General features: G+C 39.1%; 57 protein-coding genes and 1 other annotated feature (1 of these 58 running past the window's edge). Of the genes, 54 read left to right on the top strand and 3 right to left on the bottom strand.

Annotated elements, in window-relative coordinates; translation table 11 throughout:
• Positions 1–272, top strand: partial view of a pantetheine-phosphate adenylyltransferase gene (gene coaD / locus IQ10_RS11480; RefSeq protein ID WP_144450660.1) — the 3' portion only. 211 nt of this gene lie to the left of the window's left edge; the window shows 272 of its 483 coding nt (coding positions 212–483); the start codon falls outside the window, past its left edge; its stop codon occupies positions 270–272.
• Positions 273–309: 37 nt separating this feature from the next.
• On the opposite strand, the gene ylbJ is transcribed toward coaD, so the two are convergent.
• The gene (gene ylbJ / locus IQ10_RS11475; RefSeq protein ID WP_144450659.1) at positions 310–1,536 is read right to left on the bottom strand and encodes a sporulation integral membrane protein YlbJ; all 1,227 of its coding nucleotides are present in this window, start codon (positions 1,534–1,536) and stop codon (positions 310–312) included.
• 168 nt (positions 1,537–1,704) lie between these two features.
• Here ylbJ and IQ10_RS11470 point away from each other — a divergent pair, with 168 nt between their 5' ends.
• Together IQ10_RS11470 and IQ10_RS11465 are read left to right on the top strand one after the other, a co-directional pair.
• Positions 1,705–2,523 (top strand): patatin-like phospholipase family protein, encoded by an 819-nt coding sequence (locus tag IQ10_RS11470; protein WP_144450658.1) that lies wholly within the window; start codon positions 1,705–1,707, stop codon positions 2,521–2,523.
• Positions 2,495–3,541 carry a SepM family pheromone-processing serine protease gene (locus IQ10_RS11465; protein ID WP_144450657.1) on the top strand — a complete coding sequence of 349 codons (1,047 nt, stop codon included), beginning with the start codon at positions 2,495–2,497 and terminating at the stop codon, positions 3,539–3,541. Before IQ10_RS11470 ends, IQ10_RS11465 begins: the two co-directional genes overlap by 29 nt.
• A 47-nt stretch (positions 3,542–3,588) precedes the next feature.
• Here the strand turns inward: IQ10_RS11465 and IQ10_RS11460 are convergent, their stop codons facing one another.
• Positions 3,589–4,821 (bottom strand): nucleotidyltransferase, encoded by a 1,233-nt coding sequence (locus IQ10_RS11460; protein ID WP_144450656.1) that lies wholly within the window; start codon positions 4,819–4,821, stop codon positions 3,589–3,591.
• A 363-nt stretch (positions 4,822–5,184) separates the two neighbouring features.
• Here IQ10_RS11460 and IQ10_RS11455 point away from each other — a divergent pair, with 363 nt between their 5' ends.
• From IQ10_RS11455 to IQ10_RS11440, 4 genes are all read left to right on the top strand, one after another.
• Entirely contained in the window at positions 5,185–5,700 is a 516-nt protein-coding gene (locus tag IQ10_RS11455) for a YceD family protein (RefSeq protein ID WP_144450655.1), read from the top strand.
• A gap of 100 nt (positions 5,701–5,800) precedes the next feature.
• Positions 5,801–5,974 (top strand): 50S ribosomal protein L32, encoded by a 174-nt coding sequence (rpmF, locus tag IQ10_RS11450; protein WP_144450654.1) that lies wholly within the window; start codon positions 5,801–5,803, stop codon positions 5,972–5,974.
• Between the two features lie 143 nt (positions 5,975–6,117).
• On the top strand, positions 6,118–6,879 hold the full coding sequence (locus IQ10_RS11445; protein WP_144450653.1) for an enoyl-CoA hydratase/isomerase family protein: 762 nt from the start codon (positions 6,118–6,120) through the stop codon (positions 6,877–6,879).
• A gap of 209 nt (positions 6,880–7,088) precedes the next feature.
• On the top strand, positions 7,089–7,691 hold the full coding sequence (locus tag IQ10_RS11440) for an RsfA family transcriptional regulator (protein WP_144450652.1): 603 nt from the start codon (positions 7,089–7,091) through the stop codon (positions 7,689–7,691).
• A gap of 96 nt (positions 7,692–7,787) precedes the next feature.
• Here IQ10_RS11440 and IQ10_RS11435 read toward each other — a convergent pair whose 3' ends face one another.
• The gene (locus IQ10_RS11435; protein ID WP_144450651.1) at positions 7,788–8,300 is read right to left on the bottom strand and encodes an N-acetyltransferase; all 513 of its coding nucleotides are present in this window, start codon (positions 8,298–8,300) and stop codon (positions 7,788–7,790) included.
• A gap of 150 nt (positions 8,301–8,450) precedes the next feature.
• On the opposite strand from IQ10_RS11435, the gene IQ10_RS11430 reads away from it, so the two are divergent.
• The 47 genes from IQ10_RS11430 to IQ10_RS11200 all read left to right on the top strand — a co-directional run bounded on the left by IQ10_RS11430 (position 8,451) and on the right by IQ10_RS11200 (position 57,595).
• Positions 8,451–9,383, top strand: coding sequence for a 2-dehydropantoate 2-reductase (locus IQ10_RS11430; RefSeq protein ID WP_277878018.1), 933 nt, complete (start codon positions 8,451–8,453; stop codon positions 9,381–9,383).
• Positions 9,384–9,400: 17 nt separating this feature from the next.
• Positions 9,401–9,781: a DUF3397 domain-containing protein gene (locus IQ10_RS11425; protein WP_144450649.1), complete on the top strand. Its 381-nt coding sequence runs from the start codon at positions 9,401–9,403 to the stop codon at positions 9,779–9,781.
• A gap of 94 nt (positions 9,782–9,875) precedes the next feature.
• On the top strand, positions 9,876–11,495 hold the full coding sequence (bshC, locus tag IQ10_RS11420; RefSeq protein ID WP_158640037.1) for a bacillithiol biosynthesis cysteine-adding enzyme BshC: 1,620 nt from the start codon (positions 9,876–9,878) through the stop codon (positions 11,493–11,495).
• 151 nt (positions 11,496–11,646) lie between these two features.
• Complete coding sequence (gene mraZ, locus IQ10_RS11415) at positions 11,647–12,078, top strand: division/cell wall cluster transcriptional repressor MraZ (RefSeq protein WP_144450889.1); 432 nt, start codon at positions 11,647–11,649, stop codon at positions 12,076–12,078.
• A 26-nt stretch (positions 12,079–12,104) separates the two neighbouring features.
• Entirely contained in the window at positions 12,105–13,037 is a 933-nt protein-coding gene (gene rsmH, locus IQ10_RS11410) for a 16S rRNA (cytosine(1402)-N(4))-methyltransferase RsmH (protein WP_144450647.1), read from the top strand.
• A gap of 12 nt (positions 13,038–13,049) precedes the next feature.
• Positions 13,050–13,403 (top strand): cell division protein FtsL, encoded by a 354-nt coding sequence (gene ftsL, locus IQ10_RS11405; RefSeq protein ID WP_144450646.1) that lies wholly within the window; start codon positions 13,050–13,052, stop codon positions 13,401–13,403.
• Between the two features lie 78 nt (positions 13,404–13,481).
• Positions 13,482–15,683: a penicillin-binding protein gene (locus tag IQ10_RS11400; RefSeq protein ID WP_144450645.1), complete on the top strand. Its 2,202-nt coding sequence runs from the start codon at positions 13,482–13,484 to the stop codon at positions 15,681–15,683.
• Positions 15,684–15,785: 102 nt separating this feature from the next.
• Positions 15,786–17,705 carry a stage V sporulation protein D gene (locus IQ10_RS11395; RefSeq protein WP_144450644.1) on the top strand — a complete coding sequence of 640 codons (1,920 nt, stop codon included), beginning with the start codon at positions 15,786–15,788 and terminating at the stop codon, positions 17,703–17,705.
• Positions 17,706–17,801: 96 nt separating this feature from the next.
• Positions 17,802–19,265, top strand: a complete 1,464-nt coding sequence (locus tag IQ10_RS11390) for a UDP-N-acetylmuramoyl-L-alanyl-D-glutamate--2,6-diaminopimelate ligase (protein WP_144450888.1) — start codon at positions 17,802–17,804, stop codon at positions 19,263–19,265.
• Entirely contained in the window at positions 19,259–20,635 is a 1,377-nt protein-coding gene (locus IQ10_RS11385; RefSeq protein WP_144450643.1) for a UDP-N-acetylmuramoyl-tripeptide--D-alanyl-D-alanine ligase, read from the top strand. Before IQ10_RS11390 ends, IQ10_RS11385 begins: the two co-directional genes overlap by 7 nt.
• A gap of 2 nt (positions 20,636–20,637) precedes the next feature.
• On the top strand, positions 20,638–21,612 hold the full coding sequence (gene mraY / locus IQ10_RS11380; protein WP_144450887.1) for a phospho-N-acetylmuramoyl-pentapeptide-transferase: 975 nt from the start codon (positions 20,638–20,640) through the stop codon (positions 21,610–21,612).
• Entirely contained in the window at positions 21,613–22,971 is a 1,359-nt protein-coding gene (gene murD, locus IQ10_RS11375; protein WP_144450642.1) for a UDP-N-acetylmuramoyl-L-alanine--D-glutamate ligase, read from the top strand.
• 246 nt (positions 22,972–23,217) lie between these two features.
• The gene (gene spoVE / locus IQ10_RS11370; protein WP_144450641.1) at positions 23,218–24,318 is read left to right on the top strand and encodes a stage V sporulation protein E; all 1,101 of its coding nucleotides are present in this window, start codon (positions 23,218–23,220) and stop codon (positions 24,316–24,318) included.
• Positions 24,319–24,497: 179 nt separating this feature from the next.
• Positions 24,498–25,586 carry an undecaprenyldiphospho-muramoylpentapeptide beta-N-acetylglucosaminyltransferase gene (murG, locus tag IQ10_RS11365; RefSeq protein ID WP_144450640.1) on the top strand — a complete coding sequence of 363 codons (1,089 nt, stop codon included), beginning with the start codon at positions 24,498–24,500 and terminating at the stop codon, positions 25,584–25,586.
• 67 nt (positions 25,587–25,653) lie between these two features.
• Positions 25,654–26,571 (top strand): UDP-N-acetylmuramate dehydrogenase, encoded by a 918-nt coding sequence (murB, locus tag IQ10_RS11360; protein WP_144450639.1) that lies wholly within the window; start codon positions 25,654–25,656, stop codon positions 26,569–26,571.
• A gap of 141 nt (positions 26,572–26,712) precedes the next feature.
• Positions 26,713–27,495: a cell division protein FtsQ/DivIB gene (locus IQ10_RS11355; protein ID WP_144450638.1), complete on the top strand. Its 783-nt coding sequence runs from the start codon at positions 26,713–26,715 to the stop codon at positions 27,493–27,495.
• Positions 27,479–28,195, top strand: coding sequence for a DUF881 domain-containing protein (locus IQ10_RS11350; RefSeq protein ID WP_144450637.1), 717 nt, complete (start codon positions 27,479–27,481; stop codon positions 28,193–28,195). The genes IQ10_RS11355 and IQ10_RS11350 overlap by 17 nt, the downstream gene beginning before the upstream one ends.
• 4 nt (positions 28,196–28,199) lie before the next feature.
• Complete coding sequence (locus tag IQ10_RS11345; protein ID WP_144450636.1) at positions 28,200–28,907, top strand: DUF881 domain-containing protein; 708 nt, start codon at positions 28,200–28,202, stop codon at positions 28,905–28,907.
• A 7-nt stretch (positions 28,908–28,914) separates the two neighbouring features.
• On the top strand, positions 28,915–29,271 hold the full coding sequence (locus IQ10_RS11340; protein WP_144450635.1) for a small basic family protein: 357 nt from the start codon (positions 28,915–28,917) through the stop codon (positions 29,269–29,271).
• A 200-nt stretch (positions 29,272–29,471) separates the two neighbouring features.
• Complete coding sequence (gene ftsA / locus IQ10_RS11335; protein WP_144450634.1) at positions 29,472–30,752, top strand: cell division protein FtsA; 1,281 nt, start codon at positions 29,472–29,474, stop codon at positions 30,750–30,752.
• A 39-nt stretch (positions 30,753–30,791) separates the two neighbouring features.
• Entirely contained in the window at positions 30,792–31,925 is a 1,134-nt protein-coding gene (gene ftsZ / locus IQ10_RS11330) for a cell division protein FtsZ (protein WP_144450633.1), read from the top strand.
• A gap of 215 nt (positions 31,926–32,140) precedes the next feature.
• Complete coding sequence (spoIIGA, locus tag IQ10_RS11325) at positions 32,141–33,073, top strand: sigma-E processing peptidase SpoIIGA (protein ID WP_144450632.1); 933 nt, start codon at positions 32,141–32,143, stop codon at positions 33,071–33,073.
• A gap of 14 nt (positions 33,074–33,087) precedes the next feature.
• A complete protein-coding gene (gene sigE, locus IQ10_RS11320) occupies positions 33,088–33,801 on the top strand; it encodes an RNA polymerase sporulation sigma factor SigE (protein WP_144450631.1) in 714 nt (237 codons plus the stop codon).
• Between the two features lie 97 nt (positions 33,802–33,898).
• Positions 33,899–34,726, top strand: coding sequence for an RNA polymerase sporulation sigma factor SigG (gene sigG, locus IQ10_RS11315; RefSeq protein ID WP_199757426.1), 828 nt, complete (start codon positions 33,899–33,901; stop codon positions 34,724–34,726).
• A gap of 129 nt (positions 34,727–34,855) precedes the next feature.
• Complete coding sequence (locus IQ10_RS11310) at positions 34,856–35,149, top strand: YlmC/YmxH family sporulation protein (RefSeq protein ID WP_144450629.1); 294 nt, start codon at positions 34,856–34,858, stop codon at positions 35,147–35,149.
• Between the two features lie 108 nt (positions 35,150–35,257).
• Complete coding sequence (pgeF, locus tag IQ10_RS11305) at positions 35,258–36,073, top strand: peptidoglycan editing factor PgeF (protein ID WP_144450628.1); 816 nt, start codon at positions 35,258–35,260, stop codon at positions 36,071–36,073.
• 17 nt (positions 36,074–36,090) lie between these two features.
• Positions 36,091–36,771, top strand: coding sequence for a YggS family pyridoxal phosphate-dependent enzyme (locus tag IQ10_RS11300; protein ID WP_144450627.1), 681 nt, complete (start codon positions 36,091–36,093; stop codon positions 36,769–36,771).
• Positions 36,772–36,795: 24 nt separating this feature from the next.
• Positions 36,796–37,245 (top strand): cell division protein SepF, encoded by a 450-nt coding sequence (locus IQ10_RS11295; RefSeq protein WP_144450626.1) that lies wholly within the window; start codon positions 36,796–36,798, stop codon positions 37,243–37,245.
• A 26-nt stretch (positions 37,246–37,271) separates the two neighbouring features.
• Positions 37,272–37,529, top strand: coding sequence for a YggT family protein (locus tag IQ10_RS11290; protein WP_144450625.1), 258 nt, complete (start codon positions 37,272–37,274; stop codon positions 37,527–37,529).
• 21 nt (positions 37,530–37,550) lie between these two features.
• On the top strand, positions 37,551–38,324 hold the full coding sequence (locus IQ10_RS11285; protein WP_144450624.1) for a YlmH family RNA-binding protein: 774 nt from the start codon (positions 37,551–37,553) through the stop codon (positions 38,322–38,324).
• Positions 38,325–38,440: 116 nt separating this feature from the next.
• Positions 38,441–38,932, top strand: a complete 492-nt coding sequence (locus tag IQ10_RS11280) for a DivIVA domain-containing protein (RefSeq protein WP_144450623.1) — start codon at positions 38,441–38,443, stop codon at positions 38,930–38,932.
• Positions 38,933–39,068: 136 nt separating this feature from the next.
• Positions 39,069–39,287, top strand: a binding site (T-box leader).
• A gap of 169 nt (positions 39,288–39,456) precedes the next feature.
• Positions 39,457–42,219, top strand: coding sequence for an isoleucine--tRNA ligase (ileS, locus tag IQ10_RS11275; protein WP_144450622.1), 2,763 nt, complete (start codon positions 39,457–39,459; stop codon positions 42,217–42,219).
• A gap of 171 nt (positions 42,220–42,390) precedes the next feature.
• Complete coding sequence (locus IQ10_RS11270) at positions 42,391–43,038, top strand: TraR/DksA C4-type zinc finger protein (RefSeq protein ID WP_144450621.1); 648 nt, start codon at positions 42,391–42,393, stop codon at positions 43,036–43,038.
• Between the two features lie 68 nt (positions 43,039–43,106).
• On the top strand, positions 43,107–43,574 hold the full coding sequence (gene lspA / locus IQ10_RS11265) for a signal peptidase II (protein WP_144450620.1): 468 nt from the start codon (positions 43,107–43,109) through the stop codon (positions 43,572–43,574).
• Positions 43,574–44,488, top strand: coding sequence for an RluA family pseudouridine synthase (locus tag IQ10_RS11260; RefSeq protein WP_144450619.1), 915 nt, complete (start codon positions 43,574–43,576; stop codon positions 44,486–44,488). Before lspA ends, IQ10_RS11260 begins: the two co-directional genes overlap by 1 nt.
• Before the next feature lie 207 nt (positions 44,489–44,695).
• Positions 44,696–45,232, top strand: coding sequence for a bifunctional pyr operon transcriptional regulator/uracil phosphoribosyltransferase PyrR (gene pyrR / locus IQ10_RS11255; protein ID WP_144450618.1), 537 nt, complete (start codon positions 44,696–44,698; stop codon positions 45,230–45,232).
• Positions 45,233–45,386: 154 nt separating this feature from the next.
• Complete coding sequence (locus tag IQ10_RS11250) at positions 45,387–46,715, top strand: solute carrier family 23 protein (protein ID WP_144450617.1); 1,329 nt, start codon at positions 45,387–45,389, stop codon at positions 46,713–46,715.
• A gap of 212 nt (positions 46,716–46,927) precedes the next feature.
• On the top strand, positions 46,928–47,854 hold the full coding sequence (locus tag IQ10_RS11245) for an aspartate carbamoyltransferase catalytic subunit (RefSeq protein WP_242009824.1): 927 nt from the start codon (positions 46,928–46,930) through the stop codon (positions 47,852–47,854).
• Between the two features lie 17 nt (positions 47,855–47,871).
• Positions 47,872–49,155, top strand: coding sequence for a dihydroorotase (pyrC, locus tag IQ10_RS11240; RefSeq protein ID WP_144450616.1), 1,284 nt, complete (start codon positions 47,872–47,874; stop codon positions 49,153–49,155).
• Positions 49,152–50,240: a carbamoyl phosphate synthase small subunit gene (locus tag IQ10_RS11235; RefSeq protein WP_144450885.1), complete on the top strand. Its 1,089-nt coding sequence runs from the start codon at positions 49,152–49,154 to the stop codon at positions 50,238–50,240. The genes pyrC and IQ10_RS11235 overlap by 4 nt, the downstream gene beginning before the upstream one ends.
• A 20-nt stretch (positions 50,241–50,260) precedes the next feature.
• Positions 50,261–53,452, top strand: a complete 3,192-nt coding sequence (gene carB, locus IQ10_RS11230) for a carbamoyl-phosphate synthase large subunit (RefSeq protein ID WP_144450615.1) — start codon at positions 50,261–50,263, stop codon at positions 53,450–53,452.
• Between the two features lie 18 nt (positions 53,453–53,470).
• Entirely contained in the window at positions 53,471–54,247 is a 777-nt protein-coding gene (locus IQ10_RS11225) for a dihydroorotate dehydrogenase electron transfer subunit (protein ID WP_144450614.1), read from the top strand.
• On the top strand, positions 54,244–55,173 hold the full coding sequence (locus IQ10_RS11220; protein WP_144450613.1) for a dihydroorotate dehydrogenase: 930 nt from the start codon (positions 54,244–54,246) through the stop codon (positions 55,171–55,173). Before IQ10_RS11225 ends, IQ10_RS11220 begins: the two co-directional genes overlap by 4 nt.
• On the top strand, positions 55,158–55,868 hold the full coding sequence (gene pyrF, locus IQ10_RS11215; RefSeq protein WP_144450612.1) for an orotidine-5'-phosphate decarboxylase: 711 nt from the start codon (positions 55,158–55,160) through the stop codon (positions 55,866–55,868). Before IQ10_RS11220 ends, pyrF begins: the two co-directional genes overlap by 16 nt.
• Positions 55,868–56,500 (top strand): orotate phosphoribosyltransferase, encoded by a 633-nt coding sequence (pyrE, locus tag IQ10_RS11210; protein WP_144450611.1) that lies wholly within the window; start codon positions 55,868–55,870, stop codon positions 56,498–56,500. The genes pyrF and pyrE overlap by 1 nt, the downstream gene beginning before the upstream one ends.
• 19 nt (positions 56,501–56,519) lie before the next feature.
• A complete protein-coding gene (locus IQ10_RS11205; protein ID WP_144450610.1) occupies positions 56,520–57,173 on the top strand; it encodes a class I SAM-dependent methyltransferase in 654 nt (217 codons plus the stop codon).
• Positions 57,174–57,265: 92 nt separating this feature from the next.
• Entirely contained in the window at positions 57,266–57,595 is a 330-nt protein-coding gene (locus IQ10_RS11200; RefSeq protein WP_144450609.1) for a helix-turn-helix domain-containing protein, read from the top strand.
• Positions 57,596–57,671: the final 76 nt, after the last annotated feature.

The raw sequence follows: 57,671 nt of genomic DNA, 5'->3' as shown, positions 1-57,671 counted from the left end.
ATGGTTTATTAATTGATTATATGAAAGAAAGAAAAGCAAATACCATTATTCGTGGATTAAGAGCGGTTTCGGACTTTGAATATGAGATGCAAGCCGCATCCATTAATAAAAAGCTCGGTCCAGAAATTGAAACTTTTTTTATGATGACAAACAATCATTACTCATATTTAAGTTCAAGCATTGTAAAAGAAGTGGCTAAATATGATGCAGATGTATCTGATATTGTGCCAGATGTTGTGGCACAAGCTCTTCGGAAAAAATTCAATAATTAACAGTACAAATAAGGCTGACTTGGCATGATAGGCAGCCTTATTTTCCTTTAGCGAGCGCTCTTGCACTTGAAATTATGATGAAGAGAATAAGCATAATCAAAGTAAAGAATGATCCATATTGAATCATGATACTCCACGTTGATTGAAACCAAGTACTTGATTGTTCTCTCAAAAATACTGGTATGACATTCCAATTATCAACTGATGCTTGCTGGTTTACATAGAGAGGCTTCCATAATAGAAATGCAAAAAAAGCTGCAAAAAAACCATGTAAAATACGAGCGATAAAAAAGGGTTTAAATCGAATGTCTGTTTCGGCTAAAATACTTGCTACTTGTGCTTGTACAGAAAAGCCACTAAAGGCCAAGAAGAAGCTTGTGACAATGACTTGTTCAAGAAGATGAACGGAAGTTGTTTGGCTAACCAATTGGGCACCTAGTGTGATCTCAAATATGCCTGAAATGAGAGGTGCACTTAATTCATTTGGTAAACGAAAAAAAGTTAGTATAATAGAAAAGAAAGAGGCGAGAATGGTCGTTATACCAACCAAGCTTAAAATCTTGTTAAATACAGAAAATAAAATAATGAATCCACCAATCATGAGTAATGTTTTCACTGAAGAGTTTACAGCATCTCCTAAAAGTTTTCCGATAGGGCGGCCATCCCGAATTCGTTCATCATGTAATAGCTTTAGAGCGTATGCAAGCCCACTATATTTTACTTTATCATGAGAACCAATAGCTTCCTCATCACGACCGTGATAGCGCATAATAAGGCCAACGACAATATTTCCTGAGTAATGGGCAAGAGCAAGTACTATTCCTAAAGCAGCATTATGAAAAAAACCAACTGCAATGGCTCCAAAAATAAACAATGGATTAGATGAATTTGTGAAGCAAACAAGACGTTCTGCTTCAATTCTTGATACTTTTTTTTCTTGGCGTAGTCGAGCTGTTATTTTAGCTCCAGCTGGATTACCAGAAGCAAGACCCATTGCCCACACAAAGCCACCTGCTCCTGGTACACGGAAAAGCGGTCGCATAAGTGGTTCGAGCAGCGCACCGATAAATGACACAACACCAAATCCGATTAAAAGTTCTGATACAATGAAAAAGGGCAATAGAGATGGAAAGACGACATCCCACCACATTTGCATACCTCTAATCGATGCATCAAGTGATTCTTTTGGAAACAACATTAATGAGGCTGCAAGCAATATGCTTGATAGGGCAAGAATTATTGTTTTTGTGATCGATAAGGGCATTGAGGGGCAACCTCCTTTATGTATCCTTGTCTACCTTATTAAAAGAAGCGTTTAGTGTAAAGATTAGGTATCAGACAAATACTAGTCCATTCATTTAACTTTATGTATACAAGCTCGGAATAGACCATATCATTTACAATGCGTGAGAAAAAAGGAGGAGAGGTGGAAATGACAAAGGAGCGTCCTACTATCGGTCTTGCTTTAGGTTCTGGAGGAGCTCGTGGCTTTGCACATGTTGGTGTATTAAAAGCACTTGAAAAAGAAGGAATACCTATTGACTTCATTGCCGGAAGTAGTATGGGTGCTCTTGTCGGTAGTTTATATGGGGCTGGACAAACAATTGAAAATCTTGAACGATTTGCCGCATTATTTCGCAGGAAATATTATGTTGATTTTATTGTGCCAAAGCTTGGCTTTGTTGCTGGACATAAGGTAAAGGAATTAATACGCTTACTTGCAAAAGGAAAGAAAGTAGAAGAATTAAGTCCACCTGTTGCTATTGTTGCTACTGATATAAAAAAAGGAGAGCGGGTCGTAATCAAAGAAGGTGATGTCGCGACAGCTATAAGGGCAAGTATTGCAATACCTGGTATTTTTGTACCTGAAAAATGGAATGATCGCTTACTTGTTGATGGAGGGGTCATTGACCGTGTTCCTGTTTCTGTTGTGAAGCAAATGGGAGCTGATATTACGATTGCTGTTGATGTCTCTTATTTTCGAACCGAGCCAGAATTACACACGATATATGATGTAATTATGCAAAGTATGGATATTATGGGTCGTGAGATGGTACGTTATCAAGAAATTGATAGTTCTGTCATGATTCGTCCGATCTTGAAACATTCTAGTTCGCTTGCTTTTTCCGAGGTTGACAGCCTTATTAAATGTGGTGAAGAAGCAACTCTTGAACAAATTAGTATGATCAGACGTTGTATAGCAGCCTGGGAGGAGAACAATCATGCCAACAAGAGTAAAAACAAAGGTTAAAAAGAGATGGATTATTCTTGTGATCATCTTACTTTTTTTACAATTTTATCAATTGCCATATTATTATTCTCAACCAGGAGGAGCTCTCGTATTAGAAGATGTGATAGAGGTTGAGAATGGCTATAAAGAAAAAGGTTCATTTATGTTAACGACCGTACAAATGGGAAAAGCGAACCTCTTCTTTTACGCTTGGGCACAATTAAGTCCGTATCGCATGCTCTTTCCAGAGGAGCAACTTCGTTTTGAAGGAGAGACTGATGAAGAATACCATCATCGTCAGATTATGGCGATGACAAGCTCCCAAGAGACGGCTAAAATTGTGGCTTATGAAAAAGCAGGAAAACCTGTTGAATTCGAATATAAAGGAGTACTTGTGACCACTCTTATTGAAGGAATGCCTGCGGCCGATGTATTAGAACCTGGTGACCATATCGTTGAAATTGAGGGAGAGCCAGTGCAAACAGCAGAGGAATTAATTGAACGTTTGCAAAGTGAAACAGAATCAGATACGGTTCAATTAACAGTTAACCGAGACGGTCAATTAAAAACCTTTGAGCTAGGTTTTTCTAAATTTCCAGAGTCTATTAATGCCCCAACGGGTCGGGTGGGCGTAGGTATTTCAGCTCCTGTAACAGACCGGGACATTACATTTAACCCATCTGTGGAGATAGATACAAGTCAAATTGGAGGGCCATCAGCGGGATTGATGTTTTCATTGGAAATTTATAATCAGTTGATCGAAGATGATTTAACAAAAGGATATGAAATCGCTGGTACGGGTACGATCAGCGAGGATGGAACGGTAGGACCGATTGGCGGAGCAGGTCAAAAAGTCGTTGCCGCGGACCAAGCAGGGGCTGATTATTTCTTCGCCCCAAATCAAGAAGGAGCTCAAGACTCGAACTATCAAGAAGCACTAGCAGCTGCAGAAGATATTGGGACAGAAATGGAAATCATACCTATTGATTCATTTGATGAAGCATTAGCATTTTTAGAGTCATTACCGCTAAAGCCATAAAAAAGATGACAAAAAGGATCTTGTCAGATTATGACAGATCCTTTTCATTATGACTTTTTAAGTGATTGCATGCGAAAAGGTGGTTGATTAAATTCTTGCTTCATTTGTAACCCACGTATAGCAGGAGAAAGTGGGGTAAAATAAACATTTGTTGCTCGCTCTTCTATCACCGCCATTATCCCCTCTGCTTTTGCAACTCTTGTAATAAGAGAGGTTTGACGGTGCTTTTTTGTCTGATTTAAGAAAGCTTGTCCTTTATCGCTCATTCCAAGTAAACGAATGTAAGGAAGTGATTCGGTAGAAAGCCCTTCTTCGATCTCTTCCTTTGTTGTATTCGTTAAAATGTGAGTAGCAAGGCGTTGTAAGCGAGTCCATGTATAACGCTTTGTTTTCATTTTTTCCATCCATTCTTGGAAGGATGTGGCGGTTTGCATCATCTCTTTCGCACGAAACTCTAGCCCTTCCTCACATTCATAGATTGACTGAAGTTGTTTAGCGGAACTAGACATGACTTTATAATGAAGGAATGGATAATAATGCTCCCAATCATGTAGCATTAAATTTGATTTTATATACTCTTCTAGAAGGAGGGAGCTCGATGTTGGCATAACGTGTGTAGTTTTGCTTAGCCCGTTCTCCTTTTTTAACATTTGTCGTATACTCGTTGCACTAGCTATTGAAGAAGCTGGGACATCTTGATCATGGTAATGAGCTTGACGACGATGTGTTGTGGATACGTTGATTTTTCGTTTGCCTTCATGTACTGCTTTCACATAATGATAGCCAAGAATGTTATTAGGCTCATTGAGTGCTAGCATATTTGGTTGGAGATGCAACTGCTTAAATGCTTCTGCTGTAGCTCGTGGGTAACTAAAGCCTTTTTTTAAAAAGTTTTTCACATGCTCATCAAAGGCAAGGTTTTTTTCTTTCATCGCCTTAAAGAGTTCTACAAAATCATTAATTCGACCAGATTCACTGCCAAAATTAATAGAGTCTACTCCCATTTCGGTTAAAATCAACACAGCACCTTTAGCAAATAGTTCTGCTTTTTGGGTAGAATAGAGATAGGGGAGTTCAACAACGACATCAACTCCACCAGCTAAGGCCATTTTTGTTCTTTGCCATTTTGAAACAATCGCTGGCTCGCCTCGCTGCAAAAAGGATGCACTCATAACAGCAATGACAATATCGGAATTTGTTTCCTTACGCGCTTGCTGAACATGATAGAGATGACCATTATGGAATGGGTTATATTCTACGACAATACCAACAGCTTTCATGTACACGTTCCTTTCTGACCTCTTAAGGAGGATACGTAGCGTTGCCCACAGGAAGTGGTCGAAGTAAGCGGAGTTTCCTTACCCACATCAGGAGGATAATCGACGTTACTTACAAAACGTGAGCGAAGAGAGCTAGTTTTCTTGCTCAAAGGAAGTGGGTACTCGGCGATGCTTACAGGACGTAAGTGAAAAAAGCCTGAGTTTCCTTTACTCTTCAAATAGGACATGCTACAATAAACGACATGCTCCAAACAAGTATTAGCTCTTTTTACTCATTATAGACAATCTACTGTAAAGAAAAAAGGTTGACAAACAATTTTCATAGAGCTATACTTAATTTTGTTGTCTTAGAGGTGATTTCCAATGAGATGGTCATTACAGCAATTGAAAGCTGCTAAGCATAAACCATTTACATTTGATGAAACAATTGAATTACAAGACTTAAAAGAATTGAATACTGAAATTCGTGATGTGTCTCCTATCCGTGTGAAAGGAGAAGTCGGTTATTCTGGCTCTCTTCTCATATTTACGCTCGATATTTCAGGAGAGCTCATTCTTCCATGTGCAAGAACATTAGCTGATGTCGCTTTTAAAATTGATTTACATGTTAGAGAGCTGTTTCATCCAGCGAATGAGTACATGAAAGAAGAATCTGAAGAGGATGAAGTTCACTTTTTTGAAGGAGAAATGGTTGATTTACTCCCGGCAATTAAGGAACGTATTTTACTTGAGATTCCGTTACAAGTATATGCAGAGGAAGGTGCTAAACGACAAGCACCGCCGTCTGGGGAAGATTGGGAACTTGTGACCGAAGAACAGCGAAAGAATCGAATTGATCCTCGATTAGCTGATTTAGCCAAGTTTTTCGATAAAGATTAGAAAATCGAAGCACCGGCAATGATCGGGCCTTCATTTCATACAAGCCAGTTTTATGTAAAATAAATTGGTATGAGTAGAATTCTGTAAGGAGGTGGGAATGATGGCAGTACCTTTTAGAAGAACATCTAAAACTCGCAAGAATAAGCGTCGTACTCACTACAAGTTAGCAGTACCTGGTATGACTAAATGCCCTGAGTGTGGAGAATTAAAGCTTGCTCACCGTATTTGTAAAGAGTGTGGCTCTTACAAAGGCCAAGATGTGATTAGCAAGTAATGAATATGATTGATAAGACGAAGAGTACTTACTCTTTGTCTTTTTTTATACCTAATTTCGCATATGCAGGAAAATAGACCGATTTTGTCGAATGTAACTTGGTGAAAACAGGAAGAATTGAAATCATCAGGAGGAGAAATCGAATGAAAACTGTTTTGCTCGAACAATCAAATGATGGAATAACATGGATTCGACTAAATCGTGAAGAAAGACGCAATGCAATTAATATTGAGATGATGGAAGAGCTAGATGCGGCTTTATCAGCAGCTGAAGAAGATGAGAGCCGTATCGTTGTGATAACTGGAGTTGGTCAAAAGGCGTTTTGTGGTGGTGGCGATTTATCTGTTTTTCATAAATTAAAAACAGAAGCTGAGGCAAAAGAAATGTTACTAAAAATGGGTACAATACTTGAAAGATTGTTCTTCTTTCCAAAAGTAACAGTCGCTGCTTTAAACGGTACAGCTGTTGGCGGGGGATGTGAAATCGCTTCTGCCTGTGATTTGAGAATTGCTGCACCACATGCTAAAATCGGATTTGTCCAAGGGGCACAAGGGATAACGACTGGCTGGGGTGGTGGAACCCTTTTAACTGAACGACTGACACAACTTGCTGCAATGGAAATGCTAATGACAGCTCGAGTGTATCATTCAGAAGAAGCGAGGGAATTAGGTTTTTTGCAAGACGTCATTGTGGAAGATTCTTTTCAAGAAGGTGTAAAAAACTGGATGGCGCCTTACCTTAAGCAAAATAAAGGTGTGTTAAGTGCTTATAAGGCAAGACTGATAGATCGTTTTGATCGTCAAATGATACATAATCGCATGAATAATGAAATAAATGAATGTGCAAGGCTTTGGGAAACAGATGATCACCATGAGGCTGTGCAACGTTTTTTAGAAAAAAGGTAACTAGTATCTCAAACACAATTCTTGATTTAATATATTTTCGAGGGTGAAAATATATTAGTATAGATAAAATATGAATACTTCTTGAAAAAAAGGTAATAATTCCTTAATGAAACAAAGTCTAAATGAATCAAATTTTTTGCTTATATTGCGTCTTTCTACTCTAGCAGATGCATACCTATAAGCAAACGAGACTTTGAGGAGGGATTCTATTGGCTACGATTCGTCAAGATGCATGGAGTACGGATGAGGATTTGATTCTTGCTGAGGTTGTTCTCCGCCATATTAGAGAAGGAAGCACTCAGCTGTCTGCATTTGAAGAAGTAGGGGAACGTTTGTCAAGGACGAGTGCTGCATGTGGCTTTAGGTGGAATTCTACGATACGGAAAAAGTATGAATCTGCAATTGCCTTGGCAAAAAAACAACGAACAAAAGGCAAGAAAGAGAGACATTTGATGGAGTCAGAGTGGAACGATGAAAGTAGTGATGAATTAATGGGAGAAATGACTATAGCTGCTTTGGCAGATGAGCAAGATGATAATCTTATTAATGAGGTAATCACAAATGAAGCAGAAAAGTCTTCATTAACAATGGAGCAAGTCATAGCATTTTTAACAGAATACCATCAAAATAGACAAAGTCAGCTGTCTTCAAGGGAAGTTGAAGAGTTAAGAAATGAGAATGAGCAGTTAAAACGAGAACTTGAAAAAGAAATAAATGAAAAAAGAGTAATGGCGGAAGACTATAGGGCATTATTATCCATTATGGAGCGAGCTCGAAAGATGTCTTTAAATAGTCAAGCTCATGAATCGTAAAAACACACATGATCGCCCTAATAGGCGCCCATGTGTGTTTTTTTTTATTCAAGAGTATTTCAGTACTTTCTAAACAAAAATAAATGTAGCGAAATATTAAAAATTTGTAGATTCTATATTTACAGGCTCTGTGTCTGCGTGCTGTTCATGTACACCATCTGGATACCAAACATAGGGACTTTCGCCACGATCACGAGTTGGTTGATATGTGACTGGCTCAAAGCCAAGGTGATTCCAAAATTCACTAGAACCTTGTCGCGCATTTGTTTTGACAGGAAGATTAAAAGATTTAGCAAAGTTCACTAGAGCTTTGCCATAACCTTTATAACGGTAAGGTTCAAGAACTTCTAGTTTCCAAAGCTCAAGATAATCTTGAGCTGGTTCGAAATATCGGTCAAACTTCCCGTCAATTCGATACAAACTCATACGTGCTACGAGCTTCTTTCCGTAATAAATACCATAAAAAGGAGATTCGCTGTCATTTTCAATGATGTTTGCTTCTAAATCCCCTTTCATCGACAGTTCAGCAGCACCGAACTCACGAAAGTTCTTAAACTCCTCAAGTGTTTTATAATTAACTAGCAAGCGTGTAACTTCATAATTCTCCATCATGAATTCCTCCTATTGCAAGTCTTTTATCTCTTCTATTTTTATTTTACTACAACTTTTTATGAAAGCGTTTAAAATAGCGAATATTTTTTAGTGAAAAATAAAAGTTGTAATAGTCAGAAAATAATTTAACAATCGTTTTTAAAAAGAATATGGTACAATTTCTTAAAAAAAGGAGCGGTAAAGGTGCGAATTGTGATAGTTGGCTCAGGTTCAATAGGAATGCTAATGGCCTTTTATTTATCTAAAAAGGGTCATAACATTACGTTATTAACGAATCGAGATGAACAAGCGTTTCGTTTGAAAGATAAAGGCTTACATATTATCCATCATGATCAACAGATTGAGGTCGTAACAGTTCATGCTCAGACACTTTTAACATATACCAACGAAGAATCGATTGATGTTGCCATTGTGGCTGTTAAATCGTATCAAGTAGAGCAGGTATTAACAACGCTACAAGAGCTTAATGTGAAATCGATTTTATTCACACAAAATGGAATGGGGCATACAGATCTTTTTCCAAAAGTTGAAAAAGAGGAATTAAGTGTTGCGGTGATAGAGCACGGAGCATTGAGAATAAATGATTATACTGTTCATCATACGGGAGTTGGTCAATTAAGGTGGAGCTATGTACGTAAAAAAGATAATGATGTACAAGTGATGTTTGGAAACAGGGAAGATTCACTTTTTCCCATTCAATATGAACAAAACTGGCTCAAAATGTTAGAACGTAAGCTAATCGTAAATGCTTGTATCAACCCTCTCACAGCTTTACTTAGGGTGAAAAATGGTGAGCTCGTTGAAAATCAACATCACAAACGCATGTTACGAGCTGTTTTTAATGATGTGATGGAAGTTTTAAAGTTTGAGCATCATGAGGAGTTATGGGTACATCTTTGTGAAATATGTCAGCGAACAGCTTTAAATCGTTCTTCGATGTTATCGGACATTGAACATAATCGTCAAACTGAAATTGATAGCATTTTAGGTTATTTAATGAAAAAAGCTGATCAAGAGCAGTATCAATCAAACCTTTTAACTTTTCTTTATCATAGTGTTAAATCGCAAGAAGAATTTTAAAGTGGGAGGTGGGGAAAATGACAAATATCATTGCATGGCTGGTGGCGACGATTGTGACATTACCGCTACTAGGGTGGTATGTAATCTACATTACGACAGTGAAAATGACTAAAAATAAACGAATGTCCATTCGATTTGCTTCTGATTGGTCGACCATTCTGTTTATGGCAGCAGTCTATTTTATCATTTTTGAATTATGGGGCTGGTCATTTCATTGGATTATACTTGCGGTATTTTTTCTCATTGCACTATTATTTACTTTGATGCATTGGCGTGTTTCTGGCGACATACATATTAGAAAGCTCTTTAAAGGGATATGGCGTTTCAACTTTATTTTATTTTTAGTGACGTATCTTATTTTAAGTAGTTATGGCCTAGTCACAAGAATAATGGGATAGTTTGAAAAATAATCACAGTTCGTTTTACTTGGTTGAAGGGACAGTCTTTGCTATGATAAAGGTGAATTTAGTACACGAAGGGACGTCTATACATATGGAAGTAAGAGAACTAGATCTTTCATCTAAGTCTGGTTTTATGAAAGATTATATAGCTGGAAGTGAAGGAAGCGAACGCTTTCTTGATTATTCATTAATGGATGATGGCAGATTTAGAAGACGGAGTGACGAACTTCTTTCGCGTGCATTTCAAAGGGAGCAACTTGCTGATTATTTTACGAGCGTTCACACCTGTCTTTCATATAATAAACAGGCTATGGTACAAATAGAGAAGCTTCGTAACTCAAAGTCTGTGGTTGTTGTCGGTGGACAGCAAGCAGGATTACTTACTGGTCCCCTTTATACTGTGTACAAAGCGATGTCAATTATTGTTTTAGCTAAGCAACAGGAAGAGCAACTTGGTATTCCAGTGGTACCAATCTTTTGGATTGCTGGAGAAGATCATGATCTTGATGAAATTCGCTATGTATATAGAGAACAAAAGGGGCAATGGAAAAAGCATATGTATGATGAGCTCTCTAATGCAAAGTCGGCCTCAAGTGTTAAACTGGACCGTCAAACATTACAGAGCTGGTTAAATGATGTATTTGCTTCGTTACCTGAAACAGCTTATACAAACGCATTGATTAAAACGTTAGAAGAATTTGCCGAAAATTCAATGACGTATGTTCATTTTTTTACAAGAATGATGAACTGGTTTTTTGGAAAAGAAGGTCTCTTATTACTTGATGCTCATGATCCTACTATTCGGATGCTTGAAATACCTTATTTCGAAAAACTCATTGATGATGTTGAAGAACTACAGGCTGCGCAAAACAGGGGAGCGCAAGCATTTAAAAAAGCTGGATACGGAGAGCCGATCGTAACGGAAGTTGAAAATGCTCACTTGTTCTTAGATATAAATGATGAACGGAAGAGATTAGATTATCAAAATGAGCTGTTTAAAGTAAGAGGCAGTGATGTAACGTTTTCAAAAAAAGAATTATTGGCGTTGCTTCATGCTCAGCCAGAACGGTTTAGTAATAATGTTATCTCCCGACCATTGATGCAAGAATGGTTGTTACCTGTCTTAGCATTTGTATCAGGACCAGGAGAACTATTATATTGGGCTACGCTTAAAGATGTTTTCAATCATTTTGACATGAAGATACCACCTATTATTCCGAGGCTTCAAGCAACATTTGTTCCAAAAGCAATTGAAAGGTGGTTATCTAATTCTAGCTATAAACTTGAGCCAATTCTGCAAGGGGAAATGGAAGAAATTAGAGAAGCTTGGTTAACAGAAGTGAATCCATTCCCAGTTCATGAAGTGGCTAGTAAAGTGAGGCAGAATATAAGGAATGAGCATACTCCACTAAGAAAACTTGCAAATGAAATGGATCCAACTTTAGCGGCTTTAAGTGAGAAAAATCTAACCATTATTGAGAGTCAACTGGTTTTTCTTGAGCAGAAAATGGAGAGATTTGTTAGAGAAACTCATCATCATACTTTGTCAAAATTCAATGAAGCTGGTCATTGGCTCTCTCCGCTAAATCGACCACAAGAACGAATTTTTCATCCATTGTTGTTGATAAACATCATAGGCATAGATGAATTTCAGCGATTTATATCAAATGATGTTTCTTTAGAACCGAGTCATAAGATACTCTATTTGTAAATACTTGTTTTTTTACTCTGTCGAAAGACCGACTACGAAAAACCTTGCGTTTTGGCAGGGTTTTTTTGTTGTTTAAAAAACATTTTTTGGTGGTGTAAAGTGGAGCAATGTGGTAACTTAAGGGTAGTAAGTGGGGGGAGATGGGCTGGCGATGTTTATGGGGGAATTTCACCATAACGTAGATGAGAAAGGACGTATGATTGTTCCAATTAAATTTAGGGATGATTTAGGATCGTCTTTTGTTGTGACTCGTGGATTGGATCGCTGCTTATTTGTTTACCCACAAGCGGAATGGAAAAAGCTCGAAGACCAGTTGAAAAATCTACCCTTTACCAAAAAAGATGCGAGAGCCTTTACCCGTTTTTTCTTTTCAGGAGCAACGGAATGTGAATTAGATAAACAGGGGAGAGTAAATATAGCTTCTCCACTTAGGGAGTACGCTCAACTTGAAAAAGAATGTGTCATCATTGGTGTTTCCAATCGAGTTGAGGTGTGGAGTAAGAACATCTGGGAGGAATATTTTGCTGAATCTGAAGAATCCTTTAGTGAAATAGCTGAAAATCTTGTTGATTTTGATCTGTAAAAATAAAAATAGTAGGAGGTGAAAACGTGTTTCATCATGTAACGGTTTTGAAAAACGAGTCAGTAGATGGTTTAAATATTAAACCAGACGGACTTTACGTTGATTGTACACTAGGAGGGGCAGGGCACTCCTCGTTGATTGCAGCTAAACTTGGTGCGAAGGGACACTTATATGCGTTCGACCAAGATGATAAGGCGCTGGCCGCTGCCAAAGAACGATTACAAAACTACGAAGGAAAAGTTACCTTTATCCGCAGTAATTTTCGTTTTTTGAAAAGAGAACTTGCCAAATACGGTATTTCGAAAGTTGATGGTATTTTGTTTGATCTAGGTGTGTCAAGTCCTCAGCTCGATGAGGCAGAGAGAGGTTTTAGTTACCATCAAGATGCACCACTTGATATGAGAATGGATCAAACAGCTGCTTTAACAGCATTCGATGTCGTAAATGAATGGCCTTTTGAGCGACTTGTTTCAATTATTTCAAGATACGGTGAAGAGCGTTTTGCAAAACAAATTGCTAGAAAGATTGAAGCTCATCGTGAGCAAAAGCCAATCCAAACAACGGGTGAGCTGGTGGAGATTATTAAAGAGGCGATTCCTGCTCCTGCTAGGCGTAAGGGAGGACACCCAGCAAAGCGAACGTTTCAAGCGATAAGGATAGCGGTTAATGATGAGCTTGGGGCATTTGAAGAAGCTTTAGAAGATGCGATTACACTTTTAAATAAAGGTGGACGTTTATCCGTCATTACGTTTCATTCTTTAGAAGATAGGTTGTGTAAAGAGGTATTTAGAGAAAAAAGCAAGGCTCCAGATCTACCACCGGGCTTGCCTGTAATTCCACAAGGGTTTGAGCCTATCTTATCATTAGTGTCAAGAAAACCAATTGTTCCATCAGATGAAGAGCTTACTGAAAACAATCGCGCACGTTCAGCGAAGCTTCGTGTAGCAGAAAAACGTTAAGGGGGTTTACGAATGAGTATGGTTGCACGTAAAATGCAAGAGCAGGAGCAAAGACAAGTTCAAACAAAGAAGCGTATTCATAGAGTGCGGATGCAAATGACCTTAGGTGAAAAAGCGATTATTGCTATGATGGCAGTGATGTCATTTATTATCTTAAGTATTGTTGTACATAATTACGTATCTATCTATAGTACAAATCAAGAGGTTTATCAACTTGAGGCTGCTATAGGAGAACAAGTCCAGCAAAATGCAGGCTTATCTCTACAGGTGCTTGAGCTTAGTGCACCAGACCGTATTCTTGACTTAGCGACTGAGGAGCTTGGAATGGTACTTGATGATAATAAGGTAAAAATCGTTCAAAACTAGTTCAATTATGAGCTAGTTTTTTCCACCTAAATAGGTAGACTCATCTCTATTTAGATGACGCAATTGTGGGGTGTAAGAATGGAAATTAAGAGATCTGTTACGAATAAACGAGCAGTTATTTTGTTATTACTTTTTTTAACTATTTTCATCATTTTACTAGGTCGAATTGTTTATATTCAAACGATCAAGGAAATTAAAGGAGAAGACTTACAAGCGTTGGGAGAAGACCGTTGGACACGTACGCAAACGTTAGAAGGTATTCGTGGTACGATTTTTGATCGTGTAGGTAGCCCAATAGCTCAAGAACTAAACTCATATACAGTTTATGCTATTTTAAATAAAGAGCAAAATTCTTATGTGAAGAACGCAGAGGAGACGGCAAGAAAACTATCCCCTTATATTGATATGTCTGAGGAAACTTTAACAGAGTTACTGTCCTCAGATAGATTTCAGGTTGAATTAGGTTCAGGTGCAAAAAATATGACACATGAACGTATGGAAGAGATACGCGCTTTAAATCTTGAAGGTATTTATTTTAGAGAAGAACCTAGACGTTATTATCCGAAGCAAACGTATGCTTCTCATGTTATCGGTTATACGGAACGTGATATGGTGACGGCAAGGATGGGAATAGAGAGAAGTCTTGATGACCTGCTGCGTGCAGAAGATGGTATGATTCAATATCAAAGTGATCGAAAAGGGATCCCATTACCAGATCCAAATCGTCACATTACTCCAGCAAAAAATGGCTATGATGTTTATTTGACGCTAGATTCAAACATTCAAACAGCACTTGAACAAGTGATGACGAAAGTGGAAGAGGATTATCAACCTGAGAAAATGATTGCGATCGTAGCTGATCCTAAAACGGGTGAAATTTTAGCCATGAGCAATCGCCCAAGTTTTAATCCAAATCACTATGAGCAGATTACAAATTATATGAATTTTGCTGTATCTGATCGTTTTGAACCAGGTTCAACAATGAAAATGTTTACGTTAGCTGCTGCGATTGAAGAAGGCGTATATAACGGACAAGAAACGTATCAATCTGGGCGTTATCAAATTGCTGATCGAACGATTTCTGATCATAACCAAGGCAGAGGATGGGGCCAGATAACATATGATGAGGGGATGCTTCGTTCATCAAATGTTGCTTTTTCTAAGATCGCCTTAGAAAAACTGGGTCCACCAAAAATTTACGAATATTGGGAGCGTTTTGGTCTTACACAGCCAACAGGGATTGACCTTCCAAATGAAGCTGATAGTTTAATTGCAAACCAATATTCAATTGATGCTGCTACGACTGCTTTTGGACAAGCGACAGCTGTCACACCGATTCAACAAATTCAGGCGGCGACGGCAATTGCAAATAACGGTAAAATGATGAAACCTTATATTATCGATCGAATTGTTAATCCAGAAACGAAAACAATTGTAAGGCAAACTGAACCTGTGCTTGTTAGTGAACCAATTTCTGAGGAAACAGCTGATCAAGTTCTTGATTTACTAGAGCAAGTCGTGATTTCACCAGAAGGAACAGGCAAACCGTATTATTTAGAAGGGTTTAATGTTGCTGGAAAAACAGGAACAGCACAAATTAGGAATCCTGATGGACCTGGTTATATTCGTGGTCATGGTCAAAATATCTTTTCTTTTCTTGGTATGGCACCTAAAGAGGATCCGCAAGTTATCGTTTATGTTGCCGTAGATAGACCGAAACTAGAATTTCATGAGGTGGGAGCAGATCCCACTGCGATGATTTTTAATACGATTATGAAGCATAGTCTTCAATATCTAAATATTACTCCTACAATTGAAGAAATTGAGGAGAATGTCGCAGAAGGGTTTGAAACAGCAAACTACGTTGGTCTTTCTGTTGAAGATGTCACAGAACAAGTTCAAAGTAGCGAGATCGAAATTGTCGTTCTTGGAAATGGTTCAAAGATTGTTGCCCAGCAACCTGTCGTAGGCAAGGGAATGTTACCAGGAGAACGGTTATTATTGCGTACAGATAGTGATCAAGCCCAGATGCCTGATATGAATGGTTGGTCTAGTCGGGATGTTCGAAAATTTGCTCAAGTGATGGAAATGAATCCAAATATATTTGGTCATGGCTATGTAACGAGCCAAAGCATTGAGCCAGGGAGCACAATTCAAAAAGGTGAGTATGTTGTAATTGAATTAAGTACTCCACAAAGTATCGAGCAAGAAGAAGTGACGGAAGAGGCTGAAGAAGCTGAAGAAGAACAAAATGAAGACCAACCACAAGTAATGGAATAGTAGAAATTGACTAAGACTAAAACTCGCACACAGTTCTAACCGCATCCGTACAAGCATACGTTAGAAAAAACGTTCATGAATTGAATGCGGGAGGTATAAGTAGTGCGAGTTTCTAATGTAACTGTCCGAAAAAGGCTCATTCTTGTTCTATTTGTTGGACTAGCTATTTTTTTTGTCATTGCATTACGACTTGGCTACGTTCAATTTGCACTTGGAGATTGGTTAACAGATCGAGCGGAGGATTCATGGAGTCGTGATGTACCATTTGAAGCAAAAAGAGGAGAAATTCGTGATCGAAATGATGTCGTTCTCGCGACAAATATAAGTGCTCCTTCGGTTCTCGTCGTTCCACGACAGGTGCAAGATCCAGTTGATGCAGCTGAGAAACTAGCTGCTGTATTAAATATGGACCATCAGAAAGCGTATGAATTAGTAACAAAAAAAGAATCAATTGTCAGGCTTAACCCTGAAGGTCGAAAAGTGACTAAAGAAAAGGCGAGTGAAGTAAGAGCACTGCGTTTAGCGGGTGTCTACATTGCCGAGGATAGTAAAAGACATTATCCTTTTGGCAAATACCTCTCACATGTCTTAGGGTTTGCTGGAATTGATAATCAAGGTTTAACAGGACTTGAATCGTTTTATGATGAGCAATTGAAAGGTGAAAAAGGTCATGTTTCTTTTTTTTCTACTGCTAAAGGAAATCGAATGCCTAACTTAGCAGATGAGTACACTGCACCCCTTAATGGATTAGATTTACGCCTGACAATTGATAGCAGAGTTCAAACGATTATTGAAAGAGAGCTAGATATTGCTGAAGCGACGTATAATCCAGATGGGGCGATGGCCATTGCGATGAATCCCAATACAGGTGAAGTCCTTGGTATGAGTAGTAGACCGCATTATAACCCTGAAGAATTTCGCAAGGTTCCACCAGAAATTTATAATCAGAATAAACCTGTGTGGATGCAATATGAGCCAGGCTCCACGTTCAAAATTATTACTCTTGCAGCTGCTCTTGAAGAGGGAAAAGTCGATCTTGAAAAGGATACATTTTACGACCCTGGTTATATTGAGGTGGCTGGCAGGAATTTGCGTTGTTGGAAAAAAGGGGGACATGGCCATCAAACATTTCTTGAAGTCGTCCAAAATTCTTGTAACCCAGGCTTTGTTGTACTAGGAGAACGCTTAGGGAAGGAACGATTATTTGATTATATTGAGGATTTTGGATTTGGTCAAAAGACAGGAATTGACTTACAAGGAGAGGGAAGAGGGATTATATTTAATCGCGATCGAGTTGGTCCTCTAGAACAAGCAACGACAGCATTTGGTCAAGGGGTTGCTGTAACTCCTCTTCAACAAGTAACAGCCGTCTCAGCGGCGATTAATGGAGGATATTTATACCAACCTTACCTTGCAAAAGAATGGATTGATCCTTTGACGGGCGAGGTTGTTGATCATCAGGCACCAATCAAAAAACGACAGGTTATATCTGAGGAAACCTCAAAAAAAGTTCGGCATGCGCTTGAGAGTGTAGTTGCACTTGGGACAGGTAAAGGGGCATTTGTTGATGGATATAGAGTAGGTGGGAAGACTGGAACGGCTCAAAAGGCAAAAGATGGTCGCTATTTAGAAAATAACCATATTGTCTCTTTTATCGGTTTTGCTCCTGCAGATGATCCACAAATTGTCGTTTATGTAGCTGTCGATAACCCGAAAGATACGTTGCAATTCGGAGGGATTGTTGCGGCTCCAATTGTAGGAGAAATCATCGGTGATAGTCTCCGCGCAATGGGGGTTGAAAAACGTGAACATCAGATTGAAAAAGAACTTACTTGGAACGATCAACCGTTAGTTGAGGTGCCAGATTTAGTTGGAAGAACAAAAAGAGAGCTTCATGAATCTTATTATGAATTAAAAATAGAGGTAGATGGTGATGGGCAGCATGTGCTCGCACAATCACCAGAACCAGGGGTAAAAGTAGCGGTCGGTTCAACAATTCGTCTTTATATGGGTGACAAATAAGGAGAGACCGTCTAAAATAAACTCTATGTGTCTTTTAAAGCAGGCTTGCTTGGGAATAAGACAGTGAAATGGATGGATTGAGAGGTTTTATACATGATGAAATTAAGAGAACTATTGCAACCATTACGTTTTGAAAAGATCATTACAAATGATAATCCAGAAGTGACCTCACTAGAGATGGATTCAAGGCAAGTGAAAGAAGGGACGGTCTTCTTTTGCGTAAAAGGTTATACAGTAGATGGACATGATTATGCAAAACAGGCAGAAGAGCGAGGTGCTGTTGCGATAATCGCTGAACGACCACTTCCTGTTTCGATACCTGTTATCGTTGTATCAGATACGAAGCGAGCAATGGCAAAGCTTGCATGCCACTTTTATCAAAATCCTACAGAAAAAATGCATGTAATTGGTGTTACTGGTACGAATGGCAAAACGACAGTTACTCATCTGCTTGAGAAGATCATGCAAGGTGCTTCCAAGAAAACAGGATTAATTGGAACGATGTACACAAAGATTGGTGAGGAAAAATATGAAACAAGAAATACGACGCCTGAGTCTCTGACGTTACAACATCTTTTTAAGCTTATGGTTGATGCTGGTGTTGAGTGTTCCATGATGGAAGTGTCTTCCCATGCCCTTCATCAAGGAAGAGTACGCGGCTGTGATTTTGATGTGGCTGTCTTTACAAATTTAACTCCTGACCATCTGGATTATCATGATTCAATTGAGGCCTATTTATATGCAAAAGGATTACTGTTTGCACAGATGGGAAATACATTTCGAGATAAAGTGGCTGTATTAAATGTGGATGATCCTGCTTCGCTAGAACTCTCGCGGATGACAACTGCAGATGTCGTTACGTACGGCATAACAGGGCAAGCGGATGTTATGGCAACAAATATCGAAATGAATGCTGCAGGGACGACTTTTACTTTATCTGCTTTTGGTGAGGAAGTTACGATCTCAATGCATTTAATTGGAATGTTTAGTGTTTATAATGCTTTGGCAGCTGCCACGGCAGCTCTTGTTTCAGGTGTGTCATTAGAGGGTATTAAGAATAGTCTGGAACTTGTTAAAGGAGTAGCTGGTCGTTTTGAGACGGTAGACTCAGGCCAAAATTTTACTGTTATTGTTGATTATGCCCATACATCGGATAGCTTAGAAAATGTGTTGAAAACCATTACTGGCTTTGCCAAAAAGAGAATTTTCGCAGTTGTAGGATGCGGAGGAGATCGTGACCGAACGAAGCGCCCTGTGATGGCACGCATTGCAACTAAATATGCAGATCTCGCTATCTTCACATCTGATAATCCACGTTCAGAAGATCCTCAACAAATTATCAAAGAGATGGTAGCCGGTGTAGAAGATGGAAAGTATGAAGTGATAGTCGATCGAGAAATGGCCATTAAAAAGGCTGTAAATAACGCGGAATCAGGTGATATCATTATTATTGCTGGAAAAGGGCATGAAACATACCAAATCCTTAATGATAAGACGATTCATTTTGATGACCGAAAAGTTGCAAGTCAAGCGATAAAGGAGCGATTGACATCATGTTAAATTCTTTATTATTAGCTGAATTAACAGAATCAATTAGGCTACCAGAGAATGCTCCTAAGCCTTTTACTGCTGTGTCAACAGATACTAGAAAAATAACAAAAGATGCCTTGTTCGTTCCTTTAATCGGGGATCGCTTCAATGGTCATGATTTTCTTAATGCTGCAGTGAGTTCAGGAGCATCTGCTGCAATATGGCAAGTTGGTCAGCCGTTGCCTAAAGAATTGCCTAACGATTTTCAGCTCTATTTTGTAAAGGATACGCTTGCTGCCTTGCAGCAAATGGCAAAAACTTATCGACAACTAGTTAATCCGATTGTGATCGCTGTAACTGGTAGTAATGGAAAAACAACGACAAAAGATTTATTGTCGGCTGTTCTTTCCTTACATGGAGAAACATATAAAACACAGGGGAACTATAACAATCATATTGGATTACCATTAACAATCCTTTCTATGCCGTCATCAACTGAATATCTCATTCTTGAAATGGGGATGAGTGGCTACCGGGAAATTGCTTTATTAAGTCGATTAGCGACACCAGATGAGGCCATTGTAACAAATATTGGTGAGTCGCATATGGAGCAACTTGGCAGTCGCGAGGGTATTGCTAAAGCGAAGATGGAAATACGGGAAGGACTTAAGGACGGAGGCTCGGTCATTCTTGATGGAGATGAACAGCTTCTCATTTCTTATCGTAATGAAGAGACCTTCACTGTCGGTTTTTCAAATGATTGTAATGCTGTCGTTTCATTTATTCAGCCTAGTGAAACAGGCTATTCTTTTACATATGAGTCTGCCGGCCGATTTGAGATTCCGTTACTTGGATTGCATAACGTAAAAAACGCAGCCTATTGTATCGCTGTTGCTAAAAAATTAGGATTATCAGATGAATTAATTCGTCAAGGACTAGACACAGTTTCGCTTACGGGCATGCGGTTAGAACGTCAACTTGGTAAAAGAGGCGAAACGATTATTAATGATGCCTATAATGCAAGTCCGACTTCGATGATTGCTGCGATTGAAACATTAAAAGCTCTTCCTCATTTTAAAAAGCGTATTGCTGTCCTTGGTGATATGTTTGAATTAGGTCAAAATGAAGAAGCAATGCACAGAAATGTTGTTCAAGCGATTTCTGCGCCATTAACTCACCTTGTTTGCGTTGGTGAAAAAGCACAATGGATTGCGGATGAATGGAATAAAAGCGCGAATCAAACGATTGCGATGTATGCAACTACTTCTAAAAGTGATGCAGCAGCATATTTGCAGGCGATTGTTGACGAGCGATCTGCTGTGTTATTTAAAGCATCTCGTGGAATGAAGCTTGAAGAAATTATTCAAAACTATCAGTTCAATGAAAGGAGGAATGATTAGTGGTGCTAGAGCGTACGTTACTTCTTACACTCATTTTATCATTTATCATTGCTGTCATTCTTTCACCACTCTTTATTCCATTTTTAAGAAGGCTTAAATTCGGACAGAGTATACGTGAAGAAGGACCCAAATCTCATCAAAAGAAAAGTGGCACCCCGACAATGGGTGGTATTGTCATTGTCTTATCGATTTTAATCACATCTTTATTTATTTCATTACAGCTTCTTTCCTTTAGCCCAGAAATCCTGTTACTTCTTTTAGTGACTGTTGGATTTGGGTTAGTTGGCTTCCTTGATGATTATATTAAAGTTGTAAAGAAACGGAATCTTGGTCTGACCTCTAAACAAAAATTAGTGGGTCAGCTTGTTATTTCAATTTTATTTTATATTGGCCTTATTCAGATGGATTTTTCGACAGAGGTTTCCATTCCAGCAACATCTTTTTCGATTGATTTCGGTTGGTTTTACCTCCCTCTAATCATTATTATGCTTGTTGGCGCATCAAATGCTGTAAATCTTACCGATGGATTAGATGGCCTATTAGCTGGAACAGGGGCTATTGCCTTCGGAGCATTTGCTGTACTTGCTTGGCATGCTGAATTTATCGATGTGTCGATTTTCAGTGCGGCAGTAGTTGGAGCAGTTCTTGGTTTTCTCGTCTTCAATGCTCATCCTGCTAAAGTGTTTATGGGAGATACAGGATCACTTGCTTTAGGTGGAGCCATTGCAGCCATTGCAATTATGACGAAAATGGAAATATTACTAATCATAATTGGCGGAGTCTTTGTTATCGAAACATTATCAGTAATTATTCAAGTTATTTCTTTTAAAACAAGAGGAAAGCGCGTATTCAAGATGAGTCCTCTTCATCATCATTATGAATTATCAGGATGGTCAGAATGGCGCGTAGTTGTAACATTTTGGTTTATAGGAATGATTTTAGCTATCATTGGAATCTATATAGAGGTGTGGATGTAAATGAAGTCAGGCGAACAGTTTAACGGAAAGAAAGTTCTAGTATTAGGAATGGCTAAAAGTGGTGAAGCGGCTGCGAGACTACTGCATAGGCTTGGAGCTACTGTCATAGTAAATGATGCGTTGCCGTACGAGGGGAACCGCCAAGCACAAGAGCTTGAAAAACTAGGTATTCAAGTGATCTGCGGTCATCATCCCATTGAATTATTAGATGAATCCTTTGATTATGTCGTGAAGAATCCTGGGATTCCGTATTCGAATCCAATTGTCGAGGGAGCGCTTAAACAAGGATTAGTTGTCGTGACTGAAATTGAGCTTGCTTCAATGTTAAGTGAGGCCGAGATTATCGCCATTACCGGTTCAAACGGTAAAACGACGACAACAACTCTCATTTATGAGATGTTAAAAGACGGTATCCTTCAGCCCTTAATTGCTGGTAATATTGGAACGGTTGCTTGCGAAGTTGCTGAGAATGCAACTGAAAATCATGTAATGGTCTTAGAAGTTTCTAGCTTCCAATTACTAGGTACAGAGCAATTTAGACCTAAAGTAAGTGTCCTTTTAAATATCTTTGATGCTCATCTCGACTATCATGGTACGAAAGATGAGTATGTCGAAGCAAAAGCAAAAATAACAGCGAATCAGCAAAAAGATGATATCTTGATTTTTAATACTGATGATAAGTTCGTTTCACAAATAGCTTCAAAAAGTAAGGCGACAACGATTCCTTTCTCTGCTAACCAGCGCTTAACGGAAGGACTTTTTATCGAAAATGAGACCATTTATTTTAATAAACAGCCGATCATTCAAACAAGTGAGATTGTATTACCAGGAGCTCATAATCTTGAAAACATATTAGCAGCTATTGGAGCTGCAATCACTATGGGGGCGAAACAAGAGAGAATTAAAGATGTCCTGATGACGTTTAGTGGGGTTGAGCATCGATTACAGTTCATTTTAGACTTTAATGGCAGACGTTTTTATAACGATTCAAAAGCTACAAATATTCTTGCCTCTAAAAAAGCTTTAGAAGCATTTGATCAGCCAATCGTACTACTTGCTGGAGGATTAGACAGAGGTAACAATTTTGATGATTTACGTGCGTCTTTAAAAAATGTTCATACACTTGTTACTTTCGGCCAAACAAAAGATAAATTGACAAAAGTAGCAAAAGAAGCTGGAGTAAAGTCAATTATTGTTGCAGATTTGATGGAGGATGCCGTTCAAAAAGCATTCGATCAATCTAATGAAGGTGATGTTATTTTGTTATCTCCTGCATGTGCGAGCTGGGATCAGTATAAAACATTTGAAGAGCGCGGTGAACGATTTATAAATGCGGTTCAAAAATTAAGCACTATTTAATGAAATATTTAAGGTCTGTCCAATTAAAGGACAGGCCTTTTCTTTGTAGAAGCTGGTTAGCTCCTAGTTGGGGAGGGAAAATATGAACTGCTCATTTTAGGTTGAAAGCGTAGTTTCTTGACAGTTTTAGATAGGTTAAAAGATAGAGTGGTGGACATGTTTTCAACTTGTTGAGCATACGTTTAAGGTGAGGGATTATAAAAATTGTGCTCATTACTTAAATCGTGTTAGATTGAGGTGTTTGAAATGCCGAAGACAAAAGCAGCACCGGATTATGTGTTAATGTTTGCGACCCTTACGTTGTTAGTAGTCGGACTTATTATGGTTTATAGTGCGAGTGCGGCATGGGCAAGCTATCGTTTTGATGACTCTTTTTTCTTTGCGAAGCGCCAATTATTTTTTGCGGGTGTTGGTGTGGTCGCGATGCTATTTATTATGAGAGTTGATTACTGGACATGGAGAACATGGGCTAAGCTTATTTTGATTATTTGTTTTCTCTTGTTAGTGATTGTACTCATTCCAGGTGTGGGGCTGGTTCGAGGTGGGGCAAGGAGTTGGTTAGGAATTGGTGCATTCTCGATTCAGCCTTCTGAATTTATGAAAATGGCGATGATTGCGTTTTTGGCAAAGTACTTATCTGAAAATCAAAAAAAGATTGTTTCATTTAAAAAAGGTCTCCTCCCTTCTTTATCACTTGTGATGTTCGCTTTTGGTATGATTATGATGCAGCCAGATTTAGGGACGGGTGCGGTAATGGTTGGTACTTGTGTTGTAATGATTTTTGTCTCAGGAGCTCGCTTAAGTCATTTTGTTTGGTTAGGGATGGTTGGTTTAATCGGTTTGATTGGACTAATTGCCTCAGCTCCTTATCGTATTAAACGCATTTCCTCTTTTCTGGACCCATGGTCTGATCCGCTAGGAAGTGGTTTCCAAATTATTCAATCTCTTTATGCGATAGGGCCAGGTGGATTAATGGGGATGGGACTTGGGGAAAGCAGACAAAAATATTTCTATCTACCTGAGCCTCAAACAGATTTTATTTTTGCGATATTGTCTGAAGAACTAGGGTTTATTGGTGGATTTATGGTATTGATCTTATTTGGAATTTTGTTGTGGAGAGGCATTCGCATTGCTTTAGGAGCACCAGATTTATTTGGAAGTTTCTTGGCGGTAGGTATTATTTCGATGGTCGCTATTCAAGTCATGATTAACATTGGGGTTGTTACAGGGCTTATGCCTGTTACGGGAATTACCCTTCCACTTCTCAGTTATGGTGGTTCTTCTTTAACGTTAATGCTCGTCTCGCTTGGTGTATTGCTAAATATTAGTCGATATACACGGTTTTAACCCTCAATTTTTTCTGAGGGTTTTTCTGATAAATTAGCTTTTATCACTTCTTGTAAGAAGGTGTCAAAAAATCTTTGACAAGTAAATGCTTGAAACACAAAAAATAACACATGTTTCGTGTATAATACGAGTTCTGTTCATGATAAAATGGTGGTAATCAACTTTTTTGGAGGATATCAATGAGAGTAGTTGTTAGTGGTGGTGGAACAGGCGGCCATATTTATCCCGCCTTATCGTTAATTAAAGAGATTAAACAGCAAGATCCAAGTGCGGAGATTTTGTATATAGGGACAAAACGCGGTCTTGAAAGTGATATTATTCCAAGGGAAGGTATTCCATTTGAAACCATTGATATTTCAGGTTTTAAACGTAAGCTATCAGTCGAGAATGTGAAAACAATCATTCGCTTCTTCAAAGGAACGGCTCGTGCAAAAAAACTGCTTAATTCTTTTAAGCCTGATGTTGTAATAGGTACAGGTGGATATGTTTGTGGACCAGTTGTATATGCGGCTGCTAAGTTAAAGATTCCGACAGTCGTACATGAACAAAATAGTGTTCCTGGACTAACGAATAAATTTCTAAGTCAGTATGTGGATCGAGTCGCTATTTGCTTTGAGGAGGCGAAGCGTTATTTTCCTGAACAGAAGGTTGTCTTTACAGGAAATCCACGTGCATCAGAAGTGTTACACGTAAACTCTAAAGCAGGTAAGCAGTCACTTAATCTTGATCCGATGAAGAAGACGGTTCTTATTGTCGGGGGCAGTAGAGGAGCACGTCCGATAAACGAGGCATTTCATTCAGTCATAAGTGAATTTGGAAAAAAACATTATCAAGTTGTGTATGTGACTGGAGCTGTTCATTATGATGCTGTTATGGAGGCTGTAAAGGACCAGAAGCCAAATAATGTCATTATTAAGCCGTTCATACACAATATGCCTGACGTTTTGGCAGCAGTTGATTTGATTGTCGCTCGAGCAGGAGCAACAACTCTTGCAGAGATAACAGCACTTGGTCTACCGAGTATTTTGATACCGAGTCCTTACGTGACAAATAATCATCAAGAAAAAAATGCTGAAGCTCTGCGTGTAAACGGGGCAGCACTCGTTCTGCGAGAACAAGAAATGTCAGGTCAAACATTGCTTGAAGAAATTGATCGAATTTTTTCTGTTGAGGAGAAATGGGAAGAAATGAAAAAATCTGCTAAGGAATTGGGTGTTCCTAAAGCAGCTTTGAATCTTTATCAAGTGCTTAAAGATGTTTCACGCTAAATGGGCATAAGTATAAAATAGAAAAAGAATATAGAGTAGTTTGAAGGATGAAATGAGGGAAGATAGTATGAAACAATTTATTGAAGCAATGAAGAAAGAAAAAGTAGGGATCATAAAAGAAAACGAACCTCTTTCTAATCATACAACGTGGAAAATTGGGGGCCCAGCAGATGTTCTGCTCGAACCAAGTAGTGTTGAAGATTTAAAACGTGTGATGGAATTGATTGATCTATATCAAGTGCCTTGGAGAGTAATCGGTAGAGGTTCAAATTTATTAGTGGCAGATGGTGGAATTGAAGGAGCTGTCATTAAATTAGGAAAAGGAATCGACGACCTTGAGATAAAAGATGAGATCGTTCGGGTAGGCGGAGGGTATCCACTGATCAAGCTAGCAACAGTCATAAGCCGTGAAGGACTATCAGGATTAGAGTTTGCTGGAGGTATACCTGGGTCTGTAGGAGGCGCTGTTTTTATGAATGCAGGAGCCCATGGTTCAGATATATCCAACATTTTAAAAGAAGCACTTGTCCTTTATCCTAATGGACGATTAGAATGGATTTCAGCAAAAGATATGGAATTCTCTTATCGTACTTCACGATTACAGAAAGAAGAAGGGATTTGTGTAGAGGCGATATTTCAATTAAAGCGAGGGCAAAAAGAAGAGATTGTCTCTCATATGCAAGCAAACAAGGATTATCGTCGTGAATCGCAGCCTTGGAAGTATCCAACTTGTGGGAGTGTATTTCGTAATCCTTTACCTAACCATGCTGGAAAGTTGATTGAAACAGCTGGTCTAAAAGGCTATCAAATCGGTGGGGCGCAAATTTCGCTGATGCATGCAAACTTTATTGTAAATATTGATCATGCAAAAGCTCAAGATGTCATTGATTTAATTTCTCACGTGAAAGAGACGATAAAAGAGAAATACAATGTAGATATGGAAGCAGAAGTTGAAATGATAGGTAGGACGAACGAAAACATTTAATACACCTCTATTCTTTTATGGAATATGCTACAATCATATCAAATTAATTGCTCGCAACATGAGGTTGTGGCGAACCTACATGAACGTGGGCAATCTTATTTTTAAGTTGTCTTATCTAGAATATTTGCCGGGGGAGTAACTATGAGCAAGGACAAGGTTGTTACAATACATGAGAGAATACCGTCGCTAAAAGATCAGCGTAAACAGCGTGCTAATCGGCGTTTGCTGTTTTTTTTATCTTTCTTTTTCTTGTTACTCTTACTTATGGTTTATTTTCAATCCCCATTAAGTCACGTAAGAAATATTACTGTTAGCGGAACTCACTTTTTGTCAGAAGAAGAAGTGATTAAATATAGTCAAATGAATGACGGTATGAGTATATGGAATATTAACCGAGAAGAAATTAAAAGTCGATTATTAAACCATAGTGAAATTGCAGAAGTAACGATTGAACGACGGTTGCCAAGTACCATTCATTTAATCATTGAAGAACACGCAAGAATTGGCTATTTGTATCGTGATGATAAGTATTATCCCATACTTGAAACGGGTCAATATTTAAATGAATTACCACGTCATCAGTTTCCTTCTGATGCTCCGTTATTAATCGATTTTAATGAGGGTGATGCGTTAGCTGAATTATCAGCAGAATTACAAAAAGTACCCAATCATTTAATCGAGAGAATCTCAGAAATTTTTTATGAACCGACCGAGAGTGATCCTTTATCGATCATTTTGTTCATGACTGATGGAGTGGAAGTTCACACGTCAATAAAAGGATTTTCTGAAAATATGGCTCCTTATCCATCAATTGCGAGAGAGCTGGAAGACCGTAAAGAAGGGATTCTTCATATGAGAATGAGTCCTTATTTTGAGGAGTTTAATGGTGAGGAGGAGGAAGATAACAGTGAAGGTGAAGGGTAAACATATCATTCTATCCTTCGTCTTGCTTGTAACGGGGTTTATCTTAGCGCTTAGTTACGAATTGACGAATGAAAGTCGCGCAACGCTTATGCCTGGTTTTGAGCGTCAGTGGGAGTATGAAGATGAATTAAGAAATCAAATGATTTTGGAACAATCAGCTAATCGAGAGTTACAAGATGATTTGCGACTTTATCAGGCTCAGCTAAGGGAGCTTGAGAATAGCTTAGCTTCAATTGATGCAGAACAAGAGGTGAAGACACAGAATTTGCTCGAGGATCTGGAGCGGCTAAGAAAAATTGTTGGACAAGTCCAAGTGAAGGGACCTGGAATAGAAGTGTCATTGGAAGATGCCTCTTATCTACCAGACGGAGCTAATCCAAATAATTATATTGTTCATGAGTTTCATATTCAAAGTGTCGTACACGAATTATTCGTTGCTGGAGCTGAAGCCATTGCGATTAATGGCTATCGCCTTACTTATCAATCGTACATTCAGTGTGTAGGTCCTGTCATTAGTGTTGATGGAAATACATCTTCTGCACCGTTTGTTATAACGGCTATTGGTGATTCTGATCACTTAGAAGCTGCATTATCTTTATATGGCGGTGTTAAAGATCAGCTTTTGAATGATGAAATCAGTGTACGTATACAGAAAAAAGAATCGATTTTACTAGACCCTCATTTGGCAGAGACAGGGTGATTGTATGGATAAGAAGTGGATTTTTACATTTATTACATTTGTGATTGGTTTTATGTTAGCGATTCAATTTCACACAACTCAAGAACCTGTCATTAGTGATACGCGAGATATTCGAGAGTTACGAAGAGAGTTAGTAGCAGAGCAAGAACGAAGACAGCAATTAAATGCTGAAATTGAAAAAGTACAGACCGTACTTGCGCAATATGAACAGACAATTGACAGTCGCGAAGACGACATATCTGTTGTGCTAACAAAGCAAATAGAAGAGCTGAGAATGGAGGCTGGTCTGGAAGAAAAAGCTGGTGAAGGATTAGTCATTACGATTGATTCGATTTATAATGATCAATTCTTTGGGCAAGTGAGAAGAACGCCTCCTGCTGATGTATTTCGCTATTTAGTAAATGAATTAAACATTTATGGTGCTGACGACATTGCTGTGGGAGATGAGCGGATTATTTCAACTTCAGCTTTTCGTGATGTAAATCAAATTACCCATTTAAATAGCCGTCGACTGCCTCCGCTTCCAATCCAAGTGAAAGTTCTTTCTGAAAAGGCTGAGACTCTCCAAAATCAAATGGTTGTATCAGAGTCGGTTGAGTTCTTTGAATTAGATGGATTTTCAATTTCGTTCGAGCTGGTCGATGAATTGGAATTGCCAGCTTACGACCAAACACCACGTGTACGCTATATGGAAGAAGTGAAGGAGGGGTAATCAAAATATGTGGTTACCAATAATAGGACTGTTAATAGGGATTTTATTAGGACTTATGACCGAATTTCGAGTCCCTGCCGAATATACAAGTTATTTGTCGATTGCTGTACTTGCGGCTTTAGACACATTGTTTGGAGGGATACGGGCTTATTTACAAGAGACGTTTGACTCAAATGTCTTTGTTACAGGGTTTTTCTTTAATATTCTATTAGCTGCAGGTTTGGCTTTTCTAGGTGTGCATCTTGGTGTAGACTTATATTTAGCAGCAATCTTTGCTTTTGGAGTTCGTTTGTTTAACAATATTGCAGTGATTCGTCGAATGTTGCTAACGAAATGGCAAACGAAACATCATAATAACAGTTAAGAAATGAAGTGGATCGAAATTAGCTAACAATGAAAACAAAAAAATAAGAAAATCAGTGATTTTAAAAGGAAAACAGAGTTCCGTGTTGAATTAGTCTAGTATCTATGAAATTGAGTAAAGTTTAGATGATTTTAGGAAATGAAATTTGTGGTGAATAAAATCGACGAAACATGATTGATTACATGAGGAGGTGCCATAGATTGAACAGCAATGAGATTTACGTAAGTTTAGACATCGGTACATCCAATGTCAGAGTGATAATTGGAGAAATGTCAAATGGAACGATGAATATTATCGGAGTTGGGAATGCCAAGTCTGATGGAATAAAGAAAGGCTCTATTGTAGATATAGACGAGACCGTTCAGTCGATTCGAAGAGCGGTGGATCAAGCTGAACGGATGGTAGGTCTTTCCATTAAGCAAGTGATTGTTGGGATTAATGGGAATCACGTTCAGCTTCAGCCTTGTCATGGTGTGGTTGCAGTTTCAAGCTCTGATAGAGAAATAGGCGATGAGGATATTAAAAGAGTCATTGATGCGGCACAAGTGGTTTCGATTCCACCTGAACGGGAAATTATTGATGTGATACCGAAACAATTCATCGTCGATGGTCTTGATGAAATTAATGACCCTCGTGGTATGATTGGTGTAAGACTTGAGATGGAAGGTATGATAATCACTGGGTCAAAAACCATTCTACATAATCTCCTTCGATGTGTTGAGAGAGCGGGTTTACAAATTGCAGATATTTGTTTACAACCCTTAGCAACTGGATCTGTAGCCATCTCAAAAGATGAGAAAAGTTTGGGTGTTTGTTTGGTTGATATTGGAGGAGGATCGGTGACGATTTCCGTATTTGAGCAAGGGACATTACAAGCGACTTCAGTCTTACCTGTTGGTGGAGAGCATATTACAAATGATATTGCAATTGGCTTGCGTATATCTTCAGAAGAAGCAGAACGAATCAAGCTCAAGCATGGTCATTCATATATTGATGATGCTTCAGAGGAAGAGCGTTTTAACATTGCAACAATTGGTCGAGCAGAGGCCGATGAATGCTCTCAATATGAGCTTGCTCATATCATTGAGCCTAGGGTGGAGGAAATGTTTGAGTTGATTTACAGAGAGGTCAATCGTTTAGGTTATCGCGATTTTCCAAGTGGGTATGTATTAACTGGTGGAACAGTAATGATCCCAGGTGTGTTAGAATTAGCAAGTGAGCTCTTACAAGGAAATGTTCGAGTGGCTATTCCAGATTATTTAGGAGTGAGAGAGCCACAGTACACAACAGGTGTAGGACTTATCCAATTTGCTTATAAAAATGTTAAAGTGCAAGGGAAAGAAGTGGCTGCTTCTGTTAGTTCAGCTGATGCCTCTTCTGAACCAAAGCGGGAACGAAATGACAATTCTGCAAATCGTTCTGATGAAAAGCCGAAAACAAAAGGAAAAGTGAAAAACTGGTTTAAAGTCTTTTTTGAATAGTTATGAGATGGGTATACAGTCTGATTAGGGGGACCTTACATGTTAGAGTTCGAAATGGATATGGATCAATTAGCGCAAATTAAAGTAATAGGTGTTGGCGGCGGCGGTAGTAATGCTGTGAATCGAATGATCGAAAATGGTTTACAAGGTGTGGAGTTTATTGCTGTTAATACGGATGCACAAGCTCTCCATCTTTCGAAAGCTGAAGCAAAGCTTCAACTTGGAGGGAAACTAACTCGAGGACTCGGAGCAGGTGCGAATCCTGATATAGGAAAAAAAGCAGCTGAGGAAAGCAGAGAGCAGCTTGAAGAAGTTTTACAAGGTGCAGATATGGTTTTCATCACTGCAGGAATGGGCGGAGGTACAGGGACAGGTGCCGCGCCAGTTATCGCTGAGGTCGCAAAGGAACTCGGTGCACTAACAGTAGGCGTTGTTACGCGTCCATTTACATTTGAAGGTCGTAAACGTGCGACTCAAGCAGCTTCAGGTATTGCTGCATTAAAAGAAAAAGTTGATACACTAATCGTCATTCCAAATGATCGTTTATTAGAAATTGTAGATAAGAACACACCAATGCTTGAAGCGTTTAGAGAAGCAGATAATGTATTACGTCAAGGTGTACAAGGTATTTCAGATTTAATTGCTGTTCCTGGATTGATTAACTTAGACTTCGCTGATGTAAAGACGATTATGAGTGAAAAAGGTTCAGCATTAATGGGTATCGGAATTGCTACAGGAGAAAATCGTGCGGCAGAGGCAGCGAAAAAAGCGATTTCCAGTCCATTACTTGAAACATCTGTTGATGGTGCCCAAGGCGTGCTTATGAATATTACAGGTGGTTCTAACTTATCTTTATACGAAGTTCATGAAGCAGCAGAAATTGTTTCAGCTGCATCTGATGCGGAAGTGAATATGATTTTCGGTTCAGTCATTAATGAGAACCTTAAAGACGAGATTGTTGTCACAGTCATTGCAACTGGCTTTGATGATACAGAAACAAAAACACAACGTTCAACTCAAAAATCAATAAAAAATCAAGCTCCTGTTCAAGAAGAACAACCAAAAGAAAATCGGTTTGCTCAACCAGCTCAACCAGTTCAGCAAACTTCAGAACCAACAGATACGCTTGATATTCCAACATTTTTAAGAAATAGACGAAACCGTAATCGTTAAGGTTATTACATTTGGAACATGTCTTTTACTCATTAAGTAAAAGGCATGTTTTTTTTGTGCAATTATTTCCGGCAATTATTTCCTAGATTAAAAGAGTGACAATATTTCTAATAATCTCTTAAAATAACCAGTTTACCTTTGTCATGAAGCGACAGACTTCTTAATAGAATCTGATATATACTTGTTTCAAATCAATGGATGGTGTGAGACCAAATATGACCTTATATATCGATGTAATTTGGTTTTTGAACCTTTGTATTGACTATTTGCTTCTTGCTTTAACAGCAATTGTGTTAAAAAGGCGTTTTCAACATGTTCGTATGATCTTAGGCGCTTTATTTGCATCTTTAATTGTTTTTTTTCTTTTTAGCTCCTATGCATCACTTTTTTATCAACCTTGGGTGAAATTGTTATACTCTGCCATTATTGTATGGATTGCGTTTGGTTTTAGACGGATGAGTTACTATTTACAAGGTTTACTTATGTTCTACTTTGTTACTTTTATGACAGGAGGCGGATTATTTGCTCTCCATTATTTCTGGCAGACAGATGTAGGCATTCTGAATGGAATGACTGTGTCGAATAAAGGTTATTTTGGCAGTGGCATAAGTTGGGTGTTTGTTATAATCGGTTTTCCTCTTATTTGGTGGTTTTCGAAGAAGCGTTTTGAAACAATGGAGTGGAAACAAGTCCAATATGACCAGCTTGTTGACGTTGATATTACTGTTGCTGGATACACGTTTAAAACAAGAGGGTTAGTCGATAGTGGGAATCAATTAACTGACCCAATTTCAAAAAAGCCAGTTATGATTATTGAGGCGAAGCTTTTATATCCTTATTTTAATCAACAAGCTGTCGAACATATTATGACATTTCATGAAGGAGCTTCAGAAGAACATGCGGATGAACGTTTAGTTGAGCGAGCATGTATTATCCCTTATCGTGTCATAGGCCAGTCTACTCCGTTTTTAAGTGGTATTAGGCCTGATAGCATTGTGATCTATCAACAAGAGAATCGTTATGAGACAACGAACGTCATTTTAGGTTTACAGGATAGAGAATTGTCGGCTGATGGAGTGTTTAGAAGTATTGTACATCCGAAGCTAGTGCTTGGTGGAACAACTCAAAAAGCTAGTATAATTCTATGACTAGGAGGCACAACATGTTCAAGCTAAAAGCGACATTATTATGGTATAAAATGATGTATCGACTCGGAATGAAAGCGGATGAAATTTATTACATAGGAGGAAGTGAAGCATTGCCTCCTCCTCTTTCAAAAGAAGAAGAAGCGGTTCTTTTAAAAAAACTGCCTTCTGGTGATAAAGCAGTAAGATCCATGTTAATTGAGCGCAACTTAAGGTTAGTTGTCTATATTGCTCGGAAGTTTGAGAACACGGGTATTAATATTGAAGATTTAATCAGCATTGGTACCATCGGACTTATAAAGGCAGTGAACACGTTTAATCCTGAGAAAAAAATTAAATTAGCTACTTATGCTTCAAGATGTATTGAAAATGAAATTTTAATGTATCTTAGACGAAATAATAAAACACGTTCAGAAGTATCCTTTGATGAACCGCTAAATATTGATTGGGATGGCAACGAATTGCTTCTATCAGATGTCTTAGGTACAGAGGAAGACATAATAACAAAGGGAATTGAAGAAAAAGTTGATCGTAAGCTGTTAGTGAAAGCTCTTTATACACTAAATGATCGTGAAAAACAAATTATGGAGCTTCGTTTTGGACTAGCTGGTGGAGAAGAAAAAACGCAAAAAGATGTAGCGGATTTGCTTGGAATTTCGCAGTCCTATATCTCTCGGTTAGAGAAAAGAATTATTAAACGATTGCAAAAAGAATTCAATAAAATGGTTTAAAAAAAGTTCATATAAATTTTCGTTGTCATGACGTGCACGAGCCTTGTTGATCGATTTTTTGCGACAAGGCTCGTGCATATTTCCCCCTGCAAAGGAGATACTTTACAAGACATCATCTCCCGCGATAGGAGGGAAAGAATTGACACGAAACAAAGTAGAAATCTGCGGTGTGGATACATCAAAATTACCTGTCTTGAAGAACACAGAAATGCGTCAGTTATTCGAGAGATTACAAAGTGGTGAAACAAGTGCAAGGGAGACGCTTGTCAATGGTAATTTGCGTCTCGTTCTTAGCGTCATTCAACGATTTAATAATCGTGGAGAATTTGTTGATGACCTGTTTCAAGTAGGTTGTATTGGTTTAATGAAATCGATTGATAATTTTGATTTGGGGCAAAATGTAAAGTTCTCTACATATGCCGTACCGATGATTATTGGTGAGATCCGACGCTATTTGCGAGATAATAATCCAATTCGGGTTTCTCGCTCCTTACGAGATATTGCATATAAAGCTTTGCAAGTTCGTGATCAACTTATGGCGGAAAAGAAACGAGAAAAAGAACCAACTGTTCAAGAAATCGCAAAAGTATTGGATATTCCGAAAGAGGATGTTGTTTTCGCGCTTGATGCTATTCAAGACCCTGTATCTTTATTTGAACCGATTTATAACGACGGTGGGGATCCAATCTTTGTTATGGATCAAATTAGTGATGAGCGAAATAAAGATGTCAATTGGGTTGAAGAAATTGCCTTAAAGGAAGCAATGATTCGATTAAATGACCGTGAAAAGATGATTCTTAATATGAGATTCTTTCAAGGGAAAACGCAAATGGAGGTTGCTGATGAAATTGGCATTTCACAAGCACAAGTCTCACGTCTAGAAAAAGCAGCAATCCAACAAATGAATAAGCACGCTCAAATTTAATTTTACTTGCATTTTAAAGGCAACGAAGCGATATTAGCTTCGTTGCCTTTTTCTGCTGTATCGCTCATAAATACGATAGTCCTTCGCATATAGTAGACAAATGGATCCTATCACAAGAGGTGAAAACACATGATGAAAATATCGGAACTACAAGTAAAAGATATCGTGAATATGGATAATGGGAAGCGCCTAGGACACTTAACAGATTTAGAGATTAACTTATCAACAGGTCAAATTGAGGCGTTAATCATTAATAGTTCAGGAAAGATGATGGGTCTGTTTGGGAAAGAATCAGAAGAAGTATTTATTCCATGGAAAAATATTATTCGAATCGGATCTGATGTCATATTAGTTGAAGTACCTAGTGCATATCAAAGGAAAACTTTGCAATTTGAACAAACTAAGGCAATAAGAAAGCGATGAATGGGAAGAAAGTCGTTTCTTGTAATGATCATCCTATGATAAAATATAGCGAGTAGAATATTATCTTTTTTTGTATGAATAACGAAATGAGGTAGAGGAGGGATTATCTTGGAACCATTCGTTCAAAAGCATAATAGATATTTAGACATTGAGCAGTGGCAGCAAGCTGTCCCTCAGCTTATTGCTGGATTTTCAACAAGACAGGATGGTTATAGTGATGCACCATTTTATAGCTTAAACGTCGGCTTCCATGTAGGAGACGACAAAGAGCAGGTAAAAGCTAATAGAGCTTTACTAGCTCATGATATCGGGTTTCCACTTACAAGCTGGGTTGGTTCAGAGCAAGTTCATGAAGCGACAATTCGTAAGGTATTTACAGATGATGCTGGAAAAGGAGCGGACTGTCTGGAAACAGCACTATCTAGCATAGATGGTATATATACAAATGAGCGGAATCTGTTGCTGACAAGTTTATATGCCGATTGTGTGCCGCTCTATTTCATGGCTCCGACTTATGGATTTATTGGACTTGCCCATGCTGGGTGGCGTGGCACAGTTAAGAGAATTGGCCCTGCGATGCTGCAGCATTGGATTAAAGAAGAAAGCATATCCCTTTCTGATATTAGGGTTGCTATTGGACCATGTATTAGTCAAACTGCATATGAAGTGGACGAAATGGTTATTACTGCTGTTAATCAGTGTTTAACCGATGAAATGAAGAGACCTTACATAAATCAAGGAAATGGTTCATTTTTACTTGATTTACGTGAATTAAATAAGCAATTCCTATTATCAGAAGGCTTGTTAGAAGAACAGATTCTTGTGTCTTCAATTTGTACAGCCACTGATAAAAGAATGTTTTCACATCGTGCTGAAGGTGGGAAAACAGGAAGAATGATGAGTTTTATTGGATTACGTGAATAGGAAGTGGTGAAGACATCGTGTCAGTAAAGGAAAATCTTGCTAAGATTCAAGCTGATATTAATGAAATTTGCGGGAGAGTCGGGCGCAATCCAAAAGAGATCAATATCGTAGCTGTTACAAAATATGTTAGCTTAGAAACGACTGAAGCGGCCCTTAATGCTGGCCTCTCCCACATTGGTGAAAACCGAGCAGAAGCTGCTGTTCAAAAATGGCACGCACTTCAGAATAGAGGAATTTGGCATTTTATCGGATCCCTGCAAACAAGAAAAGTGAAAGAAATAACTGGGAAATTTGACTATCTTCACTCACTTGATCGCTTGTCACTTGCAAAAGAGGTGGACAAGCGCTTAGGAGATGGACAAGTAATGAAATGTTTTGTACAAGTGAATGTTTCTAAAGAAGAGTCGAAGTCTGGTCTATCTCCTGCGGAAGTCATTCCATTTATAAAAGAGCTTGTGGAGTATAAGGGTATTCAAGTTGTTGGGTTGATGACAATGGCTCCTTTTTATAAAGATCCTGAGCAGACAAGACCAGTTTTTCAAAAACTTCGTGAATTAAGAGACGATGTACACTCATTAAAGTTAGAACATGCACCGTGTACAGAATTGTCAATGGGAATGTCTAATGATTACGGCATTGCTGTTGAAGAGGGAGCAACATTTATTAGAATCGGTTCTGCGCTAGTTGGAAGAGAATAACGAATTTTTGAGAGGGGAATGAGAATGGGAATGAAATCAAAATTTAAACGTTTCTTTGAGCTAGAAGACGAAGTTCAAGAAGTTGAAGAAGTAGTAGAAGATCAGTTTGAGGATCAAGATGCAGAGCCGAAAAGTCGTTCTCGTAGTAAACAGAAAAAAGAACATTCATCTCAAAATGTCGTAAGTTTACAAAGTGTACAAAAAAGCTCTAAAGTGATTTTGCTTGAACCACGTACGTATGATGAAGCTCAAGATATTGCTGATCACCTAAAGGCTAGAAAAGCAGTGATTATTAATTTGCAGCGTATTTCTCATGATCAGGCAAAGCGTGTTGTCGATTTTTTAAGTGGAACCGTGTATGCTATTGGAGGAGATATTCAAAAGCTAGGTTCTAATATCTTTCTTTGTACTCCTGATAATGTGGATGTGTCAGGAACAATAACGGAAATGATGCAAGAGCATTTTCAATCATAGTTCGTCGTAAAAGGTGGTGAGTATTAATGCAAACAATTGGATTGCTTCTTTATAATGTTTTGTATATTTATTCTTTTTTCATCATTGGTTATATTCTGCTCTCATGGTTTCCAAATGCGCGTGAATCGTCACTTGGTCAGTTTTTAGGTAGAATTGTTGAGCCGTATTTGGAGCCATTTCGTAAATTTATTCCACCGCTAGGCATGATCGATTTATCCCCGATTGTCGCGATTATTGTCTTGCGTTTAGCAAGTGGTGGCGTAGCTGCTCTATTTGGTCTTTAAGTTAGAATGGAGTGAAAGATCATTAGTATTTATCAACATTTCCGAGAAGAAGAACGGCCATTCGTAGATCAAGTTATTGAATGGCAAGAAGATGTTAAACTTCGTCATCGCGATCGCTTGTCTGATTTTCTTGACCCTAGGCAACAGGAAATAGTTAAAATTATTATCGGACATGATGATGAGGTGAACCTCTCTTTTTCGGGAGGTTCAAACTATGCAGAGCGTCGTCGTGTGCGACTAACGCCTCCGTATTTAGAAACAACGGAAGAGGATTTTCAGCTTACGCTTTTTTCTATTGATTATCCAGCGAAGTTTGTTTCGTTAGAGCATCGTGATGTGTTAGGTGCTTTAATGAATCTTGGTTTAAAACGAGAAAAATTCGGTGATATTTTTATTCGTGATGGAATCGCTCAAATGGTAACGGCAACAGAAATAGCCGATTATGTGGAATTTAACGTTCAAACAATCGGTAAGGCAACAGTTCGATTGCATAAAATTCCATTATCTGAGCATGTTAAGCCTGTGGAAGAGTGGGAAGAGTTTGCCGCAACAGTTTCTTCTTTGAGACTTGATGTGGTCCTCGCACAAATTTATAAGCTTTCCCGATCGAAGGTTGTGCCATATATTGAAAAAGGGTTAGTCAAAGTAAACTGGAAAATAGCAGATCAGCCAGCTTTTATGTTAGCAGAAGGCGATTACATATCGGTTCGCAAATTTGGACGAGCACATATTATAGCTATTGAAGGTAGGACGAAGAAAGAAAAACTTCGTTTGCGCTATCGACGAATGATCTAAGAAAAAGTCGAATAAAAAACAGGTTTCCAAAACTTAATGTCGAATTAATCATAATTGTGAAATCTAAAATAAGAAATGTTCAAAATCAATTTAATGATAACTCGGAGGTGGCTATTGTGCCTTTAACCCCTTTAGACATTCATAACAAGGAATTCACTCGTGGATTTCGAGGTTATGACGAAGATGAGGTCAATGAGTTTTTAGACCAGATTATAAAGGATTATGAAGCTGTTCTTCGTGAAAAGAAAGACTTATTTGATCGAGTAACTGATCTTGATGAAAAGCTTGAGCACTTTAAGAATATTGAAGAGACATTAAATAAATCGATTTTAATTGCTCAAGAGTCAGCGGAGGAAGTTCGTAGAAATGCGCAAAAAGAAGCTCAGCTAATTGTGAAAGAAGCTGAGAAAAATGCTGATCGCATTATTAACGATGCTCTTTCAAAGTCACGTAAGGTGATGATGGAGATGGAAGAGTTAAAAAAACAAGCATCTGTTTATAAGATGCGTTTTAAAATGCTAATTGAAGCACAGTTAGAAATGCTAAAAACAGAAGATTGGGACGTTGTCGCTTCGGATCATGAAGAGGATGTTTATGAGGAGCGTTAAGTAGCATTTTACTAAATTTGGTAACACTTTGGTAACACTTTTATAACATCTATTTTCTTGTCAAGATTCGTTTCGCTAAATTTTCTTGCACTTATGAATTAGCTGTCATATAATAAAATTCATTAATTGAATGTTGATACAGACGATGAGAGGGACTAGTACAATGTTTTAAACGTGCAAAGCGATTCAGGGGCGGTGTGAGCCTGAACACGTTAACATTGGAATATCACCCTTAAGTTTTGCACTGAAACAGTTAGTAGGCTGCAACGAATCATTCACGTTACGAATGCTTGAGTGGAGAGTACGAATGTCTCTTCATGAGGGTGGTACCACGGGTTAACTTCTCGTCCCTTTTTTGGGGATGGGGAGTTTTTTTGTTTAAGAAAACTTGGCTAAGGTCACTCAATACGTAAATTAAAGGACACTCGGCTAAGAACACTCACGTCGTGTTCGTAACGCCGAGTACCTACATCCTGTAGGCAACGCCAAGGTAGGTAAGAAATATTCGAGGAGGAAGAAAGCAAATGGATTACAAAGAAACGTTATTAATGCCGAAAACAGAATTTCCGATGCGTGGAAATTTACCAGGTCGAGAGCCTGAAAGACAAGAAAAATGGAAGGAACTTGATATCTATCAACAAGTTCAAAAACGTACAGAAGGACGTCCTTTGTTCATCCTACATGATGGACCACCGTATGCGAATGGTGACATTCATATGGGGCACGCTTTAAATAAAATTTTAAAGGATTTTATTGTTCGTTATAAATCAATGAGTGGGTTTCATGCTCCGTATGTACCTGGTTGGGATACGCACGGCTTACCGATTGAAACAGCTTTAACAAAGAGTGGTAAAGTAAACCGCAAATCAATGAGTGTTGCCGAGTTTCGTAAGCTTTGTGAGGAATACGCTCTTAAACAAATTGATCGTCAACGTGAGCAATTTATGCGTCTAGGTGTCCGTGGAGATTGGTGGAATCCATATGTGACATTAGATAAAGCATATGAAGCACAACAAATTAAAGTATTTGGTGATATGGCGAAAAAAGGCTATATCTATAAAGGAAAGAAACCTGTCTATTGGTCTCCTTCTTCAGAATCTGCTCTAGCTGAAGCTGAAATTGAATACCATGATAAGCGCTCACCTTCGATTTATGTTGCCTTTAAAGTGAAAAAGGGAAATAGTGTCCTTACTGGTGATGAGCAAATCATCATTTGGACAACAACACCGTGGACAATTCCAGCTAACTTAGGGATTGCTGTTCATCCAGAGCTTGATTATAACGTTGTTCTTGTAAATGATAAAAAATATGTTGTTGCTGCTGGCTTGCTTGAAACGCTTGAAAAAGAGTTTGAATGGGAACAGACAGAAGTATTAAAGACCTTTAAAGGGAAAGAAATTGAGCATGTGATTGCAGAGCATCCGATTTATGGCCGTGATTCGCTTGTGATGTGCGGTGAGCATGTCACGTTAGATGCAGGTACTGGTTGTGTTCACACGGCACCAGGTCACGGGGAAGAGGATTACATCGTTGGTCAAGCGTACGGTCTAGATGTTCTATGTCCCGTTGATGATAAAGGAAATATGACAGAAGAAGCGCCTGGTTTTGAAGGGTTATTCTATGATGAAGCAAACAAGCCAATCACAGAAAAGCTTGATGAAGTTGGCGCACTAATGAAGTTAACGTTTATTACACACTCATATGCTCATGATTGGCGGACAAAGAAGCCAGTTATTTATAGAGCAACGGCACAGTGGTTTGCATCCATTGAACAGTTCCGTCAAGAATTGTTAACGGCGATAGAAGAAGTTGAATGGGTACCTAAATGGGGCGAAACGCGTCTATTTAACATGGTTCGTGACCGTGGTGACTGGTGTATCTCAAGACAACGTGCATGGGGGGTGCCAATTCCAGTCTTTTACGGTGAAAATAATGAACCAATCATCACAGATGAAACGATTGATCATGTATCGGCTTTATTCCGTGAGCATGGTTCAAATATTTGGTTCGAGTGGGAGACAGAACAATTACTACCAGAAGGTTTCACTTCTGAACATAGTCCAAATGGCAAGTTCACACGTGAAATGGATATTATGGATGTTTGGTTCGATTCTGGTTCGTCTCACCAAGCGGTTCTTGAAGAGCGTGAAGGACTGCAACGCCCTGCTGACCTTTATCTTGAAGGATCTGACCAATATCGTGGGTGGTTTAACTCTTCGCTTTCAACAAGTGTAGCTGTAACAGGGAAAGCGCCGTATAAAGGTGTCCTTAGCCACGGGTTTGCCCTTGACGGAGAAGGCCGTAAGATGAGTAAATCAGTTGGAAACGTTGTGGTACCAAATGATATCATGAAGCAATTAGGTGCTGACATTTTACGTTTATGGGTTGCATCTGTCGATTATCAAGCGGATGTTCGTGTTTCTGATAAAATTTTAAAGCAAGTGTCTGAATCATACCGTAAGATTCGTAATACATTCCGTTTCTTACTTGGGAACCTTCATGACTTTGATCCTGCAGTGAATCGTGTAGAAACAAGCGAGCTTAAAGGTGCTGATCTCTTTATGCTTGTGAAGCTTAATGAAGTTATTGAAAAAGTGAAGCAAGGATATGATCAATATCAATTTTCAACGGTTTATCATACCATTCATAATTTCTTTACCATCGAATTAAGTGCATTTTACATGGACTTAGCGAAGGATACGCTCTATATTGAACATGCTGATCATCCAGCACGTAGAGCGATTCAAACAGTGATGTATGAAGTACTTGTGGCACTGACAAAATTAGTTTCGCCAATTTTAAGTCATACAGCAGATGAAGTATGGGAGCATATTCCTGGTGTTAGTGAAGTGAGTGTACAGCTTACAGATATGCCAGATGCCGAGTCATTTGGTGATGTTGAAGAGCTGAAGACGACTTGGAACCATTTTATGGCAGTTAGAGATGACGTGTTAAAAGCGTTAGAACAGGCAAGAAATGAGAAGAAAATCGGTAAATCATTAACAGCTGCGATCACGCTTTATACGAGTGGATCTGTTCGTGAATTGCTATTAGCGATTCCTTCACTTGAAAAGCTCTTTATTGTTTCACATGTTGAATTAGCTGGTGAAGTAAATGAAGCACCTGCTGAGGCAGTAACGTTTGATGAACTTGCCATTGTGGTTGAATCTGCTGATGGCGAGACGTGTGAACGTTGCTGGGTTGTGTCAAAAACAGTCGGTGAAAATAGCGAGCATCCTACGTTATGTACATCTTGTGCCGAGACGGTTGCAAAGCATTACGCTTAATTTAACAAATAAGTACAGTATAACGAAAAAGGTTGTTGAGGTTATAATCTCAACAGCCTTTTCATTATTTTGTTTGACAAAAGTTGTGTCGGCTATTCCTCCTATACTTGGCTAAACTACTCATGAGCGTTCATTTGTGAACGTGATTGTTTCTATTTTGGGGGAGACTAAATGACAGACTATTCAAAAATCAAACAACAATTAATGCAACAAAAAAAACATATTGAAGAACGAATCAAGCAGGATTTTCGTGATGAAGAAGCACGGACATTATCGTTTTCGACAGGGGAGCTTTCTCAATATGATAATCATCCAGCAGATGCCGCAACTGAATTATATGAACGAGAGAAGGATTTTGCTTTGCTTGAGCAATTGGAACGTCAACATGAAGAAGTAGAACATGCGCTGCAAAAATTTGAGAATGGGACATATGGGATTTGTGAAGCGACAGGTAAAGAAATTCCATATGAACGCCTTGAAGCAAGACCTACTGCTAGGACTGTTGTAGAGATGGCTGAAAAAAGATATGGTGGTCGGCCATCTGAAGAAGATGTTCTTGACGGTTTTAGAAAATATAATTTTGATGACAGAGATGATGAAACAGAATTTGATGCAGAAGATGCCTACCAAGCTGTTGCCCGCTTTAACGATAATTCAATGGTATTTGAAGATGCTTCCTTAGACGAGGAGGATGAATTAATCGGTTACGTCGAGGAGATAGAAGGCTTTCTCTCAACTGGAATTGAAGGCTACACTGGTGATGAAAATGTTCAATTTCAACGCAATGCGCATTATGATCATTATTTAGACGGAAAGTAGGGGGAACTCCCCCTCTTTTTGTGCTATAATGCTATGGTGTTATAAGAACTGGACAGGGAGGACTGACTTTGAAGTATTATCTCTTAGCAATTGTCATTATTATTATTGATCAAATTACAAAATGGATTGTAGCGACACAAATGACTCTTGGAGAAAGCATTCCAGTGATTCAGGATATTATTTATATTACCTCTCATCGTAATAAAGGAGCAGCATTTGGCATTTTGCAAGGTCAAATGTGGTTTTTCTATATTATTACGATCATTGTTATAATCGGTATTGTTTATTACATGCAAAAAGAAGCGAAAAATAGCCGTTTATTTGGGGTATCACTAGGACTGATTCTAGGTGGAGCAATCGGTAATTTTATTGATCGCCTGTTTCGTGGAGAAGTTGTAGATTTTGTTAATACATACCCATTTGGATATAACTTTCCGATTTTTAATGTGGCAGATTCAGCACTTTGCATAGGGGTAGGCCTTTTATTCATAAAGATGATCGGTGATGAGCGTCGCCAAAAGAAGGAGAAAAAGTAATGGAACGATATGAATGGACGGTAACAAATGAACAGCAGTCAGAACGAATTGACAAGCTGTTGACTAACTTCGATGAAAGTTGGTCTAGAACGCAAACGCAAGCATGGATTAAAGATAATCATGTTTTGGTTAATAATGAGAAAGTAAAAAGCAACTATAAGGTTAATGAGGGAGATGTTATTCGTTTAGAGATTCCTGAGCTTGAACAACTTGAGGTTGAAGCAGAGAACATCCCTCTTGATATTGTGTATGAGGACTCAGACGTCATTGTAGTCAATAAGCCAAGAGGAATGGTTGTTCATCCAGCACCTGGTCATTATTCAGGTACACTGGTAAACGCATTAATGTATCATTGCAAGGATTTATCTGGGATTAATGGTGTTATCCGTCCAGGTATTGTTCATCGAATTGATAAGGATACATCAGGCTTAATAATGGTAGCGAAGAATGATCAAGCACATGAATCATTAGTCGAGCAATTAAAAGCAAAAACAACGAAACGTTTGTATAAAGCCGTTGTTCACGGTGTGATTCCTCATCAACATGGAACCATTGAAGCACCGATCGGACGAGACAAAAAAGATCGTCAAAGTATGACCGTTACAGAAGAAAATAGCCGCGATGCAGTCACACATTTTACAGTACTTGAAGTGTTTGATACCTTTACGTATGTTCAATGTGAACTTGAAACGGGTCGCACGCATCAAATCCGGGTGCACATGAAATATATTGGCTATCCTTTAGCAGGAGATCCAAAATATGGACCAAAGAAAAAAACACTTGATATAGACGGACAGGCGCTTCACGCAGCTGTTCTTGGATTTATTCATCCTCGTACAGGAGAAGAAATGGTTTTCGAAGCTCCACTGCCTGCTGATATGGAAGAATTGCTGCACTATTTACGAACACGTTAGTCGAAAAGTATTGACAGCAGCATGGAAATCCTTCATACTGTGTAAGAACTTAATAGTCCTTTAACGATAGTCCCGTGAGGCTGAGAAGGAAATGAACGTAAAGCAGGCTAAATCTGTCTGTATTTGTATACGTCTATCCACCTCTCATGTCCAAGGACTTGAGAGGTTTTTTTGTTTCCGATGTAAGACGGACATGGAGGTGATCAAATGTCGCGAATTATTTTAGATGAACAAGCGATCCGACGTGCAACAACAAGAATTGCCCACGAAATCATTGAACGCAATAAAGGTGTGGAAGATTGTGTGTTAGTTGGAATAAAAACTCGTGGGATTTACTTAGCGAAACGATTAGCTGAAAGAATTGAGCAAATTGAAGGAGCTAGTATTACTGTAGGGGAAATCGATATTACGTTATACCGTGATGATTTAACAGTAAAATCAAAAACGGATGAACCGATTTTGCAAGGTACAGATATTCCAGTTAATATAAGTAATAAAAAAGTTATTCTAGTAGATGATGTCCTTTATACGGGACGCACAGTTCGAGCGGGGTTAGATGCACTGATTGATTTAGGAAGACCTGAGCAAATTCAATTAGCTGTATTAATTGATCGGGGACACAGGGAATTGCCTATACGACCTGACTATGTTGGGAAGAACGTTCCAACGTCTAAAGATGAAAAGATTGTCGCAAAGCTCAGTGAAGTGGATGCGATTGATGAAGTTACGATTGAACAAAAATAAAATTGTATAGATACCTCTTTAAAATAGTCCTGTGAGGCTGACAAGAGGGTTACACCTATTCTGCACTTGTATTTCTTGCAGATAGGGACGTCAACCTCTTTGTCATACACAAAGAGGTTTTTAATTTGACATTACAGCTTAAGGAGAAATCATCATGAAAACAACAGAATTGAATGAAGTAGGTATTCGAGAAGTACCGAGATTTGATAAATGGCTTATGCTGAGCTTGCAACACGTATTTGCCATGTTTGGAGCAACCATTCTTGTTCCGTTCTTAGTTGATCTTAGTCCGTCTGTCGCCCTTTTATCAAGCGGTCTTGGGACTCTAGCTTACCTCATCATCACAAAAGGACAAATACCAGCTTACTTAGGCTCATCCTTCGCTTTTATTGCTCCTATTATTGCAGCGATGTCCCTCGAAGGTCCAGGAGGAGCAATGGTGGGAAGTTTCCTAACGGGTCTTGTATATGGAATTGTCGCACTGACCATTAAGAAAAGCGGTGTGAAGTGGATCATGAAGATCTTACCACCGATTGTCGTTGGTCCAGTCATTATGGTTATCGGTCTTGCTCTTGCAGGGACAGCAATTGATATGGCGATGTATGTTCCTGGTATGGAAGAAAAAATATATAGCAGTACACATTTTACAGTAGCTCTTATTACACTAGCACTCACCATTATCGCATCCATGTATTTTAAAGGATTATTCGGTCTTGTTCCCATCTTGTTTGGAATTGTCGGTGGATATACAGTTGCTTATCTTTTCGGGCTTATTGACTTAACTCCGATTCGTGAAGCAGGTTGGATCGTTAGTCCAGATGTAATCATTCCATTTGTTAGTTATACGCCAACTTTTTCTTGGGCGATTGCCTTTATCATGGTTCCGATTGCTGTCGTTACACTAGCTGAGCATATTGGACAGCAAATGGTCCTAAGCAAAGTAGTTGGAACAAATTTCATTGAAAAACCAGGCCTGCATCGTTCGATTTTGGGTGACGGGGTTGCGACGATGATTGCTTCTTTTGTGGGTGGACCACCGAATACAACGTATGGAGAAAATATTGGGGTTATTGCTATAACCCGTGTCTTTAGTGTATTCGTTATTGCAGGGGCAGCCGTACTCGCTATCAGCTTCTCTTTTATTGGTAAAATATCAGCTCTTATTTCTACGATTCCAACAGCGGTGATGGGTGGTGTGTCGATACTCTTATTTGGGATTATTGCATCATCAGGGCTACGAATGTTAATAGATAATGGCGTGAATATTGGCGAGAAACGTAACTTGATTATTTCTTCTGTCATTTTAGTGATCGGTATTGGCGGTGCCTTTATTCAAGTATCAGATTCTGTTCAAATTGCAGGAATGGGTCTAGCAACTCTAGTTGGTATTTTTCTTCATCTGATTCTACCTAATAAGGGAGTCAGCTATGGAACGAAGCCGATGTTTGATGACTTTGAAGCACCTGTTAATAAAGCAAGTTAAATGATGCTCCCTTTTAAATGAAGTACAGAGAGACTTCAAAGGGGTTTGGAGATTAGAGAGATAAAATTTTTTTATTACTCTACTTCCTTACACCCTGAGAGTCACTCTCAGGGTTTTTTTATATAGTGTTTGAAAATCGATAGAAGCAAGTGTGAATAGGGTAAAAACGTATTAAGATGATGCACATTCCATACAAGGAGGCTGAATTGAAAATGATAACAATGACAAAGCAAAGAGAGCTAAGTGGTGAACTTCTTACATTAGAGTCAATGTCGACACGAGAAATTTCAGCAGTGTTGCAGGAAGCAGAGAGATTTGCTAGTGGGAAATCATGGCGAGCTGAAAAAGAAATCTTTGTAGCTAATCTTTTCTTTGAACCAAGCACGAGAACGCGTTTTAGCTTTGAAGTAGCTGAAAAACAGCTTGGATTACAAGTACTCTCGTTTACTGGTGAAAATTCAAGTGTTCAAAAAGGAGAATCTCTCCTCGATACAGTGAAAACGTTCGAAGCAATTGGAGCCAATGTCCTTGTTATCCGCCATCCGAAAAATGAATATTATGAGGAAATTGGCAAGAACCTCTCGATCCCGATTATCAATGCAGGGGATGGAAGTGGTCATCATCCGACACAATCCTTACTTGATCTACTAACTATTCAACAGGAGTTCTCTTCGTTTAGAGGGTTAAATGTGATTATCGCAGGAGATTTACGCCATAGTCGTGTCGCTCGTTCTAATGCGGATGTCCTTACTCGTCTAGGAGCTAAGGTGAAAGTTGCGGGGCCGAAAGAGTGGATGACAGGTTATGCTGACACGTATGAGCATGTGTCGCTTGATGAAGCTCTGTCATATGCTGATGTCGTCATGCTTCTACGTATTCAGCACGAAAGACATGACGGGGAGATGACTTGGACCAAAAATGATTATCATCAACAATATGGTTTAACAATTGAACGAGAGTCACAGATGAAGCGCAATGCGATCATTCTTCATCCAGCACCAGTTAATCGTGGAGTAGAGCTTGCTAGTGAGCTTGTTGAATGCAGTCGTTCACGAATTTTTAAGCAGATGAAAAATGGTGTTGCTGTAAGAAAAGCTGTTCTCAAACGAGCATTAGAAATCGAAAAATTTTTATTTTAATAAAGGGGGAAACGAAAATGACAATTAAACTTCAAGGTGGTTCCATCATTTTAGAAGACGGTTCAATGGCGCAAAAAGATCTCTATATCGAAGGCGAAAAAATGTATTTTGAAAAGCCAGAAAATAGCACAGATGAAAAAGTAATCAATATAGAAGGAAAGCTTGTTACTCCAGGATTTATTGATGTGCATGTTCATTTACGTGAACCAGGTGGTGAACATAAGGAGACCATTGAAACAGGAACTCAGGCCGCAGCAGCTGGTGGTTTTACAACTATTTGTGCGATGCCAAATACTAGACCAGTACCTGATAAGGTTGAGCAAATGGAATGGCTGCAAGACCGAATTGAGGAAACGGGGCATGTTCGTGTGCTTCCTTATGCTGCGATTACAACAAGACAGCTCGGTAAAGAGTTAACGGATTTTGCAGCGTTAAAAGAAGCTGGTGCCTTTGCTTTTACCGATGATGGAGTAGGTGTTCAATCTGCTGACAAAATGCTTCAAGCGATGACTGAAGCAGCTAAAGTTGGCATGGCGATAGTCGCTCACTGTGAAGAAGATACGCTCATTCACGATGGTTGTGTTCATGAAGGCACGTTTTCCGCTAAGCATAATCTAAAAGGGATTCCTTCTGTTTGTGAATCTGTACATATTGCCAGAGATGTTCTGCTTGCAGAAGCAACTGGTGCTCATTATCATGTTTGCCACATTAGTACAAAAGAATCTGTTCGTGTTGTACGTGATGCAAAGCGAGCAGGGATTAATGTGACAGCAGAAGTCTCACCTCATCATCTTCTACTTTGTGATGATGATATTCCAGGACTTGATACAAATTTCAAAATGAATCCCCCTCTTCGTTCGAAGGAAGATCAACATGCTCTTTGGGAAGGGTTACTTGATGGAACAATTGATTTCATTGCAACTGACCATGCACCACATACGGAAGAAGAGAAAGCAGTTGGAATGGAGCGGGCACCGTTTGGGATTGTCGGTTTAGAAACAGCCTTTCCGTTACTGTATACGCACATGGTTAAAACAGAAAGAGCAACACTGAAACAATTAATTGATTGGTTAACAGTGAAGCCAGCCGAAACATTTGGTCTTCAATCAGGTGTTTTAAAAGACGGTGAACTAGCTGATATAACAATCGTTGATCTAGAAGAAAATCGCAAAATTGATAAGGATCAGTTCTTGTCTAAAGGGAAAAACACACCATTTAATGGCTGGGATTGCCAAGGATGGCCAGCATATACGTTTGTCGGTGGAAAACTTGTATGGGAGAAAGGAAAGGTGACAAAATGAAACGTCAACTCATTTTAGAAGATGGTCACGTTTTTATTGGTGAAGGATTTGGTGCAGATAAGGTTATGAGTGGTGAGGTCGTTTTCAATACGGGGATGACGGGCTATCAAGAAATTTTGTCAGATTTATCTTATTGTGGTCAAATTGTCACAATGACGTATCCTTTAATCGGAAATTACGGAATTAATCGCGATGATTTTGAATCAATTACACCAGCCATTAATGGGCTAATTGTAAAGGAATATGAGCATGAACCGAGTCATTGGCGTGAGGAAGAATCACTTGGAACGTTACTCGAGGCAAAAGGAATTCCAGGACTTGCTGGGATTGATACACGAAAATTAACTCGTCTTATTCGTGAGCATGGAACATTGCGTGGAAGAATTTGCTCACTGGATGTGAATGTGGAAGAAGTTGTCCAACAATTGAAAGATACAGCTCTTCTAACGAATCAAGTAGCACAAGTTTCAACAAAAGATGCGTATCATGCCCCAGGTAGAGGAAATCGAGTTGTTCTTGTTGACTTCGGTATGAAGCACGGAATTTTACAAGAGCTTATAGCCAGACAATGCGATGTTGTTGTCGTACCTTACAACACAACTGCTGAAGAGATTCTTCGCCTTGGAGCAGATGGAGTCATGTTAAGTAACGGACCAGGTAATCCAACTGATGTTCCTGAAGCGATTACGATGATTCAAGAGCTTCTCGGACGTGTACCGATATTCGGTATTTGTCTCGGTCATCAGCTTATCGCGCTTGCATGCGGGGCAACAACAAGTAAATTACGTTTTGGTCACCGCGGTTCAAATCATCCTGTTCGTGAAATTTCAACTGGTAAAATTGCGATTACAGCACAGAACCATGGGTATACAGTGGATCATGAGTCTTTAAAAGAAACGCGTCTTGAATTAACACATGTGGCTGTTAATGATGGAACAGTTGAAGGTGTAAAGCATCTTGATGCACCAGCTTTTAGTGTTCAATATCATCCAGAGGCATCGCCAGGACCGCATGACGCGAATGATTTGTTTGATGCATTTGTAACAATGATGGAGACAGAAAAGAAACAGAGTGTACTTGCCTAAACGAGAGGAGACAAAGAACAATGGGGAAACGTGAGGATATACAAAAAATTCTAGTGATCGGATCTGGTCCAATTATTATTGGGCAGGCAGCGGAATTTGATTATGCGGGAACACAAGCATGTCAAGCATTAAAAGAAGAAGGGTATGAGGTTATTTTAATTAACTCCAACCCAGCGACAATTATGACAGATACAACGATGGCTGATCGTGTCTATATTGAACCAATTACACTTGATTTCGTGAGTCGTATTATCCGTAAAGAGCGCCCTGATGGGATTGTTGCGACTCTAGGTGGACAAACTGGATTAAATATGGCGATGGAGCTTGAAGAATCTGGTATTCTTGAACGATATCAAATTGAATTACTAGGAACGGATCTTGAAGCAATCAAGAAAGCCGAAGACCGTGACTTGTTCCGTACATTAATGAATGAGTTAAACCAACCAGTACCTGAAAGTGAAATTGTTCATACATTTGCAGAAGCAGAAGAGTTTGTAAAAACGATCGGCTACCCTGTCATCATCCGTCCTGCGTACACACTTGGTGGAACAGGTGGAGGTATTGCATATAATGACGAAGACTTACAAGAAATTGTTACTAGTGGTTTGAAATATAGCCCTGTCACACAATGCTTAATTGAAAAAAGTATCGCTGGCTTTAAGGAAGTTGAATATGAAGTCATGCGTGATGCTAAAGATCAAGCAATCGTCGTGTGTAACATGGAAAACTTTGATCCAGTCGGTGTTCATACAGGTGATTCCATCGTAATGGCACCAAGTCAAACGTTGACAGATCGTGACTATCAACGTCTACGTAATGCATCTTTAACCATTATTCGTGCACTCGGAATTGAAGGTGGATGTAACGTCCAGTTTGCGCATGATGCAGATAGTGATCAGTATTACATTATTGAAGTAAACCCACGTGTTAGCCGTTCATCAGCGCTTGCATCTAAAGCTACTGGTTATCCAATTGCTAAGATGGCAGCGAAAATTGCCGTCGGTTATAGCTTAGATGAACTCATGAACCCAATTACAGGAAAAACATATGCGAGCTTTGAACCAGCACTTGATTACATCGTCACAAAAATTCCTCGCTGGCCATTTGATAAATTTGAAGCTGCGAATCGTTCCCTTGGTACGCAAATGAAAGCAACTGGGGAAGTGATGGCAATAGGTAGAAACCTTGAAGAATCACTACTAAAAGCTGTTCGTTCACTAGAAGCTGGCTATGACCATCTTTATGATAAGAAAATCGCAGAAGTAGACACAAAAGAACTGTTAGATCGCATTCCAAAGGCTGATGACGAACGTCTCTTTGTATTAGCTGAATTGCTACGTCGCGGGGAATCCGTGCAAACTCTTTGTGAGTTAACAAAGATAGATCGTTTCTTTATGCAAAAGATTGCAAGAATTATCAAGATTGAAAAAGAGCTCGAAACATCTGTTGATGATCTTGAAGTGTTACAAAAAGCCAAAGAGCGTGGATTCTCTGATATAGCGATTGCACGTATCTGGAACAAGGATGAAAAGGCGATTTATGACATACGTCAAGCAAATAATATCCGACCTGTTTACAAAATGGTTGATACTTGTGCGGCTGAATTTGAATCAGAAACACCTTATTTTTACGGAACATATGAAGACGAAAATGAATCAATTCAAACAGAGAAGAAGAGCATTCTTGTATTAGGATCAGGCCCGATTCGAATTGGACAAGGGATCGAATTTGATTATGCAACAGTGCATACAGTCTGGGCCATTAAAGAATCAGGTTATGAAGCAATCATTATGAACAATAACCCAGAGACAGTATCAACTGACTTTAGTACGTCTGATAAGCTCTACTTTGAACCACTTACTGTGGAAGATGTGATGCACGTATACGAACAAGAGCGTCCTGAGGGAGTTATCGTTCAATTTGGTGGTCAAACAGCGATTAACCTTGCTGCGGATCTTGAAGAGAGAGGGGTGCCAATTATTGGTACTTCACTTGAGAGCATGGATCTTGCTGAAGATCGTGATAAGTTCGAACAAACATTGCTTTCCCTTGGCATTCCGCAACCGTTAGGTAGAACAGCGACTTCTGTTGAAGGAGCCGTTGAGATTGCAAGCGAAATTGGTTATCCAGTACTTGTTCGTCCTTCATATGTCCTTGGTGGTCGTGCGATGGAAATTGTTTATAAAGAAGAAGAGTTACTAAATTACATGAAGAACGCCGTAAGTGTTAATCCGAAACATCCAGTACTTGTCGATCGTTATTTAATCGGGAAAGAACTTGAAGTCGATGCTATTTCTGACGGAGAGAATGTCTTTATCCCTGGTATCATGGAACATATTGAAAGAGCTGGTGTTCACTCAGGAGATTCAATTGCTGTGTATCCACCGCAAACAGTGCCAGAAGATCTAAAGCAAAAACTTATTGATCGTACGATTGCCATTGCAAGAGGATTAAATATTGTCGGATTGTTAAACATTCAGTTCGTGTGGCACAAAGATGAAGTTTATGTATTAGAAGTGAATCCACGGTCAAGCCGTACGGTTCCGTTTTTGAGCAAGATTACGGGTGTACCGATGGCGAACCTTGCAACAAAGGTTATGCTCGGTAAAACATTGCCTGAATTAGGATTTGAAACAGGTTATCAAGAAGAAGCAAAAGAAGTATCTGTTAAAGTACCTGTATTCTCTTTTGCGAAGCTTCGTCGAGTCGACATCACTCTTGGTCCAGAAATGAAATCAACTGGTGAAGTAATGGGTCGTGATCAGACATTAGAAAAAGCATTATATAAAGGTTTAATTGCATCAGGTATGAGCATTCCAAAACACGGCTCTGTCTTGTTTACAATTGCTGATAAAGACAAGGAAGAAGCGCTAAGTCTAGTTGAACGCTTCCACCGTATCGGTTTTGAGATTTTAGCAACAGCAGGAACTGCAGGTGCTATTAAAGAGAAAAATATTCCAGTAACGGTTGTCAATAAAATTGGTGAAGCGAAGCCTCATTTACTTGATGTGATTCAACAAGGGCAAGCACAATTTGTAATCAATACATTAACACGAGGAAAGCAGCCAGCTCGAGATGGATTTAGAATTCGTCGTGAAGCAGTTGAAAATGGTGTTGTATGTCTGACATCCATTGATACGGCAGAAGCATTACTACGAGTTCTTGAATCGATTACATTTTCTTCTGAGAGTATGCCACAAATGCAAATGTAGAGAGGTGGAGGGACAATAATGAACAAAGGCTTGCTAACTATAACGAAGCAGCGTGCCCTTACTTCACACGTTATGGAAATAACGTGTGAAGGGCCGCTTACGAAAAAGATGACAGAACCAGGTCAATTTCTTCATCTACGGATTGATGCAACGGATGATCTTTTGCTAAGAAGGCCGATCAGTATTTGTGATGTGGATCAAAAGCAAGGTCAAGTGAAGATGCTTTACCGAGTTGAAGGGAAGGGAACCGCACGTTTAGCTGAGAAGCTTGAAGGAATGGATATCGACGTGTTAGGCCCGCTTGGGAATGGTTTTCCACTTGAGGTAACAAAAGAAGGTGAAACAGCGCTTCTAATTGGCGGAGGGGTCGGTGTCCCTCCTCTCTACTACTTATCTAAGCAATTAAAAGCCAAAGGTGTAAAAGTCATTCATATTCTTGGGTTTCAAAGTGAAAAAGACGTCTTTTACAAAGAGGAATTTACTGAACTTGGTCCGACTTATGTTTCAACAGTAGATGGATCACACGGAACGAAGGGGTTTGTTACAGATGTGATTCATCATGAAGGACTAACCTTTGATACGCTGTATTCGTGTGGACCAACGCCGATGCTTCAGGCTCTTTCAACTCTTTATCCTGACAGACGTGTCTTTCTCTCACTTGAAGAAAGAATGGGCTGTGGGATCGGTGCTTGCTTTGCTTGTGTTTGTCATGTTGTCGGGGATGAAACAGGGACAAGCTATCGTAAGGTTTGTACAGATGGTCCTGTATTTCCTGTCGGGGAGGTCGTACTATGAATCGTTTAGCAGTTCATTTACCAGGATTATCAATGAGAAATCCAATTATGCCTGCATCAGGCTGTTTTGGTTTCGGTAAAGAGTATGCGAACTACTTTGATCTCGAACAATTAGGGGCAATTGCAATAAAAGCAACGACGGCTGAAGCGCGTTTTGGTAACCCTACACCTCGCGTAGCGGAAACAACGGCAGGAATGTTAAATGCGATTGGTCTCCAAAATCCAGGGCTAGAGTCCGTAATGACAAATGAATTACCGTGGCTGGAGCGCTATGATGTCCCGATTGTGGCTAATGTCGCTGGAACAGAAATAGATGACTATGTTGCTACAACTGCGAAACTATCGACTGCGAAAAATGTACACGCAATTGAACTGAATATTTCTTGTCCAAATGTCAAACAAGGGGGAATTGCTTTTGGGACGATTCCACATATTGCTGCTGAATTAACACGTGAAGTAAAAAATGTCTCAAAAGTCCCCGTGTATGTGAAGTTATCACCGAACGTTTCTGATATTGTAGAAATTGCTCGTGCGGTCGAAGAAGCGGGTGCTGATGGTCTATCAATGATTAATACATTGCTTGGCATGCGCATTGATTTACGCAAAAAAGCACCCATTTTATCAAACGGCTCAGGTGGCTTATCAGGTCCTGCGATTAAACCAGTTGCCATACGAATGATTCATCAAGTTAGCCAAGTCGTTGATATTCCGATCATTGGTATGGGTGGAATTCAAACAGCTGAGGATGTAGTCGAATTCATGCTTGCAGGAGCTAGTGCAGTAGCAATTGGTACAGCGAATTTCACTGATCCACTTGTTTGCCCGACGGTCATTGAACAATTGCCAGCTCTTTTAGATGAGCTAGGCATTGAGAAGATTGAGGATCTCATTGGAGGGAGCTGGAGGGAAACATGCAACGTCCGTTAATTATTGCCCTAGATCTTGATAGCAAAGAACAGCGTCAGTCATTATTAGCTGCCTTTCAAAAAGAATCTCTCTATTTAAAAGTGGGCATGGAATTATTTTATCGAGAAGGCAGACCTGTTATTGAAGAGTTAAAGCAAGCTGGTCATCATATTTTTCTAGATTTAAAACTACATGATATTCCAAATACCGTTCAACGCTCTATGAAAGTATTAGCGGAACTAGATGTCGATATCATTAATGTTCATGCTGCGGGTGGTGAGAAAATGATGAGTGCTGCACGTGAAGGCTTAGAGCAAGGAACGAAAGCTGGTAAGTCTCGTCCTACTCTCATTGCAGTCACCCAGTTAACAAGTACGGATCAACACATGATGGAATCGCAATTACTTATTGAACGCCCTCTTGAAGATGTTGTTCGTTCCTATGCGGCATCGGCAAAAAGAAGTGGTGTAGACGGAGTTGTTTGCTCAGCAAAGGAAGTACCTCTTATTCAGAAAGAATGTGGTGAGGCTTTTTATACGGTCTGTCCAGGCATTCGTCGTAAAGAAGATCAAGCAGGTGATCAAAAACGGATCGTCACGCCTGCTGAGGCAAGAGAACTCGGAAGTTGGGGCATTGTCGTTGGAAGAAGTATTACGAGTGCTGACAAGCCGTTTGAAGTGTATCAAGCTATGAAGAAAGAGTGGGAGGGAAAATAATGAAAGAACGTATTGCCCAACATTTATTAGACATTGGAGCTGTTCATTTACGTCCAAACGATCCATTTACATGGACATCAGGCATCAAATCACCGATTTATTGTGATAATCGCTTAACGTTGTCGTATCCTCATGTCCGCCGCGATATTATAAAAGGATTTGCTGAGCAAATTCGTGAAAATATTAAAGATGTTGATATTATTGCTGGTACAGCGACAGCGGGGATTCCTCATGCTGCACTTTTAAGTGAAGCATTAGATTTACCGATGATTTATGTTCGAGGTAGTGCAAAAGGTCACGGTAAACAAAATCAAATTGAAGGAAAGGTTGAGAAAGGACAGAAGGTTGTCCTTGTCGAAGACTTGATTTCAACTGGGGGTAGCGTCATTCAAGCTGCAGAAGCCCTGCGTGCAAGTGGAGCTGAAGTTGTCGCTGTATTAGCGATTTTTACATATGAATTTAAAAAATCAGAAGATGCGTTTACAGCGGCAAACTTGCCAACTTATATTTTAACAACGTACTCAACATTGCTCAAAGTTGCCCAGGAAAATGGTACACTATCTATAAACGAAGTTGAACGGTTAGCTGAGTGGCGTAAGGATCCAAAGCAAACAGCATGGATGGCCGAATAGTAAATAGAGGGTGACATGTATGAGGAAAATGAATGGAGACGAGTTTGATCCTTTAGTCGAATTTTTTGATGGTATGGCTAAAACGACATGGCTTTCAAAGATTCATAACCAGTTGAAAGAACTAACAGGTAGTTGGCAAGGATTGTCGGTTCTAGATGTAGGTTGTGGGACAGGACGCTTACTTGCGCGCGGTGTTTTTGAAGCTCGAGAGTTAATCGGAATTGATCTTTCAAAAGAAATGATTGAAGCAAGTAAGTCATTATTAGAATCGAAAGGTGCAAGCAATAGCAAGCTTATTATTGGCGATGCTTACGCTCTTCCATTAGAGGATGAAAAAGTCGAGATTGCTCTATCAACATGTGTGATGTTTCTTTTACCTGAACCAGAAAAGGGACTCGCTGAAATGATTCGAGTCGTAAAACCGCGTGGCGTGATTGCGATGCTGAATCCGTCTCCAGACATGAGCCCGCAAAAGGCTACGCATTATGCAGATGTACACAACATGACTGGATTTGAACGAGAAACGTTGATCAAATGGTCAAACGTTTCAACGAGTAGACATCGTTATCGTAATGATCAATTAGATGAGATGTTAAACAAGAAGGGGCTAACGCAAGTGGAACACGTCTCCGTTCTGGATGGTTTAGCTACGATTACGGTTGGTGTAAAATAAAAAGTTCAGACTGTCGTGTTCATGTGATATGCTCCCCTAAAGGTAGACAGATTAAAAAATAAAAATCTGTTTACCTTGGGGGAGCTTTTTCTATGCCTAATAGTAAGTTTTCGAAAGAATTTAAAAATGAAGTTTTGTTAGCTTATGAAAAAAGAGAATGCACCATAAAAGAGTTCTGTTCCAACTTTCAAATTACTGAGTATTCATTAAAAGAATGGATTAAGCAGTTTGAGAAATATGGATCAGAAGGTTTACAACAATCAACCACATGGAAAACATATTCTAAAGAGTTAAAAGAAGCAGCTGTAAAGGACTTTCTTTCAGGGAAATACTCCCCCTATGAAATCGTTAGTAAGTATGAAATTTCAAGTCGAACTGTCCTCCAAGGATGGGTTAACAAGTATAATCGTTATAGAGAATGAAAGGATACGTCAAAAGAAAGGACGAGCTCTATGACTAAAGGGAGAAAAACGACTTGGGATGAACGAATTCAAATTG

It is taken from the genome of Halalkalibacter nanhaiisediminis (assembly GCF_007830185.1).
Taxonomy (GTDB): Bacteria; Bacillota; Bacilli; order Bacillales; family Bacillaceae_D; genus Halalkalibacter; species Halalkalibacter nanhaiisediminis.
The sequence above is the reverse complement of the archived record's forward strand: the minus strand, read 5'-3'. Positions and strand labels throughout refer to the sequence as shown.

Bases quoted from the DNA above. Each gene is read 5' to 3' on its own strand.
- ylbJ (WP_144450659.1), bottom strand. From the start codon at position 1,536: ATGCCCTTATCGATCACAAAAACAATAATTCTTGCCCTATCAAGCATA.
- IQ10_RS11470 (WP_144450658.1), top strand. From the start codon at position 1,705: ATGACAAAGGAGCGTCCTACTATCGGTCTTGCTTTAGGTTCTGGAGGA.
- IQ10_RS11465 (WP_144450657.1), top strand. From the start codon at position 2,495: ATGCCAACAAGAGTAAAAACAAAGGTTAAAAAGAGATGGATTATTCTT.
- IQ10_RS11460 (WP_144450656.1), bottom strand. From the start codon at position 4,821: ATGAAAGCTGTTGGTATTGTCGTAGAATATAACCCATTCCATAATGGT.
- IQ10_RS11455 (WP_144450655.1), top strand. From the start codon at position 5,185: ATGAGATGGTCATTACAGCAATTGAAAGCTGCTAAGCATAAACCATTT.
- rpmF (WP_144450654.1), top strand. From the start codon at position 5,801: ATGGCAGTACCTTTTAGAAGAACATCTAAAACTCGCAAGAATAAGCGT.
- IQ10_RS11445 (WP_144450653.1), top strand. From the start codon at position 6,118: ATGAAAACTGTTTTGCTCGAACAATCAAATGATGGAATAACATGGATT.
- IQ10_RS11435 (WP_144450651.1), bottom strand. From the start codon at position 8,300: ATGGAGAATTATGAAGTTACACGCTTGCTAGTTAATTATAAAACACTT.
- IQ10_RS11425 (WP_144450649.1), top strand. From the start codon at position 9,401: ATGACAAATATCATTGCATGGCTGGTGGCGACGATTGTGACATTACCG.
- bshC (WP_158640037.1), top strand. From the start codon at position 9,876: ATGGAAGTAAGAGAACTAGATCTTTCATCTAAGTCTGGTTTTATGAAA.
- mraZ (WP_144450889.1), top strand. From the start codon at position 11,647: ATGTTTATGGGGGAATTTCACCATAACGTAGATGAGAAAGGACGTATG.
- ftsL (WP_144450646.1), top strand. From the start codon at position 13,050: ATGAGTATGGTTGCACGTAAAATGCAAGAGCAGGAGCAAAGACAAGTT.
- IQ10_RS11400 (WP_144450645.1), top strand. From the start codon at position 13,482: ATGGAAATTAAGAGATCTGTTACGAATAAACGAGCAGTTATTTTGTTA.
- IQ10_RS11390 (WP_144450888.1), top strand. From the start codon at position 17,802: ATGAAATTAAGAGAACTATTGCAACCATTACGTTTTGAAAAGATCATT.
- IQ10_RS11385 (WP_144450643.1), top strand. From the start codon at position 19,259: ATGTTAAATTCTTTATTATTAGCTGAATTAACAGAATCAATTAGGCTA.
- murD (WP_144450642.1), top strand. From the start codon at position 21,613: ATGAAGTCAGGCGAACAGTTTAACGGAAAGAAAGTTCTAGTATTAGGA.
- spoVE (WP_144450641.1), top strand. From the start codon at position 23,218: ATGCCGAAGACAAAAGCAGCACCGGATTATGTGTTAATGTTTGCGACC.
- murG (WP_144450640.1), top strand. From the start codon at position 24,498: ATGAGAGTAGTTGTTAGTGGTGGTGGAACAGGCGGCCATATTTATCCC.
- murB (WP_144450639.1), top strand. From the start codon at position 25,654: ATGAAACAATTTATTGAAGCAATGAAGAAAGAAAAAGTAGGGATCATA.
- IQ10_RS11355 (WP_144450638.1), top strand. From the start codon at position 26,713: ATGAGCAAGGACAAGGTTGTTACAATACATGAGAGAATACCGTCGCTA.
- IQ10_RS11345 (WP_144450636.1), top strand. From the start codon at position 28,200: ATGGATAAGAAGTGGATTTTTACATTTATTACATTTGTGATTGGTTTT.
- IQ10_RS11340 (WP_144450635.1), top strand. From the start codon at position 28,915: ATGTGGTTACCAATAATAGGACTGTTAATAGGGATTTTATTAGGACTT.
- ftsZ (WP_144450633.1), top strand. From the start codon at position 30,792: ATGTTAGAGTTCGAAATGGATATGGATCAATTAGCGCAAATTAAAGTA.
- spoIIGA (WP_144450632.1), top strand. From the start codon at position 32,141: ATGACCTTATATATCGATGTAATTTGGTTTTTGAACCTTTGTATTGAC.
- sigE (WP_144450631.1), top strand. From the start codon at position 33,088: ATGTTCAAGCTAAAAGCGACATTATTATGGTATAAAATGATGTATCGA.
- IQ10_RS11310 (WP_144450629.1), top strand. From the start codon at position 34,856: ATGATGAAAATATCGGAACTACAAGTAAAAGATATCGTGAATATGGAT.
- IQ10_RS11295 (WP_144450626.1), top strand. From the start codon at position 36,796: ATGGGAATGAAATCAAAATTTAAACGTTTCTTTGAGCTAGAAGACGAA.
- IQ10_RS11290 (WP_144450625.1), top strand. From the start codon at position 37,272: ATGCAAACAATTGGATTGCTTCTTTATAATGTTTTGTATATTTATTCT.
- ileS (WP_144450622.1), top strand. From the start codon at position 39,457: ATGGATTACAAAGAAACGTTATTAATGCCGAAAACAGAATTTCCGATG.
- IQ10_RS11270 (WP_144450621.1), top strand. From the start codon at position 42,391: ATGACAGACTATTCAAAAATCAAACAACAATTAATGCAACAAAAAAAA.
- IQ10_RS11260 (WP_144450619.1), top strand. From the start codon at position 43,574: ATGGAACGATATGAATGGACGGTAACAAATGAACAGCAGTCAGAACGA.
- pyrR (WP_144450618.1), top strand. From the start codon at position 44,696: ATGTCGCGAATTATTTTAGATGAACAAGCGATCCGACGTGCAACAACA.
- IQ10_RS11250 (WP_144450617.1), top strand. From the start codon at position 45,387: ATGAAAACAACAGAATTGAATGAAGTAGGTATTCGAGAAGTACCGAGA.
- IQ10_RS11245 (WP_242009824.1), top strand. From the start codon at position 46,928: ATGATAACAATGACAAAGCAAAGAGAGCTAAGTGGTGAACTTCTTACA.
- pyrC (WP_144450616.1), top strand. From the start codon at position 47,872: ATGACAATTAAACTTCAAGGTGGTTCCATCATTTTAGAAGACGGTTCA.
- IQ10_RS11235 (WP_144450885.1), top strand. From the start codon at position 49,152: ATGAAACGTCAACTCATTTTAGAAGATGGTCACGTTTTTATTGGTGAA.
- carB (WP_144450615.1), top strand. From the start codon at position 50,261: ATGGGGAAACGTGAGGATATACAAAAAATTCTAGTGATCGGATCTGGT.
- IQ10_RS11225 (WP_144450614.1), top strand. From the start codon at position 53,471: ATGAACAAAGGCTTGCTAACTATAACGAAGCAGCGTGCCCTTACTTCA.
- IQ10_RS11220 (WP_144450613.1), top strand. From the start codon at position 54,244: ATGAATCGTTTAGCAGTTCATTTACCAGGATTATCAATGAGAAATCCA.
- pyrF (WP_144450612.1), top strand. From the start codon at position 55,158: ATGCAACGTCCGTTAATTATTGCCCTAGATCTTGATAGCAAAGAACAG.
- pyrE (WP_144450611.1), top strand. From the start codon at position 55,868: ATGAAAGAACGTATTGCCCAACATTTATTAGACATTGGAGCTGTTCAT.
- IQ10_RS11205 (WP_144450610.1), top strand. From the start codon at position 56,520: ATGAGGAAAATGAATGGAGACGAGTTTGATCCTTTAGTCGAATTTTTT.
- IQ10_RS11200 (WP_144450609.1), top strand. From the start codon at position 57,266: ATGCCTAATAGTAAGTTTTCGAAAGAATTTAAAAATGAAGTTTTGTTA.